The following is a 55,797-nucleotide window of genomic DNA, read 5'->3' on the forward strand; positions in this document are numbered from 1 at the left end:
TTGTAACGGGAATGGGAGCCGTCAGCCCCCTTGGTGCGAATGTCGGTATCTCATGGTCGCGTCTGCTTGCCGGACAGAGCGGTATCCGGCGACTGCCTGAAGATATCGTCGGAGACCTGCCTTCGAAAATTGGAGGTGTTGTCCCCTCGTTCGCGGAGGATCCCGAAGGCGGCTTCGATCCCGATACGATCATGGTTGCGAAGGACCAGCGCAAGGTCGACAGGTTCATCATATTTGCTCTCGCGGCCGCTGATGAGGCCCTCGCGCAGGCGAACTGGACGCCGACGTCGAATGAGGACAAACTACGGACCGCGACGATCATCGCGTCCGGTATCGGCGGCTTTCCTGCCATCACCGAAGCGGTCCGCACCGTCGATCAACGCGGTGTACGCCGTCTTTCACCTTTCACCATACCGTCTTTTCTCGTCAACCTCGCAGCGGGACAGGTCTCGATCCGCCATGGCTTCAAAGGCCCCCTCGGCGCACCCGTGACGGCATGTGCGGCCGGCGTCCAGGCAATCGGAGACGCCGCCAGGCTCATCCGATCCAATGAAGCAGACATTGCGATTTGCGGCGGAACAGAAGCTTGCATGAATATCGTCAGCCTCGGCGGTTTTGCGGCCGCCAGATCGCTATCGACCGGGTTCAACGAGACCCCGAGCCGGGCATCACGTCCCTTTGACATGTCACGCGACGGGTTCGTCATGGGCGAAGGAGCCGGAATGCTGGTGATTGAAGCCCTAAGCCATGCACTTGCGCGTGGTGCAACGCCACTTGCCGAACTCGTTGGATACGGCACAACAGCCGATGCCCATCACATCACCTCCGGTCCCGAAGATGGAAACGGCGCACGCAGAGCCATGGAGATCGCCATTGCGCAGGCTGGCATTTCCGCGCGGGAGATCGGTCATCTGAACGCCCATGCGACGTCCACCCCGGTGGGGGATCTTGGAGAAATAAGGGCCATCAAGGGCGTGTTCGGTTCCGACAGATCGATTGCTGTCAGCGGCACCAAATCCGCGACAGGACACTTGCTTGGCGCAGCAGGAGGACTGGAAGCCATCTTCACCATTCTGGCGCTTCGGAACCAGATTGCACCACCGACCCTGAACCTGAACGACCCCGATCCTGAGGCCGAAGGCATCGATTTCGTGGCAAACCAGTCGCGCCGAACAGACGCTGGGTACGCCATAACCAACGGTTTCGGCTTTGGTGGCGTCAATGCCAGCGCAATTTTCAAGCGCTGGTCACGTGGCAGCGTCAATCGCTCACCTTTCACTGGCTGACAGGCATCTTCGTCCAACCACGTTATGAAATCCTGTCCGAGAGCTTACCGTCTATGAAACCGACAATGGTGACTGCGCCAAACATTCGTCCTCTCAAGCCAGGGATTACCGTCATTGGTGTTGGCGGCGGTGGTGGCAATGCTATCAACAATATGATCGCGCAGACGCTGACGCCGACATCGTCGTTGGCGCAGGTGGATTGACGACCTTCCGGCGCGTGACCATGCCGCAGTCATACTCTCGATGAGCTGGGCGAACGGCGGGCTGAGCCGGCCGCGGCGTCTCTCGTCCAGCGCCTGCATGAAATCGGCGACCTCCACCGGCGGTTCAGAGGTGATCAGTGATAGTCGATCAAACTTTGTGAAAGGATAGCCGCCTTTGATGATGACGATTGAACAATCTTGCCCGAGAGGCAGTAGGCCCGGAAAAAAGTCCGGAATACCGGTGGCGCGGTCATGCCCCACCGGCAATGCGATATCGACCGTATCAAATCGTGCAAAGTCCAGCACCGTGGCCAGCAAGGCGGGAGGTGGCTTGAGCTTATCTCGCGATTAGCCCGCGCCACTGTCTGTCGTAGTATTCCTGATAAGGGGTAGATGGATTGATCGAAAAGCACGGCCTCCTTGGAAGGGCTCAGGACACCACGCCCCCCCAACTGTCGCGGCGGAGATCGTACCAGTGCCGATAAATCCGTAGATCATCTTCAGGCCACGGCCTGCGCACCCGTTATCTCGACCAGCGATCCGCACATGAATGCAGCTTCGTCGGACGCCAAGAACGCGACCAGCGCGGCGACCTCGTCGGGCTTCCCGATACGGCCGAACGGAACCATCTTATCGAGATCGGCGATCGTGCGACCCGAACGTTTGACGCCAGCTTCGAGCATGGGCGTATGGATTTCGCCGGGGCACACGGCGTTCACGCGAACCTTGTCGGGGGCGTAGTCGCGCGCGAGGTTTTGCGTGAAGGCGGCGACGGCGGCTTTGGTGGTGTTGTATGCAATATGGTTCGGCGCCGGATAGAGGCCCCACTGCGACGCCGTGTTGACGATCGCCCCGCCACCGCCGGAAATCATATGCGGAAGTGCCGCCCGGCAGAGATGGAACATCGAGTCGAGGTTCACCGTAAAGCTGATGTCCCAGTCCTCGTCGGACAGCGACAGCAGATTTCCACGACGATTGATACCAGCATTGTTGACAAGAACGTCTAACCGGTCGCTGAGAGCGAACGCCTTCCGGACCAGATCGAGGCAGGAGTCCTTCTTTGAAATGTCCGCAGCAACGACCGTTGCCGCGCCGCCTTCCGCCTCGATGCCCTTGACCACTTCCCGAGCGGCCTCTTCGTTCACGTCCGTGACAACGACCAGTGCGCCTTCCGAAGCCAAGCGTCGGGCGATGGCAGAGCCGATGCCGCCACCGGCACCCGTGACGATGGCAACCTTGTTTTCAAAACGCTTCATGGTGTCTCTCCTCTTTATCTGATGTAGCTTCCGCCGTTGACGTCCAGCGTCGCACCGTTGAGCGACGCCTGTCCCGGTCGTAGAATGAATGCGACGAGTTCGGCGACTTCGCTCGGTTCGGCCATCTCGCCGATCGGAATATCCGCAACTGCTGCAGCCTTGCCGTGAGCTGCAATGAATTCTTCAGCCATATCGGTTCGCACCCAGCCCGGCGCGATGGCGATCGCGGTCACGCCATCGGCTCCGAAGCTGCGGGCGATCGATTTCGTCAGATTGACGAGCGCCGCCTTCGTGGACCCGTAGGGCATGGCGTCGGCCGCGTAGCCGCGCTGCCCTGCCCGGCTCGCCATGTTCACGATCCGACCACCGCCATTGGCCTTGAAATGGCGAATGGCCTCCTTGCAGAGATCGGCGGCGGCGAAGAAGTTTATCTGAAATTCGCGCTGCCACGCGGCCTTCCAATCAACCGCCGAGCTCTCGATGGAAATCTCCGTGCGGATGCCAGCATTGTTGACGAGACCGTGGATACGCCCGGCCGTTTCAACGGCCCTCGTCCAGAGGTCGAATGGGCCCTGCGGCGTCGACAAATCTGCCTGAACAATCCACCCGTTTCCGCCGGCCTCGGCGAGAAGCGCCTCGGCTCGGGACTTGTCGCGGCCGTAGTGAATGATCGCTTGTGCGCCCTCTTTAGCGATTTCTCGCACGATCGCGGCGCCGATCCCGCCTGACGCGCCAGTAACGAGGATGGTCTGTCCTTCGAGTGTCTTTGTCATGTCCTCACCCTATTTCAGAAGGCCGACCTGCGGCCCCCACGTGTCAGATAGCGCGAATCCGATCCTGAACGGATCGTCCTCCGCGACGCGCAGCTCCGTGCGGCCATAGACGTAACCTCGCCCGGTGATCCGCGGCAGAACTGCCTTTCGGCCTGCGATTTCGGTTTCACCAATTGCCTCGGCCGTGAACTCCCCGCCGATAATCGAGCGCGACGTCCGGACGTCTCCCACCGAAACCAGGCCGCGGGCGTGAAACGTCGCAAGGTTGGCGGAACTGCCCGTTCCGCAGGGCGAACGATCAACCCGGCCAGGCATCAACGTCGTGCAGGTTCGCACCGCGCCGTCAGGCTCGTTGTCGCGGAACATGACATAGGCGATCTCGTCGACGCCTGGGAGCGTCGGATGTGACACGCTGACCTGCTCGGCGAGACGTCGCTTGAGTTCGATCCCCGCCTCCGCAAGGGCGCGCGCATTCTCTGGTGCTATCGCCAACCCGACCTGGCCGACATCGACCAAGGCATAGTAGACTCCACCGAACGCGATATCGACCTTGAGGCGTCCCCACTGGGGCGTTTCGATCTCGTGGTCGAGACGGTCGGCGAAGCTCGCTACATTGTCGAGGCTGACGGTGACGCAGCGGCCATTCTCGCATCGCGCTCTCGCGACGATCAGGCCGGCCGGCGTGTCGAGCCGAATTGTTGTCTCTGGTTCGACCATGGCGACGCGGCCACTTTCAAGGAGTGCGGTGACGACGCAGATGCAGTTGCTTCCAGACATAGGATGAGCCCGGTCGGCCTGCAGCACGATGAACCCGGCGTCGGCGTCCGGCCGCGTCGGGGCGACGAGCAGGTTCACCGACATGGCGACGTTCGCACGCGGTTCGAAGGTGACGAACCGGCGAAGACTGTCGTCCACGTCGTTGATGTGGTTCATCTTGTCCAGCATTGTCGCTCCGGGGGTCTCCGGAGCGCCGCCGACGAGGACGTGCCCGAGTTCGCCCTGGCAATGAACCAGCAGGAGGTCGAGATGCTTCCCGGATTCCATATTGGGCGACCTCACTTGATGTACCAGCCCCATGGCTTGTCGGTCACATACTTGGTGATCTGCTTGGTTTCGAGATAGTTATCGAGCCCCCAGCGCCCCAGCTCACGACCGATGCCTGACTCCTTGTAGCCGCCCCATGGCGCCTCAGTGAATGTCGGCTGTGAACAATTGATCCAGACGATGCCGGCGCGGAACGCAGCCGCGACGCGTTCCGCGCGAACGTCGTCCTTCGACATGACGGCCGCTCCGAGGCCGAAACGGGAGTCGTTCGAAAGCTCGATCGCCTCTTCCTCGGTCTTGAACGGCTTGACGCAGACGACGGGGCCGAAGATCTCCTCGATCCACGCGTCGCTGTCCAGTGGCACGTCGGTCAGGATTGTCGGCTGCAGATAGTAGCCCTTGTCGAATCCTTCCGGACGTTCGCCGCCGCAGGCAACGGTGGCTCCTGCCTTCCGCGCACCCTCGATCGCGGCGACGACGTTCTCGTACTGCTTCTTGGAGACCAAAGGCCCGAGAAGGACCCCTTCGTCCATCCCATTGCCGATCTTGATCTTCTTCGTCTCCTCAACCAATCGGGCCATGAAGCGGTCGTAGATCGTATCCTGGACCAGCACGCGCGACGTCCCGGAGCAGACCTGTCCCTGGTTCCAGAAGATGCCGAACATAACCCATTCGACGGCGTCATCGATATCCGCGTCCTCGAAGACCACGAACGGCGACTTGCCACCGAGTTCAAGGCTGATGCGCTTGATGTCGCGTGCAGCGGCCGCCATGATCTTCGAGCCAACCGGGCCAGAGCCCGTGAAGGCCAGCTTGTCGACGCCCTTGTGATCGATGATCGCCTGCCCGGCGACAGAGCCGCTACCCGTAAGGACATTCAGGACGCCCGGAGGAAGCCCGGCCTCGTCGGCGACGGCCGCAAGTTCAAGCGCCGTCAGCGACGTGAGTTCTGCGGGTTTCAGGACGATCGTGCAGCCTGCCGCGAGCGCTGGCGCCACCTTCCAGGCGGCCATCAGGAGTGGAAAGTTCCACGGGATGATCGCGCCGGCGACCCCGATCGGTTCCTTGACCGCCTTCGAGGTGAAACGCTCGTCAGGAAGGGAAACGATCTCCTCAGGATTGTTGTCGAGCTGTTCGGCCAGACCCGCGTAGTAGTCGAAGCAGCCGGCCGCGTCCGCAATGTCCCAGTCGGCTTCCGGAAACGGCTTGCCATTGTCGAGGACTTCGAGCTTGGCGATTTCCGCCTGACGGGCGCGGATACCGTCGGCGATCGCGCGCAGATACTTGGCGCGCTGCGCGCCCGTGAGCTTTGGCCAGCCGTCCTTGTCGAAAGCCCGGCGCGCGGCCTTGACGGCGATATCGACGTCTTCGGCGGTCGCCGAGGCGATCATCTGGATCACTTCCTCCGTCGCCGGGTTCGTCACGGTGGAAGAGCCGCCCATGACCGGCTTCACCCACTTGCCATCGATGTAGAGTTCGGTTCGCATTGTCGTTTCCCTTGCCTTCGTTGGCCGCACGCGGTTCAGAACCGGTCGACGCGATAGGGTTTCATATCGACGGGCGGCGTCGCACCCGTCATGAGATCCGTCATCAGACGGGCTGTGGTCGCCCCGTAGGTCAGTCCGAGATGCCCGTGGCCCGTGGCGTACCAGACATTGCTCCTCTTGGCCGACCGGCCCATGACCGGGACGGTGTCGGGCATGGCCGGACGGTGGCCCATCCATTCCGTGGCGCCCTCGACCTTCAGCTCGGGAAGCGCCTCCCTTGCCCGCTTCACCAGCACCTTCGCGCGACGGTAATCGGGGGCGGCGTCGAGGCCCGCCATCTCGACCGTGCCGCCGACACGGATGCCGCCTGCCGTGGGCGTCACCATGAAGGCGCGCGCGGGCCAGATGAGAGAGTGGCGCATGGAGACGCCCGGCGCCTGGATCTGGGTGTGGTAGCCCCGCTCCGTCTCGAGCGGGATCGGCTCGCCGAGCATGGCGGAAAGACGCCCGGTGAAGGCGCCCGCAGCAAGAACCACCCTGCCCGCTTGAAGGCTTCGGCCGTCTTTCAAACGCACGGCGCTGACGCCGACGCTATCCTGCTCGAAGCCCACGACCTCGCCGGTCTGTACAGAACCGCCAAGCTTCTTGAACTGGTCCGCAAGCGCGACCACGAGCGCGTAGGGATCGGCGATGGACCGGTTGTCTGGGAAGAGCACGGCTTTGCCGATCTTCGTGGTGATGGCCGGTTCGAGATCGCGAATGGCGTTGCCGCCCAGGACTTCGTAGCGAAAGCCGAAGCGGTCGAGAATGTCGATATGTTCGCGGTCGGCCTTGAATTCAGCCTCGTCGGTGTAGACGCTGAGGCATCCTTCCGCTGAGATCATGTGCTGGAGGCCAGTCTCGGCGAGCAGTGCGTCCAGGTCTTCGTAGACGCGACGGCACAAAACAGCGCCCGCCGCCTCCAGTTCGCGAAGTTTCGATGGTCGACTGGCTGCTATGAATCGCAGGAACCAGGGGAAAAGCTTTGGCATATAGGAGGGCCGAATACGGACCGGCCCTTCGGGATCCAGCATCCATCCCGGCATTTGCGCCCAGATCCCCGGACGGGACGCGGGCATGAACTCTGTCACGGCGATGCTTGCCATGTTGCCATAGGACGCGCCGGTCCCCGGCTCGTTGCGATCCAGGAGCACGACGGTCTCGCCACGACGCTGTAGCTGGTAGGCGATTGCGGTGCCGATGATCCCGGCGCCGATGACGATGGTTTGAGACACTTCAGTTCCTCGATCTGTGGAGACGGCCGGAGTTTCGATCCCGGCCGTCTGCTTCCCTTACCAGTTCAGGATCGGCTGCATCGCGGCCTTGAATTCGGCCTTTTCCTCAGCGGTCAGCTCTCCGAGGGGAGCACGCGTGATACCGACCGGAAGCCCCTGGAGTTCGCACCCGTACTTCACCTTCTGCACGAACTTTCCACTCTCGAGGATGTTCATTGCGCGGTAGAGAACGATCATCTTCTCCCGCGCCGCCTTCAGGTCGCCTGAGCGGAAGGTGCGGTCGAGATCGACGCAGGCCTTTGCCATGCAGTTGGCAGGTCCGCAGATCCATGAGTCGGCGCCCCAGAACATGAAATCGAGAGCGATGTCGTCGGAACCGGACACGAGGTCGATACGACCATTGTAACGCGCATGGATGTCGATTGCGCGCTGAAGCGATCCGGAGCTTTCCTTGATCCCAAGCACGCGCGGATCGTCGGCAAGCGCATCCAGAATATCGAAGCCGATCTCGACGCCGTCCTTGTAGGGGTAGCTGTAGAGCACGAGGTTGATGTCCGTTTCCTTCAACACCGTCTGGAAGTGCGAGAGAAGCTCGTCCTGCGTCGGACGCGTGTAGAACGGGGTCGCCAGCAAGACCGTATCATAACCGATCTCCTTTGCCGCGAGAGTGTTCTCGATCACCTCGCGAGTGGCGGGTGCGTTGGTCCCCGCGATCAGGATTTCGCCTTCGTTCGCGAAATCCTTGACGAACTTCAGCACGTCCAGACGCTCGCCGTTGGAAAGGGCCGAATATTCGCCCGTCGAGCCCATCGGAACCCAGCCTGTGACGCCAGCGGCGCGGAGCGCCGTCAGGTGCTTTTCGTAGGCCTTGAAGTCGACCTTTCCGTTCGCGTCGAACGGGGTGATGAGAGCTGGCATGACGCCGGAAAGTTTCATGGATGGATCTCCTGTAACGGACCGCTAGATTGCGAGTTTCTTGAGAATGCGTCCCTCGACGAGCGTGACGGCTCGGGTCAGCGGGAAAGCGATGACGAAGTAGCTGAGAGCGACCACGGTCAGCACTTCGACCGGCCGGGCCGTGTTGTTGGAAATGTTCTGGCCGACGAACATGAGGTCGGCCATGCCGACCGCCGAGACCAGCGCGCTTTCCTTGAAGAGGCTGACGCAATTCGACAGAAGCGTCGGGATCGCCCGCAGGACAGCTTGAGGAAGAATGACGCTGGTCACCTGGACTCTCGGGGGCAGACCGAGGGCCACGCACGCATCCCTCTGCTCCGGCCCGATCGACTTGAGGCTGGCGCGAAACGTCTCGCTGGTGATCGCTCCCATGTAGAGCGTCAAGGCGATGACTCCTGAGGCGAAGTTCGAGAGTTCCACGCCCAGGACCAGAGGAAGGCAGAAGAAAATCCAGAAAAACTGGATGAGGACGGGCGTGCCGCGGAAGAACTCCACGTAGGTCCCTGAGATCAGTCGGAGAACGGTGCTGCGCGATGCGCGTGCCAGGCCTGTGAGAAAGCCCAGCGTGCATCCCAGCACGATGCAGACTGCTGTGAGCTGCAACGTCGTCATGAGCCCGAGAAGGAGCGCATGGTCGAACCTTGCGAGGACGGAGAAATCAAGCGACATCTGGACCTCCTAGCTTGTAAGCTGTTGGCGGCGGCGCTCGAGCAGGCCGACGATCTGGGTGATGGGGAAAGACACCGCGAAGTAGATGAGAGCCACGACGGTGAAGGTTTCGATCGGACGATATGTCTCCGTTGCCAGCGATTTCCCCTCATACATGAGGTCGGCGATCGCAACGATGGCGACGAGCGAGCTCTGCTGGAAGATGACGATGCCGTTCGTCAGAAGGACCGGTATGGAGGCCCGGAAGGCGGTCGGAAACACGATGTGGAGAACGCGTTGCCAGGGATTGAGCCCCAGCGCGATGCCGGCGTCGATCTGTTCTTTCGGAACCGCCTGGATCGATGCGCGGTAAGCCTCGGCGTTGAAGGCCGTGAGGTTCAGGCCGAGTGCCAGCACCCCCATCGTTATCGGATCGAGAAAGACGTCGAACAGCATGGGCACGCAATAGAAGATCCAGACGATCTGGACGATCGCCGGCGTACACCGGAAGAACTCGACAAACAGCATGAATGGCATGCGCAGGAGGCGGTAAGGGCTCATCAACAGCAGGGCAAGGCCAAAGCCCGCGACAATGCCGATGACGTTCGCCGCGGCGGTCAGTTCGAGCGAGACAACAAGCCCCCGCAAGAGCGGCGCAAAAGTGATGGAGTTGAAATCGAACGTGTAATTCATCGCCACCTCCTATTGCTTGATGTGGAAAACGCGGTCGATGAAGTCCTTTGTGCGCTCCTCCTTCGGAGACCCGAGCACCTGCTCGGGCGGACCGTCTTCGACGACAACGCCGCCAGCGCAGAAGATCACGCGGGAAGCGATGTTCTTGGCGAACCACATGTCGTGCGTGACGATCATCATCGGCATGTTCTGCGAGGCGAGTTGCATGATCACCTGCTCGACTTCGCTGACAAGTTCCGGGTCGAGCGCGGACGTCACCTCGTCGAACAGCATCAGCTTCGGATCGAGCATCAACGCACGCGCAATGGCGACGCGCTGCTTCTGGCCACCGGATAACTGGGCGGGGTAAGCCCTGGCTTTTGCGCCCAGGCCGAACCGTTCAAGGAGTGCCTGCGCCCGGGCCTGCGCCGACGCCTTCGGTTCACCGCGAACCTTGCATGGTGCGAGCATAAGGTTCTGTATGACGCTGAGATGCGGGAACAGCGTGTAGTGCTGGAACACCATGCCGATCGAACGGCGAACATTGGTGTCGATCGAGGTCTTCTTGGCAAGCCCTTCCGACGAGATGTAGGGCTTGCCGTCGAAACTGATCGAACCGCTGTCGATCTGTTCGAGCCCCATCATGACGCGAAGAAGCGTGCTTTTGCCCCCGCCGCTCGGGCCGATCACAACGACGCGGTCGCCGGGCTTCATTTCGATGTCGATGCCCTTGAGTACTTGGACTGCACCATCGCCGTAGCTTTTATGCAGAGCTTGCATTTTAACGAGTGGAAGGCTGAGAGACATGATGATGGCCGATCTCGGATTGACATCGAGTGCGGGGACGGCGTCGACGCATGTGCATCGACGCCGCTGGCGATGTTAGTTCGAGCCCTTGAGGACTTGATCGACGGCCTTCTTGATCAGCTCATCGACGTGGCCGGTCGCGACCTTCTCTTCCAGGAAGATGTTGACCACTTCGACGTCGGAAGCCGCCATGTCGTGCGGCAGGCCGAAGGACACGCCCTGCTTTGCGAGCGCCGGCGTCGGGCTGAACGCGACCGCCCAATCCGCATTTGCCTGCGTCAGAAGCAGGTTGGTGTCCGACGCGTCGACCAGGATGTCTGCACGCTTGGACGTCAGCGCCAGGCGAGTCTCGTCGTTGCCCGGCAGGCGCATGATCGTGGCAGTCTTGACTGCGGACGAGATGGCCTTGTCCTGTGCGGTTCCGGACATCACCGCAATCGTCACGCCTTCCTTGTCGATGTCCGCGACGGTCGAGGCACCGGCAGGAATCTTCGGGTTGGCTTTGTTGTAGGCAAGCGAGATCTGGTATTCCATCGCGGGGACGGAGAACTGGACGGCCATGGCGCGAGCGGGCGTGCGGTTGAGGGCGAGGGACATATCCCACTTGCCCGCCTGAAGGCCAGCAACAATATTGTCCCAGGTCGTGTCGACGAATTCCGGTTTGACCTTCAGGGCGTCGGCAAATTCCTTGCAGAGATCCGCGAAGAAACCGGAATATTCACCGGTTGCGGGGTCGCGCATGACATAGGGTGGGGCTACCGCCGCACCACATTTCAGAGCGCCGGCCTTCTGCACGCCCTGCCAGTAACCTTCGGCGGTCTGGGCGTGAACGGACGTGGCAGACATGCCTGCCAAAAGGGCGAGCGCAGGCAACGCCCGCACGGCGGACGTGATCAACTTCGAGAGCATCGGCTTTCCTCTGTTTTGCTATGCGCGGGGTGCGCGGTTCCACTTGTCGGCTATGGCCGTTTCTATTGTTTATGTCGGCTTCGTGTCGACTGAATAAAATATGTCAACAGCGTGTCGACAAAGTCAAGCGGAAAAATTACATTGCTGTGACAGGGTTTTTCTGGCCCAATGCCACCCATGCAAAGGAAAGGGACCTAAGTGTCTGAAGAGACTGAAGTGAAAAGGGTGCGTGGAACCGGCTCGCGAAGCGTGTATGAGAGCCTGAGGAACGAGATTCTCTCGCTGGCTCTTCCACCGGGGCAGCTCCTTGACGAGACAACCTTGGCAGAGCGCTTCAACATGTCTCGCGCCCCGGTGCGAGAAGCGCTCATCCGGCTCGGGTCGGACGAATTGGTCGTGACACTCGCGAACCGCAGCACGATCGTCGCACCGATCGAGGTGGCGACGTTTCCCAAATACGTGGAAGCGCTCGATATCGCACAACGGATGAACACACGTCTGGCGGCGGCGCTACGGACAGATGCGGATCTCAAGGTCATTGCCAAACGCGACAAGGTGTTCGCGGCAGCAGTCATGACCGGAAATCACCTATCCATGTCGGAAGCCAACAAAGCGTTCCACATGGCGATCGCCTATGCCGGCAAGAACCAGTATCTCGCCTCCTTCTACGAGAAGCTTCTTTCGCAGGGCCAGCGCATGCTTCACTTGCATTTCGAGTACCTTGAGAGGACCCACGAGGGTTATCTTCTGACGGACGAACATAACCAGATGTTCGAGGCGATCCGCGATCGTAACATCGATTTGGCAGATGAGCTGGCGCATGCACACACAAGGCAGTTCCAGGACAATTTCATCAATTTCATGCGTGAGAACTACACGACCGACGTCACGCTCGGCTCGTTGCGGGCGGCGGAGTAAGCGGTGTCGAAGAAGACGATAGGGTTCGTCGGGACCGGCGCGATCACCGAAGCGATGGTACGCGGTCTTCTGGCCGAACCCGCCTATGTTTCAACGATCCATGTTTCTCCACGGAATGCGGAGATTGCGACAAGGCTCGCGGCCGATTTCAGCTCCGTCGTAATCGCACCGGACAACCAAGCCGTGATCGACAGCTCCGACATGGTATGTCTGGCGATACGTCCGCAGATCGCCGAGGATGTCATTCGAGCGCTGAAATTCCGGCCCGGCCAATCCGTACTCAGCGTGATCGCCGCGACCGATCGTGGCACCCTGCAGGCATGGATCCAGACGGACGTTCACCTTATCCAGGCCATTCCTTTGCCCTTCGTCGCGGACCGGCAGGGCGTCACGGCAATCTATCCTCCCGATGCTGAAGTGGCGGATCTCTTCGACACGCTTGGCCGGGCCGTTCAATGCGCTTCGAACAAGGAATACGATCTCCTCGCGGCGGCAAGCGCGCTGATGTCGACCTACTTCGGCTTCATGGCGTTCTCCGCAGGGTGGCTGGAGGCGAACGGCCTCGAAAGATCCAAGGGGCAGGTCTATCTGTCGACGCTGTTTCACAGTCTTGCCCAATGTGCCGATCGTCCGGACGTGCACTCGTTTGAGGAACTGAGCACGGGATTCGCGACCGTGGGCGGTCTGAACGAACAGGTTCTGTCGCACTTCGGTGAGAACGGCGGCGGCGAAGCTCTTAAGTCCGCGCTCGATTCAGTCCTTGCCCGCATCGAAGGCCGCAGTTCCCGCTAGCAGTGTCTCGACAGCGGTGGTGAAACTAGAATGTCGGGGGCGTGCAGGCGCTGATCACCTCGCATGGGACAGGCCCGACGCAGCGGAAGCGGTGCGGGCGGCGGCTTTCGAAATAGTAGGCGTCGCCTGGCCCAAGGATTCGACGCTCGTCATCGACGGTAACCTCCAGCCTTCCGGATAGCACGACGCCGCCCTCCTCCCCTTCATGGACGAGAGGCACCTTTCCGGTGTCTGTCCCTGGCTGGTAGCACTCCTTCAGGATCTGAAGGCTTCGTCCAAACATATTCTCTCCCACCTGGCGATAGGAGATACCACCCTTCCCGATTTCCACGAGTTCCTCTGCCGCGTAGAAAGCCTTTTTGGGCGTCTCCGGCTCAAGCGAGAAGAACTCCGCCAAGCCGATCGGAATGCCGTCAAGGATCCGTTTCAAGGCTCCGACGGAGGGATTGGTGCTGTTCGATTCGATCAGCGAGATCGTTGAGTTCGGCACGCCGGTTTTCTTGGCGAGCTCGCGTTGCGAGAGATTGTGGGCCGTCCGGACGTAACGCAGCCGGTTTCCGATATCGAAGGTCATGAGAGGGTGTTCGTGTTGTTCAACATAGCCAAAATTATACATCGAACCTATTATATTTCAATAGGTTACGAAGAGACAGAAAAGGGCTTGTTTCGACATCTGAAATGCCTGAAACAGGCCTCACGCGAAGGAGAGCAAGATGGATCAGATCAACATGAAGAACGAACCGGTACTGGATAACTTCTGGATGCCGTTTACCGCGAACCGCCAATTCAAGGCGGCGCCGCGTCTCCTCGCGTCGGCCGAGGGTATGTACTACACCGACGTGGACGGAAACCGGGTGTTGGACGGCACCGCGGGCCTGTGGTGCTGCAACGTCGGCCACGGGCGCAGGAAGATTTCCGAAGCGGTGGAGCGCCAGCTCACCACGCTGGACTTCGCCCCGACCTTCCAGATGGGCCACCCTATCGCCTTCGACTTCGCCGCAAAGCTCGCGAAGATCGCGCCAGGCGGGCCTGACAACCGGCTCGACCGGGTCTTCTTCACGGGCTCCGGATCAGAGTCCGTCGACACCGCCTTGAAGATCGCGATCGCCTATCAGCGCGCCATCGGCCAGGGAACCCGCACCCGCATCATCGGCCGTGAGAAGGGCTACCATGGCGTCGGCTTCGGTGGCATCTCCGTCGGCGGCCTGGTCAACAACCGCCGCATGTTCCCGCAGATTCCTGCCGACCACATGCGCCATGCGCTGGATGTCGAGCGCAACGCCTACTCCAAGGGCCTCCCCGCTCATGGCATCGAACTTGCCGATGACCTCGAACGCCTTGTGCAACTCCATGGTGCCGAGACGATCGCCGCCGTCATTGTCGAGCCGATGTCCGGTTCGGCAGGCGTCATTCTGCCTCCCAAGGGCTATCTCGACAAACTGCGCGCGACTGCCGACAAGCACGGCATCCTGCTCATCTTCGACGAAGTCATCACCGGCTTTGGCCGCCTTGGCACGCCGTTCGGCACGGACTATTTCGGCGTCGTTCCCGACCTCGTCACGACGGCCAAGGGCCTTACCAACGGCGCCATTCCGATGGGCGCAGTCTTCGCAGGCCGCAAGGTGTACGACGGACTGATGGTCGGCGCCGAAAACGCCATCGAACTGTTCCATGGCTACACCTACTCGGGACACCCGGTTGCCTGCGCGGCGGGCATTGCCACCTTGGAGATCTACGAGGAGGAAGGCCTTCTCACCCGCGCCGCCGAACTCGCCGACCATTGGCAGGAGGCGCTTCACTCGCTGAAGGGCTCCCCGCATGTCGTCGACATCAGAAACCTGGGCCTCGTCGGCGCCATCGAACTGGCCCCGCGGGACGGCGCTGCGGGAACGCGCGCTTACGACGTCTTCGTCGACTGCTTCAAGAAGGGCCTGCTGATCCGCGTGACCGGCGACATCATCGCCCTCTCGCCGCCGTTGATCATCGAGAAATCCCAGATCGACGACATCGTTTCCACGATCAGCGAAGCGCTCAAGCGGGCAGTGTAACATTCCGTGCGGGTCGACTATCGGCCCGCACCACCACCTATCCGGAAATGAATTGTTTGCCTTGCAGGGCTATGAGTATTTGCGCTGCGGACACATCCCGACAGAAGGATGCCGATCGTTGGCCGCGTCTCGATAGACAGCATCACGATCGACGTCATTGCCTTGGCACTTGGCAGCGTCCGTCCCGGCAGCCTTATAGACGTCCTCGGACCGAATCAGACGTTGGAAGACACCGCTCGCGATGCCGGGACAATTCCCGACGAAATCCTGACTGGCCTCGGCCACCGCTACCACCGCCAATATCGCTGACGGCCGGAAGAGCCGCTTGTAATCGAGGGTAACATGAAAGTCGCAGTTCTCGGCGCCGGCATCATCGGCGTCACGTCCGCATATCAGCTTGCCAAGGCAGGTCACGACGTTGTCGTCGTCGATCGCCAGCCCGGCCCGGCTCTGGAGACGAGCTTTGCCAATGCAGGCGAGGTTTCATTCGGCTATTGCTCGCCTTGGGCGGCGCCTGGCATACCTCAGAAGGCTCTGAAGTGGATCTTCATGGAGCACGCTCCACTGATCCTTCGTCCGAAGTTCGATGCCGCCATGCTCTCATGGATGCTGAAGATGCTGTCGAACTGCACCTACGAAAAATACGCTCTCAACAAGAGCCGCATGCTCCGCCTCTCGGACTACAGTCGCGCCGCCTTGACGGAACTGCGTGAGGAAACCGGAATCGCATACGACGAACGCATGCGGGGGACCTTGCAACTTTTCAGGAACCAGCAGCAGCTCGACGCCTCCGCAAAGGACGTGACCGCACTGGCCGCCGATGGGATTCCTTACGAGGTTCTCGATCGCGACGAATGCATTCGCTACGAACCCGCTTTGGCACACGTCCGCGAGAAGATCGTCGGAGGGCTTCTCACTCCGGAGGACGAGACTGGCGACTGCTTCAAGTTCGCCAATGCACTTGAGAAGAAGGCGGCCGATCTCGGCGTTCGGTTTTCCTACGGCACGCCGATAAGGGGCGTGGATGTGGAGTCCGGTCGTGTTCGGGGCGTCGTGACCGGCAGCGGTCGCATCTCCGTCGATGCTGTCGTCGTCGCGCAGGGAAGCTATTCGCCGCTGCTCCTGAAGCCTCACGGCATCAATCTCCCGGTCTATCCAGTCAAGGGATATTCCTTGACGATACCGATCGACGATCCTTCCAGATCACCTGAATCGACCGTGATGGACGAGACCTACAAGATCGCCATCACGCGTCTCGGCGACCGCATCCGAGTTGGGGGAATGGCAGAGATTTCCGGCTACAACAACGATCTTCGTGCGGCACGCAGGAAAACCCTTGAGCATTCCGTCACCAATCTGTTTCCTGGCGGCGACGTTTCGAAGGCAAGCTTCTGGTCCGGCCTGCGCCCCATGACGCCGGACGGCACCCCAGTCATTGGTCCCACGAAGATCAACGGACTTTATCTAAACACGGGCCACGGAACTCTAGGCTGGACCATGAGCACCGGATCTGCGCGGGTACTGTCAGATTTGGTCAGCGGCCGTCTACCTGAGATCGACGCCGCCGGACTTGCAATAAGCCGCTATGGCGGTTCGGCAAGCACCACGATCACCGAAAGAGAGCTGGCCCGGGAAACCTGAACAGTTTCGGGCGTTTTGACTTGTCTGCGGTTTCTTCCCAACCTTGAAAAGGAGGGTCTGGAGTGGACGGGATGGCGAGATTCCCTTCGAAAGAGCTACAGTCATTCTTCGGAGAGTATCTTGTTTCATGGCCAGGCACCCGCCCAGAAAGCCGAGACTATTTGATGACGTTTACGGGATGGGAAGCGACGCAAACCTAGTCGATCCCGCCTATGACGAAGGACCGATAGTCCGCCCCGAGAAACCGGTGTTTCGCGGCAGCTTGGTATCCGGGACTGTCGTAAAAGGCGCGTGCCGCCTCCATAGTGGGAAAACTGACCATCACCACACCGTCGGGAGCTGCCCCCTCCAGAACGTCCTGAGGGCCGTGGGCGGCGAGTACGGTTCCTCCCGACCCCCCCAGCAATGGCCTCAACATTTCCGCATAAGTCTGCAGTTCAGCTGCATCGCGGCTACGTTCTTGAATGAAAATGGCATAAGCGGTCATGTTAAATCTCCTTAAGAGTTCCGGACCCGGTCGGTTGCAATTGACGACCTTGCTTAAGACGGGTCGTTTGAAGGCTGCGCGGGCTTGTCGAGGTCGAAGACGATATCGATCGCAGGGCGGATTTCGAGCTACGCTAGCCGTTGACGGGGGATATGCGGGAGCCGGATCTGCAGGTCAGGGATCGACGGTCGTCGCCCTTTCCCGTCACATCCGCCTCCCGCATCGACATCAGATCGTCTTAACGGTGATGGCGACGTCGATATTGCCCCTTACCGCGTTCGAATAGGGGCACGTCGCATGGGCCGCCTGTACGATTTCCTCAGCCGTTGCCTGATCGAGACCGGTGATCGCGACGTCGAGCGCCACTGAAAGTGCAAAACCACCGCTGCCATTTGGCTGCAAACCCACTTCGGCCACGACCACGATGTCAGTATCCTTCACCCTGATCGCCTTGTTGCGGGTGACGTGGATCACCGCATTTTCGAAGCAGGCCGCATAGCCGGCCGCGAACAGTTGCTCGGGATTAGTCGCACCGCCCTTGCCGCCCATCGTCGTGGGCAGCGCCAGCGGAAGATCAAGAAGGCCGTCTTCGCTGCGGACGGTACCGCTGCGGCCACCGATCGCGGTAACTTTGGTGCTGTAGAGTGCGCTCATCCTCGGGCTCCTGTCACAGCATCTCTGACATGCCAAACGAGGTGAGCATCTCGTTCTGAATAGGGCGTACGGCCTCGTTCAGTCGATGGACACCGAAGTCCAGCCCTTCGGGCATGACGACCGTGCGCAATGGACGCCGCTCCGTAGCCTCGACCAGCTCCGCGATGGCATCGGCCACGCGCTGGGGCCGCGGGGGATTGGCCTCGTCCTGTCCATCATTGGCGTGCGCCTTGATCTGACCGGGGATCGCCGCGACCTCGCCGTAGGACGCAAGCACGGTCTGGTCGGATGGCTCCGGGCTCGACGAGATGAGGTTGCTCGGGAATGGCCCCGGCTCGACAATGACGGAGTCGATTCCGAAGCCCTTCAGTTCATACCGATAGGCTTCGGCAAGCCCCTCGAGCGCAAACTTGCTCGCGGAGTAGGTGCCGAAGAACGGAAAAACCACCCGACCCATCAGGGATGTCACGTGCACGAGGAGTCCGCTGCCGGCGGCACGCATATGCGGCAGAACAGCGCGGTCTGCCCGTACGGCGCCGAAGAAATTCACCGCAAATAGCCGTTCGATGTCTGCCACCGTGTAGGCTTCGGTGACCCCGACGGGCATAAGTCCGGCATTGTTGACCAGAACATCGATCTTTCCGTGCTGCTTGAAGACCTGGTCGATCGTGGAATTGACCGAGGCCTCGTCGGCGACGTCCATTTCAAGGACTTGCAGCTCATGGCCTTCGGCTTTCGATGAGTCGATAAGGTCCGTTCGGACCTTAGCATTTCTTCCCTCAACGTCCCGCATGGTCGCAACCACCGTATGGCCCCGCCTTGCGAGTTCCAGCACCGTGAGGTTTCCGAAACCACTGCTTGCGCCTGTGACAATAACGACTTTTCCGCTCATCTTCAGTTCTCTCTCTTTGAAATCCTTTGGCCGTAAACCGTCAATAGACAGACCTGTATGTATTTGCAATCCCGGAATTTACAGAATAGTCTGTCTATATGTCGGCCAATGATCTGAGGTGACGGAAATGCAGACGCGCAGCGTGCTTGAGTTTGTAGATGTGGATGGGCACTCGCTTGAAGCCCTCGCCCCGCGAGAGCGCATCTTAAAGACTGCTTCTGACCTGTTTTACCGGCTTAGCATCAACTCGGTCGGGATAGATCGGATCATCGCCGAGAGCGGCGTGGCGAAGATGACTTTTTACAAGCACTTCCCTTCGAAGGCCGCCCTCATCGCTACCTATCTGCGCCACAAGAGAGTCATCTGGTTCCAGATGCTCGCGACCGCGACCGAAAAGCCTGGCCTATCGCCACCTGAGCGGGTGCTCGCGATTTTCGACGCGATAGATGAACCGCTGCGCGCGCCTACTTTCCGCGGCTGTTCTTTCGCAAGAGGATTGGCGGAATTCGGACCCGAGGCAAACACCCCGGAGGTGCAGGCGACGATTGCCGAGTATTTCAAGGAACTGCATGAATTCGTTGCATCGCTCATTGAGCCGCTCGCTTTGAGTAACCCTGAGCGAACCATCATCCAGATCTTGTCGCTTCTCCAAGGCTCGTTTGTGATGGCGCAATCCATTCCTAACGGTGAAATTGTCGCGGCAAACCGCGATGCGGCCAGACTGCTATTGGAGCATTGGCTGTCCGACTGATTCCGTCAGGCAGGCGCCCCGATTGGCGCCTTCCCTCTCCGACCCAACAACTTTCGCACAGCCTGCAGAAAATCCTGGGGAGGCCAGGCAGCGCAATTCTCTCGTTCTGGCAATGCGCGATGCCCGGTTGCTGCAGCGGGATATGCCACTTACGCCGGATCCTGCGATACGGCAGCACGAGCATCACGTCGCATGAAAGCCCAGTCGATAAGTTCCGCCATAGACGGACCGAGCGCGATCCCCATCTCACTGAGTGCATATTCTACCCTTGGTGGAACCTGAGGGAACACGGTCCGCGTGATGATCCCGTCTTTTTCCAGCTCCTTGAGTTGCTGAATGAGCATCTTCTGGTTCACGCCCTCTACACGCTTCTCAAGTTCCGAGAACCTTAGCGGACCCTTTGCACCGAACAGCTGGCAGATAATGACAATTTTCCACTTGCCCTCAAGCACTTGCAATGCGTCCCTTGTCGCAGCTGCCCAGATCATTTGCTGTTTGGGATCGTCACAATGCCAGTCACGCTCTTTTGCCATACTTACCTCCAAGAGAGTTACCTACTTTTTGGTAGGTACTTGCTCAATTCTCTAGTTGTACCTATTCTTCGGAGCGACATCAACTGCAATGAGCAATGAAAGAACCTCATGAATGAAGACAACGGTATTCCGTGACCTCGCCTGCAAGGGCACATTCCGTGCCGAACGCTCACCTGAAAACCGGGAGCGATGAGCGAGCACTGTTGCTGCTGTTGATGATCGCGCCGGCAATCATTTCTGTGTGGGCGGGAAAAGCAGGCATGCGCTGGCGACGTTGGCGGCGAACCGATCTCCGATCGGCAAGGCAATCTTCAACGCCACGATCTTTGGCCGACAGCCCCACGATCTCAACAAAAAGGAGAATACAATGAAAATCGGTATCATCGGTGTCGGTAATATTGGCAAAACCATTGCACAGCGATTGAGCGCGGCAGGACACCACGTCAAGGTCGCCAACTCGCGCGGTCCTGAAACGATCGAGGCGGACGTCCTTTCTTCGGGTGCCCGCGCTGTCACGGTCCAAGACGCAGCCACGGACGTAGAAGCCTTGATACTTTCCATTCCGCTCAATCGCATTGGCGACATCGCCTCGCTGGTATCGTCTTTGCCGGCAGAGACGGTCGTCATAGACACGTCGAACTACTACCCGATGCGCGACGGCAAAATCGAGGAACTGGAACAGGGAAAAGTCGAAAGTGTCTGGGTCAGCGAACATCTGGGTCGCCCTATCGTGAAGGCGTGGAACGCGATCGGCACATACTCATTTGCTCACAAAAACAAACCTGAGGGCCACACTGACAGGATCGCTATTCCCGTGGCGGCCGACGATGACCGTGACCGCAAGGTCGGTATGGCCCTGGTCGAAGCAACCGGTTTCACGGCCTTCGATGCTGGCGCAATTTCAGAATCCTGGCGGCAACAACCCGGTTCGCCGGCATATTGCACCGACCTTACGCGCGACGAAATACCAGATGCCCTGGCTGCGGCTGAAAAGACCCGACTTCCGAAGCGACGCGACCTTGCCGCTGCTGCCTTCCAGGAAAGGCTCGAGAGCGGCCAGACGGGGCCGTTCGGAGATTATCTGGTCAACCTGAACCGGGCGATCTACCGGTAACGCTTGGAGGCCACAGCTTCCGCGGCGACCGCTGTGGCCTCTCCTGTCTTGCGACAACACTAGGGACAATCATGACCAGACAGATGATCATCGGCATGCTTTTCGGTAACGGCTATGGTTCGCAGCCGGGATCCTGGAGAATGCCGGGGGTCGATCCCCGGAACTACACGAACTTCGACAGCCAGGTGCGCTATGCCCAGTCGGCGGAACGGGGCAAGTTTCAGTTCCTGTTCATGCCGGACTTTCCGGCGCTGACCGGCAATGTCGAAACCGAAGCACCGATGATCAACATCGATCCGATGATAACGCTCGCGGCCGTCGCGCGCGGGACCGAACGGATCGGGTTGGTCGCGACCGGTTCGACCACATTCAACGAGCCTTATAACCTTGCACGGCAGTTCAAGGCTCTCGACCTGATGAGCCATGGCCGGGCGGGATGGAATGCGGTCCCTAGCAGCGATCCGGCGATCGCCGCCAATTATGGTCGCAATCTTCCGCCCCGTAGCGAAAAGTATCAGCGGTTGCACGAGTCGATCCAGATCGTTCAGGCCCTCTGGGGTAGCTGGGAACAGGGAGCATGGCTGCACGACGCCGCGTCGGGGCGTTTCGCGGATGCTTCGAGGATACGGCCAATCAATCTTCAGGGAAACTACGTTGGTTCCAGCGGTCCGCTGCCGCTGCCGCCATCCGAACAGGGTCAGCCGGTCATCTTCCAGGCGGGCGGCGGCGATCAGGGACTGGAGGTCGCGGCCCGTTATGCAAGCGGCGTGATCGGGGCGGTCTACACCATCCAGGCGGCCCGTGCCCAGCGCATGGCGCTCCGCAACGCTGCGGAACGTGTTGGTCGCGATCCTGACGAGATAAAGTTTTTCCCCGGCCTCATGACGACGATCACGCCCGACAGACGAAGCGGGCTTGATCGCCGGATTACGGTCAGCGGGGAAACCTTCCCGCAGCGCGTAGAATATCTCGGGCAGATGTTGGGATTGCAGCTAGACGCGGCACGGCTCGACGAGCCGCTGTCAACGGCTCAACTTGTGACTGCTCGCCCTTCACCGCGCGATCCCCGGTCGGCCCGTGCCCTCGACATCGCTCGGGAGGGCTGGAGCCTGCGGGATATTCTGGCGCATGGCGTGATCGACTACCACCCGGTCATCGCCGGCCCGGCGGTCGAAGCTGCCGACCATATGCAGACCTGGTTCGAGGCGGGTGCGGCCGATGGCTTCTGGCTGTCGCCCGACGTCTACGAGGACGGTATCGATGCGCTCGTCGATCAGGTGGTCCCTCTCCTGCAGGAACGCGGACTATTTCATCACGACTACTCGGGAACGACCCTGCGCGACCATCTCGGCGCCCCGCCCCGGTACGGGCTTGATACGCGTATCATGCTGTGAACGGAAAATAGGTGCGCGCCAGATCGCGCTGCGTATCAGTCTAAGAAAAAGCGTCGGGAGCTTCATGAACGCTCCCGACGCACGACACCACTACTCGGCGAGTTCACGCATGACCTTGATCAGGTCGGACTTGCCTTCGAAGCCGATGCCCGGCAGTTCCGGCATGGTGATGTGGCCGTCGATGACCTTCACGCCGTCCGGGAAGCCGCCATAGGGCTGGAACAGATCCGGATAGCTCTCGTTACCGCCCAGCCCGAGGCCAGCGGCGATGTTGAGCGACATCTGGTGACCGCCATGCGGGATGCAGCGCGACGGCGACCAGCCGAACTGGCGCAGCACGTCGAGCGTGCGAAGGTACTCGACGAGACCGTACGAAAGCGCGCAGTCGAACTGCAGGAAGTCACGGTCGGGCCGCATGCCGCCGTGGCGCAGCAGGTTGCGGGCATCCTGGTGGGAGAAGAGGTTTTCGCCGGTCGCCATCGGGCCATCGTAGAATTCGGAGATCGCCGCCTGCAGCGAATAGTCCAGCGGGTCGCCGATTTCCTCGTACCAGAAGAGCGGGTAGTCGCGGAGCATCTTGGCATAGGCGATGCCGGTCTCCAGATCGAAGCGACCGTTTGCATCCACTGCAAGCTTCGCCTGCGAGCCGATTTCCTCCAGGACGGATTCGATGCGGCCGCGGTCTTCGTCAATGGAGGCGCCGCCGATCTTCATTTTCACGACATTGTAGCCGCGGTCGAGATAGCCGCGCATTTCCTTGCGCAGCGCGCTGTTGTCCTTGCCTGGGTAGTAGTAGCCGCCGGCGGCATAGACGAAGACCTTCGGGTTGGCTTCCCGGCCCTTCATGTCGGCGAGATGGCGAAAGAGCGGCTTGCCCTCGATCTTGGCGACCGCATCCCAGATCGCCATGTCGATGGTGCCAACGGCGACCGACCGCTCGCCATGACCGCCGGGCTTTTCGTTCATCATCATTTTCGCCCAGATCTTGTGCGGGTCGAGATTTGTGCCGATGTCGTTGATCAGGTCTGCCGGATCGGCTTCGAGAATACGGTCCTTGAACCGTTCGCGGATAAGGCCACCCTGGCCATAACGACCGTTCGAGTTGAAGCCATAGCCGACGACGCGGCGACCGTCCCTGACGACATCGGTGACGACGGCGACGAGGCTGGCTGTCATCTTCGAGAAGTCGATATAGGCATTGCGGATGGGCGAAGCGATGGGCTTGGTGACTTCGCAGACGTCGACGATACGCATTTGGATCTCCCGTTCAGTTTTTAGGTAGGTAGCGAATGTGGCCTCTCTGCCGCACCTTCGTAGCGATCAGACGAGAGGACTAAAGCCTTGGTAGCCGGGGGTAGCCGCACATTCCAATGCTCTGACGATTTGTATTAGTGCCGTTTCGGCATGGCATCTCTCACAGTTCGACGAAATGGAATGAAGAATATGCGGCAGAAACAAGGGGAACTGACTGCACCGGCTCTATCCGGCTCCACAGCAATGATTGCCGCCTATGCCGCTTTGGCTTCAAATAGTGGTTACCTGCCGGCGCACTCATTACCTAAGCCGGTCATGTCATCCAAGAGTCTCCGCGACGGCAGTTCCGCAGGTGACGGTATCCGCGCTTCCGCCAAGGTCGCGTGTCCGCAGCCTTTGGTCCGCGAGAACGGTCTCGATGCCAGCCATCACGGCTGCGCTGGCGTCATACTCTCCAAGATGTTCCAGCATCATCGCGGCCGACCATATCTGGCCGATCGGATTGGCAACGCCCTGTCCTGCGATGTCCGGCGCCGATCCGTGGACGGGCTCGAACAAAGAGGGGAATTTCCGCTCCGGGTTGATGTTTCCCGACGGCGCGATGCCGATCGTACCGGTGCAGGCCGGTCCCAGATCAGACAGGATGTCGCCGAACAGGTTTGATGCCACAACCACGTCGAAGCGATCGGGATTGAGAACAAAATGGGCGCAGAGAATATCGATATGGTATTTGTCCCAGGCGATATCCGGATAGGACTTCGCCATCTCCTCGACCCTCTCGTCCCAATAGGGCATCGAGATGGAGATACCGTTCGACTTGGTGGCGGAGGTCAGCCGCTTGCGGGGGCGCGTCTGCGCGAGATCGAAGGCGAATTTCAGGATCCGATCGACGCCGATGCGCGTCATCACCGTTTCCTGGAGAACCGTTTCCCGCTCGGTTCCCGGGAAAATGCGCCCGCCGACCGATGAATATTCGCCCTCGGTGTTTTCACGGACGACGTAGAAATCGATGTCCCCTGGACCACGCCCGGCCAGCGGCGAGGTCACGCCCGGCATCAACCGCACGGGCCTCAGACTGACATACTGGTCGAACTCGCGCCGGAACCGGATGAGCGAGCCCCAGAGCGAGATATGGTCGGGAACGATCTCTGGCCAGCCGACTGCGCCGAAGAAGATGGCATCATGGCTGCCGATCTGCGCCTTCCAGTCCTCCGGCATCATTTGGCCGTGCTTCACGTAGTAGTCGCAGGAGGCAAAGTCGAAGGTGTCGATCTGGAGCTCGAAGCCGAACTTCTTCGACGCCGCTTCAAGAACCCGGAGGCCTTCGGGAACGACTTCCTTGCCGATGCCGTCACCGGCGATGGAAGCGATCTTGTGTATGCGGTTGGTTCTTTTTTCCAAAGTCATGCTCCAATTCTATCAGTCTTCCTCGACGAAGACCTGTTTGCGACGTCTCGCGATGTTAGGAAGAAAGGCGACAATCAGCACGATGAGGGCAACCGTCAGAAGTCCTGCGCTGATGGGCCGGGTAAAGAAGACGGAAACGTCGCCGTGCGAAATCGTCATCGCCCTGCGCAGATGCTCCTCCAGCAGGGGCCCGAGGACGAAGCCCAGCAGCATGGGCGCAGGCTCGAAATCCAGCTTCGACAGAGCGTAGCCAAACACACCGAACGCTGCCATCACATAGAGATCGAACGTGTTGGAGTTCACGCTGTAGACGCCGATGGAGGCGAAGGCGAGGATGGCCGGAAAGAGCACCGTGTAGGGAACGGTCAGAAGCTTAACCCACAAGCCTATTAGAGGCAAATTGAGGATGACCAGAAGCAGGTTGCCGATCCACATCGAGGCGATGAGGCCCCAAAACAAAACGGGTTGCTCAGTTGCAACCTGTGGTCCCGGCACGATCCCCTGGATGATCATCGCGCCGATCATCAGCGCCATGACGGGATTGGCCGGCACGCCAAGGGTCAGCATGGGAATGAACGAGGTCTGCGCCCCGGCGTTGTTCGCGGCCTCCGGCCCCGCCACACCCTCGATCGCTCCTTGGCCAAATCGCTCCGGCGTCTTGGAGATTTTCTTCTCAAGCGCATAGGACGCAAACGACGCCAGGATCGCGCCGCCGCCCGGAAGAACGCCGAGAGCCGATCCGAGCAAAGTGCCCCGGCACGCTGGACCGATCATAGCCCTGAAATCTGCACGACTTGGCCAGAGGCCTGCCACACGGCTGATAACGGAGGTCCGCTCGATCGTCGTCTCCAGGTTTCGCAGGATTTCTGCGATGCCGAAAAGACCGACGGCGACGGCCACGAAATTCAATCCGTCTGCCAGTTCCGGTCGACCAAGCGTGAAGCGCATCGCTCCGGTATTGATGTCGGTTCCGACAAGTCCGAAGACGAGGCCCATCGACACCATGGCGATCGTTTTCAACACCGATCCGCGCGCAAGAACGATGGAAGCGGCAAGACCCAGCACCATCAGCCCGAAATATTCGGGCGAGCCGAATTTCAAAGCGATCGAGGTCAAGGGCGGTGCGAGGGCGGCCACAACCACCGTCGCGATGGTGCCGGCAAAGAAGGAACTCAACGCCGCGGCCGCAAGCGCCGGCCCGGCCCTCCCCTGCCGTGCCATCTGGTATCCATCCAGGGCCGTCACGGCCGACGAGGATTCGCCCGGCAGATTGATCAGAATTGCCGTCGTCGAGCCGCCGTACTGTGCGCCGTAGTAGATGCCGGCAAGCATGATCAGGGATGTTTCGGGCGAAAGCGACAGGGTGATCGGCAGGAGCATGGCGATCGTTGCCGTCGGACCTATCCCCGGCAGAACGCCGACCAGCGTTCCGAGCAGCGTGCCAACGAAGCAAAAGAGAATATTGTAGGGCGTCAGCGCGGCGCTCAGGCCGAGCCCGAGATTTCCGATGAGGTCCATCATAGCCTAAACTCCCAACCAGGGGCCGATAAGACGGACGGGCAGCCCGAGGCCATAATAGAAGACGCCGAGACAGAACACGGTAATGCCGAGCGTGATGGCGAGAACGACGAGCGGCCTTTGCCCGGTCGCCGCTGTTGCCGCGGACAACGAGGTGAGCGCAACCGCTGGCACAAACCCCAGGCCACGGACGGTCAGGCCGAACAGGATCGGCGCGATGATGATGGCGGCCAGAGCCCGCAAGGGTGCGATCTGCGGGTGAAAGCCTTCAGTGTCCCTGAGGGCCTTTATGCCGATGGCGATGCCGATCACCGTGATGACGATCGACAGGATCAGAGGGAAATAGCCCGGGCCCATTCTGAGCGCGGATCCGACATCCATTGTAAATATGGATGATATGCCGAACCCGATCCCGACAGCCAGCAGCGTGCCGGAGGCGGCAATATTCTTGATATCCATGGAAGCCCTCCGTTCGACTGCGGGCTTTACCCCGCAGTCGAACCATCACCGTTAATCTGCGAACTGACCGGCAGCCTTGATGATCGGATCCCACCGCTTGATTTCGGAATCGAGCTTCGTACGAAGCGCCTCCTGGGTCGCCTGCTCCTTCGTCGCAGGCATGGTGGCGATCTGCGCGAAGCGTTCTTTCAAGGTAGCGTCTTCCATTGCGGCCTGGAGTGCCGTCGTCAGCTTGTCCAGGACTTCTTTCGGAGTGCCCTTGGGCGCGTAGACGCCATGCCAGACCCCGACTTTGAATTCAGGCAATCCGGCCTCGGTGGTCGTCGGCACGTCGGGCAGCGTGGCAGCCCGTGCATCGCTGGTGATCGCATATGCCTTCACCTGCTTCTGCGTGATCGGACCGACCGTGTTCGTCGCCTGGTCACAGGTCATATCGATCTGGCCGCCGAGCAAATCCGTCATGATCGGGCCGTTTCCCTTGTACGGAACGGTCGTCATCTGGGTTCCGATTGTTGACATGAACAACGTGCCGCAGAGGTGGGACGCGGCTCCGATCCCGGCATGGGCATAGGTTACCTTGTTACCGTTCTGCTTGATGTAGGCGACGAGTTCCTGAAACGTCGAAGCCGGGAACTCATTGCGCGCAATCACCGTCATCGCGGCGTCGCTGACGAGGCCGATCGATTCGAAAGCTTCCGTCGGTTTGTAGGGTAGCTGTCTGTAGAGGGCTGGTGCGGTCGCCATTCCGATATGATGGACGAGGATGGTGTAACCGTCGGGGTCGGCGTCCGCCACGCGCCGGGCACCGATCGTTCCACCTGCGCCCGCAACGTTCTCCACGACGATCTGCTTGCCGAGAGACTTCGACATGGCGTCTGCGGTCAGCCGGGCAATGGTATCGGTTGGCCCGCCCGCTGCGTAGGGAACCACCATGAATATGTTGCGCTCTGGGTAATCGGCCGCAAAAACCGAGGTGACTGATAGCGTAAAGGCCGCTATGATCGGTAGTAACTTCATTTCTTCCTCCCATTTGCCGTCGTCTCCAACAACGGCACTCCTCAACGCAACATTCGCGAACAAGCGATTGACGGTCCAATGCCGTTTCGGCTTCAATTGGTGCCGGAAGTGAGAGAATGAGATGGATACTGCCTGGCTTTTGGACTTGCGAGCACTCGCCGACACCCTCAATTTCTCGAGGGCAGCGGAGCTGCGCAACATCACCCAGCCCGCTTTTGGTCGACGGATAAAGGCTTTTGAAGATTGGAGCGGATCGGTTCTGGTCGACCGTTCGACACACCGCATCAGGATTACGCCCGCCGGCGAAATCATGCTCGATGCCGCAAACGATATTCTTCAAAGAATCGAACGGGCCGTTCAGGACTTGAGCCACGAACGGGCTGCGACCGCCACCCTAACGTTTGCGGCGACGCATGCATTGTCCTTCACCTTTTTCCCGGGTTGGGTCCAAAGTCTGGGCTCGTCGGTGGCGACCGTCCCGATCCGGCTCCTTTCGGATAATATGAACGAGTGCGAGAGGATGATGGCAGAAGGCCGAGCCCAGTTTCTGCTCTGCCACTTCCATCCGAACAGCGGAATTCGTCTGCATGACGCAGACTTCAAGTACATGGAACTTGCCAGCGACGTCCTTCTCCCGGTTGCGCAGAAGAATGACAAGGGAGCGCCGATTTACAAGCTGCCAGGCACGCCATCGGATCCGGTCGCACATATTTCGTTCGACGAGAAATCAGGAATGGGGCGAATCTTGGCCGCCAATCTGCCCCACGTGGGGAGCGAACTGCATCTCGCTCGTGTGTTCACATCCCATTTGGCAATGGTCTTGAAAGCGTTGGCATTGGAAGGGAAAGGCGTTGCCTGGATACCAAGCAGCCTTGCCAGTTCCGAGCTGGAGCCTGAAGGAAAGCTCGCAATCGCCGGCGACGAGAAGTGGATGGTGCCGGTCAAGATCGTGCTGATCCGATCCCGATCGCGGATGACGGAGTTGGCCGAGAAGTTCTGGACGACCGTCGAAAGCGCATCCAAGCGAAAGCCGGCGTGAGCGTAACGTAGCCGCCGGACGTGCGGGCTCTTGATATGCAATGTACCAACCACCGTCTAAGGCGTGATCTAATCCCATCCGTAGGAAAAAATCGAAATGAAGACGAAGCAGAAGATACTTCTTGGCACCTTGTTTTGGGGAGCAACCACAGTGGCCAGCAGTCTTGTTCAAGCTGACGATAAAACCTCGCTTCCGGGCTACGCAGAGGGCGCGCAGGTTGTCCGCGTCGAAAAAACACAAGGCCAGATCGATGAGATCAGCGGCGTGGTTTTTACGCAAATCAAGCAAGTTCGAGCCGTCACCCAGCTTGAAATGTCGCTGCTCGTGCCGCGGACCAAAGATCTGAAACCGGCGATTGTCTATTTTCCGGGCGGCGGCTTTATCTCGGCGGATCATGAGAAGTTCATAGACCTACGCATGCCGCTCGCCAAGGCGGGCTTCGTGGTCGCGGCTGCGCAATACCGCACGGTTCCGAACAAGTATCCAGCTCTCGTCGAGGACGGTAAGGCTGCGATCCGCTATCTGCGCAAACATGCGGACGAATACGGTATCGATCCTGCCCGCATCGGCGTGCTCGGGGATTCCGCCGGCGGATATGTGTCGCAGATGATGGGCATGACGAATGGCGAGAAGAGCTTCGACAAGGGGCAGTTTCTTGACAAATCCTCCGACGTCCAGGCGGCCGTGACGATGTACGGGATCTCGAACCTTCTGGAAATTGGCGACGGCTTTCCGGATGATATCGCAAAGGTGCATCAATCACCGGCGGTGACCGAGGCGCTGCTGGTGAACGGCACGGCGTTTGGGGATTTCCCCGGTGCATCGATCGGTAGCGACCCCGAGAAGGCCTTACAGGCAAGTCCCATGGGCCATGTCGAAGGCAGCAAGCCGCCGTTCCTCATCATGCATGGAAGCGCCGACACGCTCGTTTCGCCCCTCCAGAGCGTGCAGCTCTTTGAGGCCCTGAAGAAGAAGGGCGACAAGGTTGAGTACGTTCTTGTCGAGGGCGCAGGTCATGGCGATCTCACCTGGTATCAGCCGCCGATCATCGACCGGGTGGTCGAGTGGTTCAAGGCCACATTGGGTGGTCCGATCAAGGGAAACAGCAGCACCGGGAATGCCAGCGGCGGAAATCTCTGAATCGAGCAAGATGTAGGCCTCAATTTAAGTAGAGACAGACGCCGATTTAAAGTGAACTGGTCCTCAATCCTTCTCAAGGCCTTTGATCGCTACGCCGCCGCTCGCCTCACAGTCCAGAAGATCGCCGTACAAACGCCTTTGCAGCAAGTCGCACCGATAATGGAGAAACGAACATGGTTTGCTTTTTAAGGGACTTACCAAACTATTCGGCTTGGTGACTTTACCTTCTAAGCCTTTGCGGATCGGCAACTGTGCGGTCGAAGTAGCGCGACGGCGTTGTTCCCAATGCCTTACGGAACATTGTTATGAAAGACGTTGCCGACTCGTAGCCAAGGGCATCGGAGACTTGCTGTACGAGCACTCCGTCGGACAGCTTAGAGAGCGCAACAAGCAGATGGAGCTGCTGCCGCCATCGGCCGAAGGTCATTCCCGTTTCCCTGAACACCAAGCGGGCCAGGGTGCGCTCGCTGGTCGCGGTTCGGCCGGACCATTCGGCAAGCGTCGTGCGGTCGCCCGGGTGCGCCATCAGCGCCTCCTGGATCGCCACCATCTTCGGATGGGACGAAACCGGGAGCCTCAGTCCGCCAGTCGGCATCCCCTCCAGTTCCCTCAATAATACCTTCATCAGAAGAAGTTCGTGCTCGTCGGCGTCGCTCCCTACGGTCGTGCCAACGAGGCGCAGGACTATCTCCCTCACCAAGGGGGTAATCTCGAGGGTGCAACAATTATAAGGCAGGCAGGCGGCATCCTGTTTAACGAACAGCATGCATATGCGCGAGTGCGGCGATGCCGGGCTGCGGTAGCGAAGGCCGGCCGGAACCCACACGGCGCATCCTGTCGGGACGATCCATAAAGACCCTGGAACATGGCACATTACCGCACCGCTCAGCGCGATGATAAGTTGCCCGCTCGCATGCTCGTGCAGCGGCAACTCAACCCAGTCCTCGTCGTACCCGACAAGCAACGCCATCGCGGGTGTCGCGAACTCGACGTCCCACGCGGCTGCCGTCGGCGCTCGGACGGGTGCGATTGGCAGATTTTCGATATCGATAGTCATTTCGACGCGTATCACGCCATTAATAGACGCGATACTGACATTGCTGCCGGCGTACTTTCAGAGTTTCCGCCGTCCAATGGAGAAAACGAGATCATGCGTATCATTGCTTTAGAGGAGCATGTCATGCTCCCTGAAATGACCCAACGAATTCCGGCTTCGGTTGCCGTAGAAGCCGGCTGGGTGCCGTCGAGCGGTCATTGGGGGCCGGGACCTCTCAACGAGGCGCTGGGCGATATACAGGAGGGGCGCATCGATGCGATGAACCAGGCCGGACTTACCCTGCAAGTGCTGTCTGTCATAGGTCCGGGCGCCGAGTTGCTGGCAGGAGAAGAAGGCATAAGCTTTGCGCGCGACTACAATGATCGACTTGCCATTGCGGTCGAAAAAAATCCGGATCGTTTCGCGGCATTCGCCCACTTGCCTATGAAAGAACCCGCGGCGGCGGCTGACGAACTGGAGCGCTGCGTGAAAAAGCTCGGTTTTCGCGGGGCCTCCATCAATGGGACCACGGATGGACTGTTCCTGGACGACCCGCGGTTCGCTCCTATCCTGGCGCGTGCCGAGGCGCTCGGGTCCCCGCTTTATATTCATCCCGGACCGCCGCCACGTGCAGTGCGGGATGCTTATTATAGCGGACTGCCGGGCGAAATTTCATCGTATCTGCTGTCCAACGCCGGCTTCGGCTGGCATTCTGAAACGGCGATTCACATTCTTCGCCTCGTGCTGTCCGGCACGCTCGATCGGAACCCGGGTCTGAAGCTCATCATCGGTCACTTGGGTGAGTTGCTCCCAATGCTGCTCAACGCGTTGATTAGACCTTCGGGACGGGAGCAGAAGCGGGACGGCTGCGGACCGTATCGCAAACTATTCTGGATCAGGTTTGGATCACGACCAGTGGCTTCTTCGACACGTCCGCATTTCTCGCCGCGCTGACCGCGTTTGGCACAGATCGCATCCTGTTCTCGGTCGACTATCCTTACGCCACGAATAACGCAGGCACGGCATTTCTCAGCAGCCTGCCGGTTTCTCCTGCAGACCGGGAGCGCATCGCCCACGGCAATGCCGACGCACTCCTTCGTCTACCAGCAGCTTGATCAACTCCACCGAGCGCAGTGCCATCGTCGTGCCGAAGTCGGGGAACGGCGATGGGCTTTCAATCGACGCTCATTGTCCCCCGCCGAAACACAGGGAGCGACGCGAAGACCACAAAGACCGCGTAACAAAGGTCCTTTTGGCGGACTGGAGGGGATGCCGACGGGCGGACTGAGGCTCGCGGTTTCGTGCCATCGCAAGCTGGTAGCGATCCGGGAGGCGCTGATGGCGCATCCCGCCACATGATAATTCCGACCGACTTGATTCAAGGGGAGATTTCGCAGGGCGGAATGCGTAACCCAACTCATACGCGCCGAAGCAAGCTGATTTCCCGTTGGTATTTTTTGAAACGCATCGCACCGAATCGTAGGTTCGGCGTTTATGTAGTGCCGCCGCGCAGTGCGGGGGCTCACAACCAGCGATTCCTGCGATTGGTGGAAAAACCTATCCCGAGTTTAGCGGCTTAGGCTTTCGACATATGCCCAGTTCGAATCCCCGCCGGTCCGCCATACCGCCGATTCTACGCCATGGCGCGATACGCTGCGCGATGGCTACACAAAGGCCGCCGTTTACCGCACGATATGTCGCGCGGCGACTATGGAGTCAAAAAACAAGTCTGAAACCACGTCCGGAGCGCAACGATATCGGCACGCTGTTCCAATCCCGTGGCACAGACGAAATGGTAGGTGTCTCCGTAGCCCTCCATGTTGAAGTTCAGGCTCGCCATAAGTTACTCCGCCTTCGGGGGTCGTCGATCGGTTGTCATCCTTGGAATTCCCAAGTCATGCGACGCGGATTGTCTAAACATATCCATCCCTAACCGCTTTGGATGCTTTTGCTTTCATGGCGGCGTCACAATTCATGCTAGTCTTGCCCGGCTACGCGAGCGCGCCAGGTATCCGCCCGATTCGCTAGGTGTGAGCTTTCAGGAGGTTGTCCATTCGGAGCGGATTTAGGAGACTGGAGTTACCACACCTCAGTTTTCCAGGATCGCTCCGAATGAACATTCATAAGAATGCCCGACTGACGCCTGTGCGTCGAGAAGAAATGGCTTTGGCGGTAACGAGCGGGCGGGTGTCCCCGGCACAAGCTGCGTGCATCTATGGCGTCTCGCCGAAGGTCGTGTCGCGCTGGGTCGCGCGCTTCAAAACGGCGGGACGCGACGGCATGGCGGACCGTTCATCGCGGCCCAGAAGCAGTCCCCGGCAGACGGGCGGCGCTCTGGTCGAGCGCATCGCCGATCTTCGCAGGCAGCGGCTGACCGGCAAGCACATTGCCATGGAGACTGGTGTTTCGCCTGCCACCGTCAGCCGGGTTCTCAAACGTGTCGGCCTGTCACGGATGAAGGACCTCGCCCCCGCCGAGCCGGTCGTGCGTTACGAATATGCCGAGCCAGGCGGCCTGATCCATCTCGATATCAAGCGCCTCGGCCGCTTCGACCGGGTTGGTCACCGCATCACCGGCAACAGGACGGGCCAGAGCAGATCCCGTGGTGTCGGCTGGGAATACGTCCACGTCTGCATCGATGACGCCTCCCGCATCGCCTTTACCGACATCTTCCCGGACGAAAAGGCTGCCAGCGCGGTTGCCTTCCTCACGGCCGCCGTCGCCTATTACAACAGCCTCGGCATCACAGTCACGCGCGGGATGACCGACAATGGCTCCTGCTACAAGGCCAGGGACTTCGCAAAAGCCTGCAAGGCGCTTGGTCTCAAGCACGTCCGCACCAAACCCTACACACCCAAGACCAACGGCAAGGCCGAGCGCTTCATTCAGACGGCATTGCGGGAATGGGCCTATGCATGCGCATATCCATCGTCAGAGCACCGCAAATCGAATCTGCCAAACTGGACCCACATGTACAACTGGCATCGCCCCCACGGCAGCCTAAACTCAAAAACACCCATCGGTCGCCTCGGTCTCAACCGGGACAACCTGTTGAGGCTCCACATCTAGTGCTGGAGGGCAAGAGCAACGCAACCCTGCCGGTAGCGGATGCCGCCCGGTTCAAAGTCTACCGCCCTGAGACGATGGAACTGCGCGCCGGGGATCTCATCCGCGTCACTGAAAATGGCACGAGCATGGACGGGCATCGCGTGACCAACGGAGCGGTCTACCATTGTGCGGTCCTTTGACAAGGCAGGCAGTATTGAACTGAAGGAAAACGGCTGGAAGATTGCACGCGAGTTCGGCCATCTCGATTACGGTTGTTGCAGCACGTCGATGTCCTCGCAGGGGCGCACGGTCCATACGGTGCTGGTCGCCATGGGGCGGGAATCCGTTCCCGCCATGTCGAGCGAGCAATTCTATTTCACCGTCTCGCGTGGCCGCCATGCGATGCGGCTCTATACTGACGATATCGACGCGGTACAGGATGCCATCACGAAAAGCGGCGCGCGCGGCTCGGCCACGGAATTGTTGGAAAAGAGCGTGGACCGCAAAGCAGCACCGTTACCACAGCACGACAGGCTGGAAGCGCATACGGAATCCGTCATGCGGATGACGGCTATACAGGCGCGCGAAAAGGTTGCGAGCGGAAGTGCCGCGCCTGCGCAGCGCGTGCAGGCGTTGACGGTTTCAGCGGTACAACATCAGGGAGTAGTAAGGGAACATGAGGCGATCATTAGTCGGTGATAGAAGCGAGCCCGCCCCGTTCCGCCATCTGACCGATGGCAGGCAGGGGCTTGATAGTCGTATCGGGTTCCGGTTCATCAACGGGCGGATGAAATCGCTGCCCTACAGCCATCTCATCGAAACCGAGTTTGACCCGGATAGTGGCGTCATCCTGCAATTCGTCGGACACCGCATCATGGTGTCGGGCCGCAATCTGGTCGGCCTTTATCTGGGGTTGGAAGACGGCTCGATTGGGGAGATCGTAGAGCAGCATGTGAATGACATAGCCTGCGCAGAAGATGCGCCGTTTATTCAGCTGATTACGTGGGAGCGCGTATAGTCTGGAATTGACCGCTTCTACCTCCAATTCATTACCTAGGGATATTGTCGTAGGCTAAATTTTGTGAGTACGGTGGAGGGCAAAGCATCTGGGGTAAGCGAGGAGCGCTAAGTGGAGTTTCCTAAGCGGAAGTATCAGGTTTTTATTAGTTCAACAGTCACTGATCTTAGGAGGCACAGAGAATCTGTTATACGTGCGACAAATGTCCTCGGACATTTTCCTATTGCCATGGAGTATTTTACGCCGGGATCTGAAAAAAACCCTGTTCTTTTGGAGCATCTCATAAAGGAATCTGATGTCTACGTGCTGATCATCGGGACCAAATACGGCCAGGCAAAAGCTCCCGGAGATCGCTCATTCACCGAGTATGAGTTTGATAAAGCACGCGAGTACGGCCTTTGTTGCATTCAGTTCATTGCTCATGATGAAGACAGAGAAGGCGTCGATCCAAAACCCGAACTCGCAAGATTTATAACCAAGGTTTACAATGAGGAAGTGATGGTGGGGCGCTTCAGCATGGCGTCAGCAGATAGCTTGGCCGCGATATTTACATCCAGTCTCATTGCGGAAACGGACGCGCTACGTGCGAAAGGCATTGGTGGATGGGTGCATTCCAGCCACTACGAGAGAATAAGTACGCTTCGCACGCTCTCAGTTGATCAGTCCAGAAGTAAGATCATAAACAAGATTATTGACGGCTTTGACAGATACGCAAACTTGACGTTTCAGTCGACTGTTGACGATGACCTGAAGGAAGCGAACGCGTCCGTTTTCTGGAATCGTTTCAAGACGCCAATCCTAATCGACCGGCGGTTATCGATTTTCGTCGAGGCTGGTTCGTCCTGCGATTTTATGTCGGTTAAGCTACTGGAAATACTTGAGAACAACAGTTCTCTTCGCCAAAAAAGGGAAGAGAACTCAATAGACATATTCTTTAATGGCGTTTTTTCAAAAATAATATTCGACATGCGGCGGGAAAGGTTACCAATAGTTCGAAACATTACCTACCTTCCTAAGCCGCCTATAAAGGACGGCTACGGAAAAACGGTAAGCATTCTGGACGTTGTCCCCAATGTCGATCACAAAGACTACGACAATCGCAAGATCAGGAAAGATGCAGAAGACGCCATTCAAACTATCCAACAAGAAATAGACAGAGATCTGATTGTTGATGGCAAAACCGGAGTTGCATTGATATCGTTTGGGGGGCTCGATCCAAGTAAGGAATTTGCCCCATATATCCTCGACTACAATAATGTCCTGTTCAAACTGGCAATATTTCGCTCTTCGGTGGTCAAGATTATTATTTTGACCGCCCGTAAATTCGCTACGTCCCCATTAGAGACGGATAGCTACTATCACGTTTTTCATAGTCAGGATTGGAAAAAAATACTGCGCACTCAGCCCGTATGCTTTGTGATCAGCGGGCACAAGAGTGACGATGTTTCTCATTTTATCAAAGAAATGAGTGCGTTGAGGTACAAGGTGGAGACTACGGAGATCGACGGAATTTGGACGAAGACGGTATACAATCAGCTGTTTGAGCGCGCCACGCTTCGGTAGCTAGCGTCTAACCGGTCAATCGAGGCTCGTTCAAAAACTATTACCGTTGGCAGGTTTCGCACCTGTGACGCAAGGTCATTGATGCAGGTGTAATTGACGTCTAGTTGCTTCGCCGCCGACGCTAGACTGGAGCGAAGCCTCTCGTTCTTGCAGGCGAAAGCGAAATCGCCGTTGTCGGCAACAATGCCGGTTCTAACCAGACCAACGAAAAGCTGTACAAGTGTTTTGCGCAGCAACAAATCCGAATGTTTATTTATATCATCCACAATCAATTGAGAGAAATATATATATGCAGCTTTAATAAATCGTATTAAATTCTCTGTATGTCAATTTAATATAAATTATTATATTACAATAATGTAAAAATTCAACGTGCGTTCGTTATCATGATTATCATCATTTCAATATTTCAGATTCGACCAGCTTCGCTATAAATATTTCAAAAAATTCAGCTATTTAATACTCTGAATAAATTCAGGCGTCTCAGCCTTGTAAAGCTATTGAAAATATCAAAACGACGACATAGCCTCGTTGATAATACGTGTAGCGGCGTGATACATTCCCGCAGGAGATGAGAGGATGAGGTATGTACAGGATAAACTTCCCGCAGCCGAATGACGACACACCAAAAATTCAGCTCATCGCATTCTTGGACGAAGTGGAGCGATTCCTAGGTGATCTCGTTGCAACCGGGCAGGACAGCCAGGGTAAGGAGATCATTATTGATACGCTGAGGCGTCCTGCTATGCAGAGAGCTTGGGCGGGTGACCCCGACATGCCCGGCACCAGTGCGGCCGATCGATTTGAACAGGCGCGCCAGCGAATAAATAAGATGGGGTCACAGCGTTTGACGAAGTGCGGCCTAAATGGCTCGGCGCTGGATTTCAAACTGACAGTTCTTAATTATCGGGCGGACCAGTATAATCTTGAGGGCGGCTGGAAATGGTTCGACAAAATAATCGATCTGATAGATGCATTGCTGAAGAGCCTATTTAAGGCCGCTGGGCTTGATGACGCGATTGAAGAGCTGAAGGATTTTATTTGGGGCTCAGCAGAAGATGATGGCTGACCTACAATCCCTATCCTGATTATTATCGGAACTCCTCTCAGACCGCATGAAGACTAGAAATCAGAATGGAGACGTGGGGTGGAAGACGGAAATCGTGTAAGCTTCGATCTCGATAACATCTTCACGATGCTCAATACCGGCCTTCAATCGCCCTTAGCATTTTCAAACCGCTGCTGGCCTTCATCACGAAGATTGCTGGTCAAGGTCCAGTCGCCTTCCTGATTATCTTCGTCATTTTCTTTTCCATCTGGCTCCTGCGCATGAATGCCCGTTCGCAGCGGGCTGATGTATTTGCCGGAGGGCTACATTAATCGGCCTACGCGGTGTCGGTGCGGGGACGGTCTACATCGTTGTTCTGGCCGTCGATACGGTGCTGGTTCCGCTCTTGGTGACGCTGGTTTATCTGGCCTATAACAGCGCAACAGGAGCCGATCCGTCCTTCGCGCAATTCATGTACTTTATGGAAAGCGGCAGCCCAAGCCGGATATCATTCGTCTGTGAACTCATGGCATTCATGAACACGCGCCCGTCGTTTCTTCCGTTGGGTTTCCAGTCTGCGCTGCTTGTTACAGCCGCATTCGGCTGTATGTGGCTGGTTGGGAAAGCCCTCAGTCCCCGATGACGGGCCTGTCGGGATAGGTCTCAAATTCCGCGATGAGCTTGTCCCGCTGCACGATCAATGCCGCTTTGCTTTCAAGATGGGGAAGTAATACCAACCGTCAGTGAGCATGACTCTGAAGGGGATTCCCAGCAGCCAACGAATCTGAATCTGTGATGCAAACTGGAGGTTTGTGATGGGTTCAGCGATTTCTTTGCGATCGGACTTCGACGGAGCCAGGTTGCGGCTTCTGGCTCGGCAGACACGCGATGCCGATCAGGCACGGCGGCTTCTGGCACTTGCATCGATCTATGATGGCGGCTCACGCGCCGATGCCGCCCGGCTTGGCAGTGTGACGGTTCAGATCGTGCGCGACTGGGTGGTGCGCTTCAATGAACGCGGTCCCGCCGGCCTTATCAACGGCAAGGCCCCGGGCAAACCTTCTCTCCTGAACGATGAACAGCGAACGGCTTTGGCGCAAGCCATAGAGCGCGGACCGACCCCGTATCTGGATGGAGTCGTTCGCTGGCGTCTGTGTGATCTGGCGCAATGGATTTGGGAAGAGTTCCGCATCTCGGTGAGCGAGGAGACCCTGGGCCGCGAAGTGCGTGCCATGGGCTATCGCAAGCTCTCGGCTCGCCCAAGACATCATGCGCAGGATGCCGAGGCGGCCGAGGCATTTAAAAAAACTTCCCCGCCGCTGTGGCAGAAATCGCCGCAGGTCCCGCCAAGGGCAAAGTAATCGAAATCTGGTTCCAGGACGAAGCCCGGATAGGCCAGAAGAACAAGATCACGCGTCGTTGGGCCAAGCGGGGCTCAAGGCCGTCCGCGCCGCACGACCAGCGAACCCGATCGGCCTATATCTTCGGTGCCATCTGTCCCAAGCACGGCAAGGCCGCCGCTCTCGTCATGCCGTGGTGCGACACCCATGCCATGAACCAGCACCTGATCGAGATATCCCGCAACGTCGCCGTTCATGCACACGCCGTCCTCATCATGGATCAGGCCGGATGGCACATGTCCAACAATCTCGTCGTTCCAGAAAACATCACCATCCTGCCACTGCCGCCCAAATCGCCCGAGTTGAACCCGGTCGAAAACATCTGGCAGTTCATGAGGGACAACTGGCTCTCAAACCGAGTCTTCAAATCCTACGAGGATATCGTCGACCACTGCTGCTACGCTTGGAGAACCCTCCAGCAACGACCATGGAAGATCATGTCAATCGGCCGACGCAAATGGGCGCAAGGGTTCTAATCAGTGACGGTTGGTATAACTTGTCGCGGATGAACTCGATCTGCGGTTTTTCAAGCCATCCCACGAGCGATTTTGCCATTTTGCCCGGCAACCGGGTGCGGAAAAGCTGGTCGTAGTTGGCGATGTCGAGTTTCCCCGGTGAGCGCCCGTAGTACGCTCCATTGCGGTCGAGCAACCGGCGCTCCCACATTTCTGTCAAGTGATAGAGAACGTAGCTCAGGGTCACATGGTAACGACGGCGAATCTCAGCACCTGTGGGGTTTGCTTCGATCCACATATAGGAGAACAGCTTTTCATCGTCGCTCCCCTGATCCTGCCAGTACCCGTATAGGCACAGGAAATGCAGATAGCGGATATAACCGTCTGTCTGAAACACCGTTTTCAAGGAATTCTGGATATCGGAACAAGGCTTTTTTGCCATGACATCGGCCATGGTCCAGCCACTGTCACCAACGACGGTTGCGCCCGGCGCTTGGGTGAACAAACCGCTGAGTGCGATTTGCTGCTTTTGCACCTCCGGTTTCGACTCCAGAAACGGCGCGTTGATCCTCTCGCTGGTGGTCACGATCAACCCTGCCAGTTCGTTGGCACGCACTCTTTGTCTGTTCTTCTCCGCGCGCCCGGCGTCAAGAACCGACGCCTTTTGACGCTCCGCTTCCTGTTCGCGTGCTAGACGTTCGGCGTCCTGCCGCTTGGCTTCTTCGCGCTCCCCGATTTGCCAATCGGCTTGCCCTTGGCTGGCACGATAGTTTTGTTGCAGGGATTTATAGAGCGGAGCGTAGGACGGATGCAGCGCGGAAAAACAGGTCAATCCGGCCAGTCCAAGAAAGGCGACCCCGAGCCGGGCCGGTGAGATAAATGCCATCCTGCACACTCTGTCGAACGGTTGCCGCTATCAACGCGTATGGACGGTGTGTATATGGCCGCTGCACGCCATGAGGGCAATCATATAGCGCCCATTACCATAGGCAATACTCAGCCCGCAAATTGGCAGCACCACAAACTCATTGACAAACCATCCCGGAGGACGACGCTGAGTTCGTTGAGGAAGTGTTCGATGAACTGGATGAGGATGTAGAAGAAGGCTACTTAAACGATCCATTCTCGACGCCAATCGGCAATGAGATATGGGAACTCTCTCGTGAAACCTCCGCAGACGCGACCGAAAACGAGACTGTCGAGTTCCGGATCGCCGTGGAGACGGTCCTCGGCGCGCTGCCGAACTTGGATCGCCCGCTCGGCCTTGATCTGGTTGAGATTGATCAGAGCCTTATTCGTCAGCGCGATATGGCCGGCGCAGCGATCCTTCGACTGACTGAGGAACGGGAGCGCGCTGCGGTCAATGAGTACGAACTTGAGCGTCGCCGCAGGGCTGGCTTGAGCGCTTTGCTGGACGAACTTGTGCTTGGGCCGATCCGCATCGTCCGCGACTATCTCAGCGCAATGACTTATATCGGTCCGCTACGTGAAATTCCGAGCCGGCAGTATCGCCCGCGCCTCTCACCAGATGAATCGCGCTGGCGCAAGGCCTTGCAGCTTGGGACTTGCTCTATACTGACCCTTCCGGCAAGCTGATTGAAGAGGTCAATGCGTGGCTTGGAGGCGAAGAGCGGCTGAAGACTGCGTATCGGCTTGAGAAGTTCCAGTTCAAAGAAGTTCCGGTTCCCAGTCGGTTCCACCAGCTATTTGAGGCCAGACTTTCCGAAGACGACCTTGCAGAGTTGCAAGACCTATACGCGACGCTGAGCGGACGTTCCGAAATCGCCCTGCGCGATTTCGAAAAGGGCATCATCGTCGCACCGAGCGATGTCGGTGTCGGCATATCGCAAATGATCCCGGTGATCGTCGGTTGCCTTCGAAACCAACAGGGCATTCTTGCGATCGAGCAGCCGGAATTGCATGTTCACCCGGCCATTCAGGTCGGCTTGGGCGATCTGTTCATCCAGGCAGTTCAGAAAAGCGACAGCATTTTTGGCCCTGGCAAGACGCTGCTCGTGGAAACTCATAGCGAGCATATCATGCTGCGACTCCTGCGTCGCATCCGCGAAGCAAGCGAGAATGAAGTACCGCCCGGCATGATAGGCCTCTCGCCGGATGATCTTGCTGTGATCTATGTCGAGAGCACCGATGAGGGCGTCCGTTTCCGGCCACTTCGCGTTGACCACGAGGGAGATTTCATCGACCGCTGGCCGAGGGGCTTCTTTGAAGAGCGCGCGGAGGAACTCTTCTGATGCTTTTCGAATATGCAGTGGAGCCTCAGGCAATTGGCTCAAGTTGGCAAAACTTCCGTTACCTGATCGAAAAATTCGGTTTTGATCGTGGGCGGCTGATTTCTCGATTCCCGAAGAAGTGGGAACGGGAGGTGTATAACTCGGCTGCACAAATGAAGCCTATTGAGCGGGCGCGCCTTGAGATCGCGTTGAAAGAAGCAAAGCAATCGAAAGTTGTCCGCTCGGGTAGACCCTATGATCCTGCACTTGGCAGCTGGTTACAAAATGCTATCGCCCAACACGTGGCAGTGCCCTTCCATGCTATCATTGCTGACAACAACCCGACGGCTCATCCTCAAGTGGCTACTGTCGATGAAATCGATGAACAGGACGTCCTCATTGCGGTTAAACAAGACAGTCCTGTGTGACGAGAGGCTGAGCCCATTGCCGCCGCTTTGAATTGGTTTCTTCGCGCCAGTGCCCGTATCCTTTTCGTCGATCCATTTTTCGACCCCTACAACGCGCGCTACAAAAGTACGCTCAGAGCTTGTCTTGCATGCGTTAAGGCGGATAACCCGGGCGCAGCCTGCGAAATCCACTTCCGTTACCACAATAGCAAACCTACCACTTTGGAACTTGAGAGAGATGCGGTCGCGCTTTTCGATGGGGTGATACCAGCAGGTTTAGCCGTTACAATTTTTTGCTGGAGGCAGAAGAACGGTGGGGCCGACTTCCACGCAAGATACCTGCTGACCGAGCGAGGCGGTGTCGGAATTGACGCAGGATTTTCGGCCGAAGGCGGGCATCAAACAACAGACATGCATCTGATGAGCACAGCGCTGTCGCAGACAAGGCTGAATGCTTTTGCTAAGGATGCGACTGATTTTGAGCTTGTGTCGCCGGTTATAGAAGTCCGGTCCGACGGTAGTGTTCGCCGAGTTTGAGAAACGAAAGCAACTGCAGGTCTCTATGCCCTGTTGGCGACCGGGGCGCATTGCATAATCGTTGTCCTCTGCCCGAAAGGGAGAAATCGTCGCTTCAACATATCCGATCCCCGCCTGCTTGACTGCGGGCAGGATGCACGTCGCCCAGATATTCAATCGGTTGAGGAGGGCGTGTCCATCCGGTAGTGTCCCTGTAGTCAAATCGGTGCCCCGTAAGAATAGATTCGCTACCGCAATACGAGAGCTGGCCAATGTTAGAACCCGGGGTTTCTCGATTCTTTTGCAAACGCCGTGATGCGAAGTAATGGGGGGAAGACGACCATTAGTACCGTACGGCGTTTGCAGAAGGGGTTTAGTTGAGGGCCAGCTAGTTTGCTTCCAGATGGCGCTTTGGACGAAACGGAAACAGTCCATCCGCATAGCTATCGGCCAACTCATGGAAGACATCTTCGCTTTCAAAGACATTGAACCCTTGGCGTTCAAGCAGTTCGACGATGACGTCCCGAACTTTACCGAGCGCTTGGTAAGAGTCATCTTTTTTGCGGGCAACCTCAATCATTCTCCAGAGCAGCACCCTCGCCAGATCATCTCTGTCTGGTCGACGGCGCAGCCTGGCTTTTTCGCGCACTCTCTGCTGGCGGATCATTTGCTTGGCATTCCTCTGTTGCTTGGTTTCTCTGGGCATAACATAACTCCCTGTTGGTGGAGCCTTAGCCTGACCGTCGGCTATGCAAGCGACAAACACCGGTTGCCAAAAATAATCCCGAAGCTGCTGTCCAGTAGTGTGTTGCCCGCAAACGGCGTTTGCCGCAGAATCGCAAATCCGGAGCTTGGCAACGCGGATGTGGAGATCGGAATCGCGGCAGGGTAAATTGAGATGATGCGTCATGATGTGCAGGCACCTTAATACGCATCGTGACAATTCGGATGACGTCGGCATGAGGTGCCGACAGGTCATGTCGATCTAATAAGACGTGAAACGACGCACGTTGCTTTGACCGTCCAGCACCTAGCCGCCTTTAAGCACCGCAGTTTTAGAACTCGGAATCGATAATTTTGTAGTCGGAATCGATTTGCGAGAGATCGGAATCGCACGGGCGCAAACAGGAATCGATTTTCTGGATCACGCCGATCGGACTCCCGCCGCCCCTCACCCGTCATGGATGGCCAGCATCTGCCGAACATCATCGCCGGTCATGACCCTGACCTCGTTGAGACGGGTGGCGATGGCCAGCAGATCGTCGCGCCGCGCCTCCAGCATGTCGCGCGCTCCATGCTCTGCTGAGAGCAGCCGCGCGTTTACCCGCTCTGTGAGATGCCGGTCCAGGTTCAACTCGCTGACGCTCCCGCTCTCGCTGTGGTAAACGAGAGGCTGATGCTTGGAGAAGCCAAGGCGTGTCTCGGCCGCCAAGGCATGGTTCGTGGACCGCGCCAGATCGCTGTCGTCGCCACCGCCAGCGCCCGCGACTGGTTCCCCGAACACCAGGAGCTCGGCGGTGCGACCGGCGAGCATGCATAGGATAAAGTGCTGGAGCCAGGCCTCGGTCTGCTGCAGATGACTGTTCTGGCGGCTCGCGACCTGGCCGATACCGTCGATGCCGATCGTCGCCGTGGCGACTTCGGCGATGCCCGTGAGCGTGAATGCCATGGCATGCCCCGCCTCGTGGACCGCTGTGCGCCAACGCAGGTCATCGGACATGCGCATCTGGCCGGCCAGCAGAGCCTGCTCAAGATCACCCCAGGTCAGGACGCGCTGTTCGCGCCGCACCTTACGCCGGACCTCGCGGACAACACGTTCGATGTCGGCGCCTGTTCGACCTGTCGCCAGCAGTGCCAGCGGTCGGAGGACATCATGTGGTTGGTGCTGGATATCGGTCATTGTGGCGCGCCCTTTCCGTGGTCGGATTTCGGGCGCCAACTGTTTTCCGGTGCTGCTGCGGAACTTGGTCCTTCGCCGTCGGTGGACGCAGGTGACGAATGAATTTTCGGCGCGGCGCTGACGACAGAACACTAGCGAGATCGGCGGCAAGATGATGGGCGAGGATGCCGCTCAGCGTCTCGGTATCAGGCATCGGGATCGCGACATGCTTTTCCAGCCGGCCCGACCGAAGCAGGGCGGGATCGATCCGATCCGGCAAATTTGTCGCCGCCACGACGATCACGCCGTCGGTCTTTCAGGCACCATCGAGCAGTTCGAGCAACCGGTTGATGAGGGAGCGCCAATAGTCGTCGTGTTGCTCGCGCCGACCTCCGCTGCGGCTGCCGATATTGTCGATCTCGTCGATGAAGAGAATCGACGGCGCATGCGCGCGCGCTGCTTCAAAAGCCTGCGTCATCCGCTTCAACACATCGCCGAGATATCCAGGCTCCAGCCATGCCGCAACCGAGGTGACGAGCAGCGGCACTTGCAGCGTGTTGCACAGCGCTCGGGCATAGGTTGTCTTGCCGGTTCCCGGTGGCCCCGAGAGCAGGAGCTTTGTATTCATCTCGCTCCAGCCAAGACCGCCCTTGCGCCAGACCTGGAGATCGTCCTTCAGATCAAGTGCCCATTGCCGGGCTTCACCGTAGCCGGACAATGTTTCGATCCGCAATTGGTGCAGGTTGCTATCGACCGACGGTCCGCTCATAGCCATTCCATCGACATCTGTACTGGTGCGCATCTTTTCAGCAGGCGGCTCAAGTGGTCGAATGATGTCCACGCCCTCGAGAGAGGAGGACGCTTTGCCCGCATCTTTGAAGGCAGCATTCCTGCTTTTCAGCTTGCTCTCCCTGCCGCTGCGACCGTGACGACCAACGCTGTCCTCGTCTCTATCATCCTCGTCGCGGTTTCGCGCCCGGTCACCGAGCGCGGCAAGCGTGGTCAGAATTGTCTCCAGATCGTGCGACGGCCGGATCGACAACGTCAGATCGTCGATGGAAAGGCCCTCAAGGTCGAGTGCCAAGGCTTCCATGCGTTTCAGCGACCGCGTCGGAGCGATCCCGAGGGTGAGATGCAGCAGTTCGGCGAGCAGGGTATCGTCCAGTCCGCCACATTCGAAGACGATGTCGGCCGTCAGTGCCAGAGACGGTGACGGTGCGCTCGATGTTTCATCGACAACGATGACCGGGATTGCCCGATCGAGCAGCGCATCGCCTAGATGCCGCGACAGGACCGCGTGTTCGAAATGGCACGCGCCCCTGCCGCTCAACAGTTTCACGGGGCGGCGCGGCCTTGTCCTCCGATCACTGCTATGCTGTTCCCTGAGAGAGGCACCGTGGTAGACATCGCCAACCTTTACCCGATACGGGAGCAGCAACCCATCCTCCAGCATCTGGGTAAAGCGTCTTTCGAAACGGGGAACAGGCGCTTTGATCAACGCGAAGACGTCGGGCCGAGACAGCAGTCTGCGAAGAGCGGTGATATCAGATAGACTTGATCCGATCGCGCGCGCGACCAGCAATGCAACGGCGACAGGGGCAACACTCGGTGCCGGCACATGCTGACGTACCAGGGCGAGTACGTGTCGCGCCTTTGCTGGCGTTGCTCGGCCTGGCGCGGCGGTCGTGAGACCACCCGCATTGTGATCGGCGCCGTTGTCAGCGTCCGACACATCTCCGCTCGCAATCGTTGACCCCGTATGCGGTCGAACCTGAAGCACGGTGTCGCGGTTAGTCTCGACGTCGAAGAATTCGAGGGCGGGACCGGACCCAGACATCATCGACTTGCGCAGCCGCCGCGCGACCAGTTGGCGATCGTTCATCTGGTGGCCTGTCAGTAGATGCCGGGCTTCGTCGGAAACAGTCCAGACGGTACCGCGCTCCTCGTCGTGGCCGATAAAACGTTCATCCAGCAGTCCAGAAACGGCGGCACTGTTATAGAGATCAAGAACAGCCTGACGGCGGATGCGGGCGAGCAGATATCGGGTGATGCGATCGGTGACGGTTTCCATCATGCACCCTCCCCGTTGTCGACGCTGTGCGCGGATGTGCGCCGCCCGTCGGGCTCTCCGCGATCGATGACATGCGCAAGATACCGGCGATTGCCGGTCAGCCAGTCGTGCACCATGATCGCGGTTGGGTCATCGCGGTCGAAGAGATCGATCAGCCACTTGCGCAGCTGTGGCTGCAGGCTGGAAAGGCTGCGTCCCTTTCGGCGGCCGCACCGGATGACGGTACCGACGATGGTTGCGACGTGTTCGCGGTACTCTTCACTGGCGGTGGGACCCTTGCCGCCGATGATCGGCAGACGGGGCACCTTCGGCTGGGCAGATGGCAACTGCGACACAGTGGTCGGCGAAGCGTGGTGGATCGGAAAGGGCAGAATATTGGAGGGAAGGTTCGTCATGGCAGACGTCTCCTGATCGCGTGTCCGTCGGACAGGCGTTGAATAGGCAGGGTGGGGTGATGGCAGAGCTCGACCGCTAATGCGGAACGGCGCGTGGCGCTTGCGCAAAGCCGATCTGGATCGGCGGCCGCAGTGCGACAGGACTCAGCGTCCCCGGCGGCTCAGGCGTCTGCGCGTTCTCCGACGCCTCATCGCGCAATCGGAAACGCTCTGCGTCTGCCACATCGGCTGCCTTCTTACCGCCGTGGCTCTGGAGGGCCTCGTTCCAGTTTCGCTCGATCCGGGCCTGGAACAGGTTTCGCAGGGTGGCCATGACGTCTCCCGCGCCGGCGACTTCGAGAAGATGATCGAGATGCGACAGCGGCCAGACACCGCCCTCGAGATCAATGCGCTGGTTGTCGGCGTTGAGGATGACGACGCGGACCTCCTTCGCCTGAAGCCGGCGATACTCCTTATAGAGCAAGTCCGGAACGACGAGCGCTGCCGCAAGCATGCGGTTCTTCAGTTCCGCGATCCGCGAGACTTCGTAAGAGCCCAGGCTCCGCTTCACGTCGACCAAATGCGCGACCTCGGTCCTCCGGTTCAGGATCAACAGGTCCGGCGTGTACGTCTTGCGTCCACCACTGTCAGCATCAAGGCTCAGCAACCGGTAGAGTTTAGGATCGTTCATCTCGACCAGTTCCGTCGCCGCCTTTGTTACAGGAAGACGCAGGTTGCCGGTGAGAACGACGAGGTCCGTATTTAGGCTGGCGATCAAGCCGATACCTCGCTCCAGCAGCCGTCCTTCGGCGACCGGCACGGCACGAAGGATGGTGGTGATTTCGGTCATGCCGGCGACGAGAGCCCGGCGAAGCAAATCAGTGGACAGTGCCGGTGCGACGGTCTCGTCGATCAGCGTATCCAGGCGAGACCGCATGGTTTCGATATCAGCGACGGTCGGATAGGCAGGCGCCGTTGTGTTCTGTTTGGTAGGGGTCATGGAATTCTCCTGTTGATTGGAAACAGGATCGCCAGACGCGGCAAATCCGCGGACAAATGTCCGCGCATGCGGAAACAATTTCCGCATCCGATGCCAGCCTTAGCGATCTGACGTCCGGTTAGGACTTGCGAAAGACGAGCGTCGGCACGATGTCGAATGGACGGGTTTCAACAGGAGAGCGGGGAGAAGATACTTCCGGAAGCGAAGCAGATATGGGTCGACATAGCCAGTGGCCTTTCAGCGAAGGTTACAGGTCAGGCCCTCGTTCGATGTTAGCGCATCGGCGGGGGCTGCTAAGTATCTGCAGAACCAGGGGTTTCTGCTGACCCTGTCGACATAGCCCGGAGATTGAGGTCCGGCAAGCCGACAAGAACGCATCCGGAACAGAGAGCTCCGGCATGGTTAACGAGAGACGCGTCGGACCGGAGGCCCAAACGTAAAAAGCCCCGCTCGGTGGCGGGGCTCTTGAAGTCAAGTGCGGTGTCAACTCTAGGCCGCGTGACGCTCGGCAGTCTGCTGATCAGAGTTCATCCGGTTCCTGTGGTCATACCAACTTGTTGACTTGACGCCCTCCGAAGCCTCCTCGACCGATGGCGGCAACTGCCCGACTGGGATCAGACCCTCGATGTCGCTCGTATCCGTCTCATCGACATCTGGCTCGGCGATGAGGTGGGCCTCGATTTCGACGACCGCTTCACCGTGAACCACAAAGCGTAGCAACGGAACGACCTCGTTCTGAAGCCACGGCACGAACGCCCTGCCCTTTGCCCAGTCATCGGCGCCGCCCATCTGGTACAGCAGGTCCTGAACTTTGCGCCAGACGGTGCCCTCGGGAAGCTTAGCGGCCCGCCAGTTCATGTAAGACGTGGCATCGGGCTGCAACGGAGCCCCAATGCTGTTGAGGACGTCGTGGGCATGCCGACAAGGGAGCACGACTTTATCCTGCAGCGGCTTCTTCACGACAGGCTTCTTGTTTGCCAGCGGCTCGAGAGCGAGCTCTACCTGAGTGAGAACGATCTCCAGCATTTTCTGAAGCTGTGCAACGTCCGCGTCGGTTTTTGCCGCGGCGACTTTGCGAAGTCCAGCCACGCCTGCTGTATCGAACGTCGCGTCGCCCTTAGACTTCGGCTTCCTACCGAGCATCTCGCGGACGTCTTTCACCCGGATACGCTCGCCATCTGCCAGCCTGGCGATCACGGCTTCGACCTGCGCCGGCTCGCCTTTGGCCAGCTCGAACATGACCGTCGGCATTACGGCGTGAGCGAGAAGCTGCTCACGATAAGCGGACAGGCGCTCGTGGATCGAGATGTAGTTCCACGCCGAGCGCACGGTATAGTCGGAGAATGTCGCAAGCCACTTTCCGAATGCCTTCTCCGGCACGAGCGGCTTGGCCTCGGCGAACGTGCATCCGAGATCGTAGGCGTGGGCGCCCGACCTCTTGTTGAGCGCGATGATCTTGTCTGCCGCGCGCTGGAGAGCGCTTTTTGCCTCCGGCTCCGTCACGGCGCCGATCGGCGCGTTGGAAACCGGCTTGCCGCGAGCGTCCTTATGGTTGTCCTGATTCATATCAATGACCTTCTTCATGTGTGACCTTTCTTCGTTGTCCAGCTCAACGCTGTACACATATGGTCACCGGAGAAAGACGTGCTGTCAACTCGGCCTCCATTGTCAACACATTGATATTATTTTGTTTATACTGATTTCATTGGGTTTTCTGTTGCTCGCTTTTACCCCTAAATATCCAAAAGTGCGACATTCTGACGCACCTTAAACCTCGCCACAGGGAACTCTTAAACTTCAATCATAGAGAGCATTTTAGAAGGAGCATGCGGCAATTATTTCCGCATTCAACCCGATCGAGAGGCGGATTCCGTTTCCCTCGGCAGACACAAATTCGTTGGCTAAAACTGCCGTGAGCAAGGCATTGCTGCTTGCTAGCACACCGTTAACCATAGCGACCGAATCCAACCATGCCACAGCCGTGGAGGGCCGAAAGCACCTTGTGTTTTCAGCAATCCGGCCTATTTGTGCCTTACGACATTGCTGTCCCGGCACATGTGAGAGTGCAAACGGACCTTTGGCAATTCGTCAAAGCAGCCAGCGGCGGACAAACCGGCTCTCACGGTCCTGCCATCGTTTTCCAAAATCTGATGAACGAAACGATGTGCAGATCGCAAAGGAGAACCTATGTCTGCTGTATCGCTTGTAAAGTCCCCGGTGGCCAAGGCGCCCGATCGAAGTGAAGGTCTTCTGGAGGTGCTCCGCTTTTACGCGGCGCATGAGGGGGAATTTGGGCGCGCCGGTGCCCTGTTGAAGTACGGGCGGTTTTTCCCGCACGTCAACGAGCGTCCAAAGGGATTGCGCATGGGGCCGATGGGCCTGTGCTACTGTAACTGTACGCGAGCGCGTTATCCGTATCTGGCTGACGATCCAGTCCCGTTTCATTACGCGGAGGGCTACGCGCTGGATTCCGAGTTAGGCATTCCCTTTGAGCACGCGTGGCTCGTCGATCTGAACGGCCGCGCGATCGATCTCACCTGGACGGACACGAAGAACGCCGTCTATTTCGGCGTGACCTTCAGCGACGCATTCGTCTATCAGGCGATGAAGGGGACGGGGCTTTTCGGAATTCTCCCCAGCGTCGCGCTGCAAAAAGCCTGTTCGCAAACAGCGCGGCGTTCAAGGCCACGCTCTGGAAGCCAGGCCTTCCGGGACTACCTAGCGGGCGCCTTTGCCAATTCTGACGATCCATCATCCTGGCCGGCCGTCGAAATTTTCGTCGGTCAGCTCGGAGATCGTCGATTTTCACAACGTAAGTTTACCGACCTGCCGAGAGGCTTCTGATGTCAAAAAACGTTCTCTTTTACGCCCGCTACTCCACCGAGCGCCAGAATGAAGTCTCGATCGAGACCCAGATCGACCTCGGCCGCGAGTTCATCGAGGATAAGGGCTGGACGCTGATCGATGTGTTTACTGACCATGCGGTGAGTGGCACCTCCTACACCACGCGCCCCGGCATCCAGGATTTGCTGGTGCGCGCCGGCAAGCGGGATATCGACGTCGTTCTCTGTGTCACCGTCGATCGCGTCTCGCGCGACTCAGAACATGGCAACGGCTTCCTCAAGCGCTTGAGGTTTCAGGACATTGAGCTCTGGACCGTCCATGGTGGTACGGCTGTCACCGATATCGAGATGTCGTTGCGCGTCACCCTTAGCCAGGAACTCATCGAGCAGATCAGGTATCGCACGCGTGAAGGCATGAAGACGGCTGTGCGTAAAGGCAAAGCGACGACCTGCCTAGCATACGGCTATAAGGTAAGGCAGGAATACGACGGCAATGGCGACCGCATTCCTGGCCTACGAGATATTGTGCCCGACCACGCAGACACCGTTCGCTGGATTTTTCAGCAGTATGCGGAGGGCGTATCCCCGCGCGATATCGCCAGGGCTTTAAACAAACAGCGCATTCCCGGACCACGGGGCAAAGCATGGCGTGATACCGCCATCCGCGGGCACGTGACCCGTGGAACCGGTATCCTCAACAACGAAACCTATATCGGCCGCGTTGTCTGGAACCGCCGGCAGTACCGCAAAAACCCGGATACCGAGCGTCGCGTCGCAAGACCTAATACCGATGACAAGTGGGTCGTGAACGAAGATGCCAAACTGCGGATTGTCGATGACGCGCTGTGGGCACGGGTCAAGGCGCGCCAGGCAGAAGTTGGAGACCTTTTCACGCACACCAAGACAAACGCCCTGAATGCGACCCACCGGCCAAGTTATCTGCTGAGCGGTATACTCGAATGTGCCGAATGCGGCGGTCCCTATGCGATTTCAGGTAAAGACCGCTACAGCTGCACCAATCATAAAAAGCAGATTCCAATCGACGACCTCGATGGCGCGTGCTGCCAAAACCAGAAGACGATTCTCAGGTCCGATCTCGAAAGCCGGGTTATCGCCTGCCTTCCAGCAGCATTTCTCCAACTGGGTATTTTCGACAAGGTGTCGGCCGACGTCCTTCAACGGCAGCAGGCAAAGCTCAAGTCAACTCCGTCCCAGAGCCAGCAATTGACCGCAGAGTTGGCAAAGATCGAACAGCAGCAGGCGAGCATTATCCAGCAGATCAGTGATCGTGCGGCGGAAGCCCGCCCTCGCCTGACGGCATTGGATGATTTGCTCGACCGGCTTGAGCTTCAGCGAGAAACGTTTTCAGCTGAACTTGCAAATACGGCACATGTCGAGCCAGATATGTCCGAACGACTTGCCGAACTGCGCAGACAAATCAATCCGGAAGCCGCGCAAAAGATCATGGCGCTCCTGCTATATTTCGTGCGGGACGACGTCGATACCACGACGAAACAGCCCTTCGTGGACATGACCCGCAAGTTTATTCAGAAGGTCGTGATCACTAAAACACCCGGCCATCGCCGGCGGAGCTTTGCGTTCACGGCCGTATTGCATCGATCCTCGCCGCAATGGAAGCTGCGACCATCCTGGAGCAACGCTTGAAGCTTCAGCACGAGTATGACTTCCAGCAGCGCCTGAAGGCTGGCGAGATCGATACGGAGCAGAAACGCAAAAAGCTCCTCGACCGTTATGGTGAGGAGCTTAAAAGCAAATATTTGGAATGGTCGAATTTACAAGTGTCGTTGGTTGCGGGGGCAGGATTTGAACCTGCGGCCTTCAGGTTATGAGCCTGACGAGCTACCGGGCTGCTCCACCCCGCGGAATTGAATTGGGCTACTGTTGCAGCCCGGGTTGTTTGCCGGTCCTCGAAGGCTTTGCCTTTTGCGGTTCGGCGTGGCTGCTCCATCGGCGTGATACGGCAGCCTCTTGTCTCTGTTATCCGGGTTAGTATGGCCAAGCAAAAAGGCCGCTTGAGGGCGGCCCGCTGTTCGGCTGAGCCGGAAGGTGATGAGAAGATATTTTGTTTGGTATTTTCTTGCCTTTAGTAGACCTGGCAGCGACCGACTCTCCCGCGTCTTAAGACGGAGTACCATAGGCGCTGGGGCGTTTCACGGCCGTGTTCGGAATGGGAACGGGTGCAGCCACCCCGCAATAACCACCAGGTCAACTAAGGGCAAGATTTACACCTGCAGTGCAGGTGTAAATCTTGGTTTTTCCTGGCGCAGATGCCTTGTCCTTTTCGCTGAGGCTCAAAGGGGACCTGCGCCGGCCATACTGCAGATCCTTGAAGGAGGACACAGGTGGCAAACCAAGATTTCACACCGCAGTTGCGGGGTAAAACCAAAATGAGAAGCTGGTTCACTCTAGGAGTGATTAGGGATTAGTCGTTAGTGACTAGTCTTTTTTGAACACGTCTTTTTCAAGCTGCTTGAGGCACATCCGGAGCAAAGCTCCGCAAGGCCAAGGGCCGTCGCGCATCGTTGCGCGGCCCGTCCGGAGCGCAGGCCCAAAGGGCCGACAGCGTCAGGACAAAAGACAGCTTGGGATCATTGAAGCGCCATTGGCGCTTCGATGAGCACGAGCAATGAGAACAATCAAGCCAATCGAACGATTAGTACCGGTAAGCTTCATGCATTGCTGCACTTCCACACCCGGCCTATCAACGTGGTCGTCTTCCACGGTTCTCAAGGGAATACTCGTTTTCAGGTTGGTTTCCCGCTTAGATGCCTTCAGCGGTTATCCATTCCATATATAGCTACCCTGCTATGCGGCTGGCGCCACAACAGGTCCACCAGAGATATGTCCATCCCGGTCCTCTCGTACTAGGGACAGATCCTGTCAATATTCCTACACCCACGGCAGATAGGGACCGAACTGTCTCACGACGTTCTGAACCCAGCTCACGTACCGCTTTAATTGGCGAACAGCCAAACCCTTGGGACCTGCTCCAGCCCCAGGATGCGATGAGCCGACATCGAGGTGCCAAACAACCCCGTCGATATGGACTCTTGGGGGTCATCAGCCTGTTATCCCCGGCGTACCTTTTATCCGTTGAGCGATGGCCCTTCCACACGGGACCACCGGATCACTATGACCGACTTTCGTCTCTGCTCGACTTGTCAGTCTCGCAGTCAGGCGGGCTTATGCCATTGCACTCGACGAACGATTTCCGACCGTTCTGAGCCCACCATCGCGCGCCTCCGTTACTCTTTCGGAGGCGACCGCCCCAGTCAAACTACCCACCATACACTGTCCCGGATCCGGATAACGGACCGCGGTTAGACATCCATGACGATAAGGGTGGTATTTCAAGGATGGCTCCACGAGAACTGGCGTCCCCGCTTCAAAGCCTACCACCTATCCTACACATGCCGACACGAATGCCAGTGTAAAGCTATAGTAAAGGTGCACGGGGTCTTTCCGTCTGACCGCAGGAACCCCGCATCTTCACGGGGAATTCAATTTCACTGAGTCTATGCTGGAGACAGCGGGGAAGTCGTTACGCCATTCGTGCAGGTCGGAACTTACCCGACAAGGAATTTCGCTACCTTAGGACCGTTATAGTTACGGCCGCCGTTTACTGGGGCTTCAGTTCAAAGCTTGCACCTCTCCCTTTAACCTTCCAGCACCGGGCAGGCGTCAGGCCCTATACGTCGTTTTGCAACTTCGCAGAGCCCTGTGTTTTTGATAAACAGTCGCTACCCCCTGGTCTGTGCCACCCCATCTCACTTGCGTAAAATGGGGTCACGCTTCTTCCGAAGTTACGCGTGCAATTTGCCGAGTTCCTTCAGCATAGTTCTCTCAAGCGCCTTGGTATACTCTACCTGACCACCTGTGTCGGTTTCGGGTACGGTCTATAATGGTGGAGCTATTTCCTGGAACCGCTCCGCTGCCCACTCAATCCAATAAGAATGAACAACTTGTGCAATCCGTCACTACCACCAGGCCCACGAATATTAACGTGGTTCCCATCGACTACGCATTTCTGCCTCATCTTAGGGGCCGGCTAACCCTGCTCAGATTAACTTTAAGCAGGAACCCTTGGTCTTTCGGCGAGGGAGTCTCTCACTCCCTTTATCGTTACTCATGTCAACATTCGCACTTCCGATACCTCCAGGACCCCTCACAGGTATCCCTTCACAGGCTTACGGAACGCTCCGCTACCACACATATCCTAAGATATGTATCCTCAGCTTCGGTGCATGGCTTTAGCCCCGTTACATTTTCGGCGCAAAACCCCTTATTTAGACCAGTGAGCTGTTACGCTTTCTTTAAATGATGGCTGCTTCTAAGCCAACATCCTGGTTGTTTTGGGAGTCTCACATCCTTTCCCACTTAGCCATGACTTGGGGACCTTAGCTGGAGGTCAGGGTTGTTGCCCTCTTCACGACGGACGTTAGCACCCGCCGTGTGTCTGCCGACTAGTACTTCCGGGTATTCGGAGTTTGGTTAGGATCAGTAAGACGGTGAG

Annotated in this window: 53 protein-coding genes, 1 tRNA gene, 2 rRNA genes and 3 pseudogenes (2 of these 59 only partly in view); 28 read left to right on the top strand and 31 right to left on the bottom strand. The window is 58.3% G+C overall.

Features of this window, described 5'->3' with window-relative positions:
- Both fabF and PY308_RS18055 read left to right on the top strand, forming a co-directional pair.
- Positions 1-1,286, top strand: the 3' portion of a protein-coding gene (gene fabF / locus PY308_RS18050; protein ID WP_275785318.1) for a beta-ketoacyl-ACP synthase II. 13 nt of this gene lie to the left of the window's left edge; the window shows 1,286 of its 1,299 coding nt (coding positions 14-1,299); its start codon lies off the left edge, out of view; its stop codon occupies positions 1,284-1,286.
- 53 nt (positions 1,287-1,339) lie between these two features.
- Positions 1,340-1,465, top strand: a pseudogene (locus PY308_RS18055) (cell division protein FtsZ); the annotation flags it as partial.
- A 524-nt stretch (positions 1,466-1,989) separates the two neighbouring features.
- On the opposite strand, the gene PY308_RS18060 reads toward PY308_RS18055, so the two are convergent.
- From PY308_RS18060 to PY308_RS18105, 10 genes are all read right to left on the bottom strand, one after another.
- Complete coding sequence (locus PY308_RS18060; protein WP_275785320.1) at positions 1,990-2,745, bottom strand: SDR family NAD(P)-dependent oxidoreductase; 756 nt, start codon at positions 2,743-2,745, stop codon at positions 1,990-1,992.
- 14 nt (positions 2,746-2,759) lie between these two features.
- Positions 2,760-3,518 carry an SDR family NAD(P)-dependent oxidoreductase gene (locus tag PY308_RS18065; protein ID WP_275785322.1) on the bottom strand — a complete coding sequence of 253 codons (759 nt, stop codon included), beginning with the start codon at positions 3,516-3,518 and terminating at the stop codon, positions 2,760-2,762.
- Between the two features lie 9 nt (positions 3,519-3,527).
- Entirely contained in the window at positions 3,528-4,562 is a 1,035-nt protein-coding gene (locus PY308_RS18070) for a proline racemase family protein (protein ID WP_275785324.1), read from the bottom strand.
- Between the two features lie 11 nt (positions 4,563-4,573).
- Positions 4,574-6,049, bottom strand: a complete 1,476-nt coding sequence (locus tag PY308_RS18075; protein WP_275785327.1) for an aldehyde dehydrogenase family protein — start codon at positions 6,047-6,049, stop codon at positions 4,574-4,576.
- A gap of 35 nt (positions 6,050-6,084) precedes the next feature.
- Positions 6,085-7,323 carry an NAD(P)/FAD-dependent oxidoreductase gene (locus tag PY308_RS18080; protein WP_275785330.1) on the bottom strand — a complete coding sequence of 413 codons (1,239 nt, stop codon included), beginning with the start codon at positions 7,321-7,323 and terminating at the stop codon, positions 6,085-6,087.
- A gap of 57 nt (positions 7,324-7,380) precedes the next feature.
- Positions 7,381-8,259, bottom strand: coding sequence for a 4-hydroxy-tetrahydrodipicolinate synthase (gene dapA, locus PY308_RS18085; RefSeq protein WP_275785332.1), 879 nt, complete (start codon positions 8,257-8,259; stop codon positions 7,381-7,383).
- 24 nt (positions 8,260-8,283) lie between these two features.
- Positions 8,284-8,949 (bottom strand): amino acid ABC transporter permease, encoded by a 666-nt coding sequence (locus PY308_RS18090; RefSeq protein WP_275785334.1) that lies wholly within the window; start codon positions 8,947-8,949, stop codon positions 8,284-8,286.
- Between the two features lie 9 nt (positions 8,950-8,958).
- Positions 8,959-9,621: an amino acid ABC transporter permease gene (locus PY308_RS18095; protein ID WP_275785335.1), complete on the bottom strand. Its 663-nt coding sequence runs from the start codon at positions 9,619-9,621 to the stop codon at positions 8,959-8,961.
- Between the two features lie 9 nt (positions 9,622-9,630).
- On the bottom strand, positions 9,631-10,407 hold the full coding sequence (locus tag PY308_RS18100; RefSeq protein ID WP_275785337.1) for an amino acid ABC transporter ATP-binding protein: 777 nt from the start codon (positions 10,405-10,407) through the stop codon (positions 9,631-9,633).
- 75 nt (positions 10,408-10,482) lie between these two features.
- Complete coding sequence (locus tag PY308_RS18105) at positions 10,483-11,316, bottom strand: substrate-binding periplasmic protein (RefSeq protein ID WP_275785339.1); 834 nt, start codon at positions 11,314-11,316, stop codon at positions 10,483-10,485.
- A gap of 198 nt (positions 11,317-11,514) precedes the next feature.
- On the opposite strand from PY308_RS18105, the gene PY308_RS18110 reads away from it, so the two are divergent.
- Both PY308_RS18110 and PY308_RS18115 read left to right on the top strand, forming a co-directional pair.
- Positions 11,515-12,234, top strand: a complete 720-nt coding sequence (locus tag PY308_RS18110; protein ID WP_275785342.1) for a GntR family transcriptional regulator — start codon at positions 11,515-11,517, stop codon at positions 12,232-12,234.
- A gap of 3 nt (positions 12,235-12,237) precedes the next feature.
- On the top strand, positions 12,238-13,026 hold the full coding sequence (locus tag PY308_RS18115; RefSeq protein ID WP_275785345.1) for a pyrroline-5-carboxylate reductase: 789 nt from the start codon (positions 12,238-12,240) through the stop codon (positions 13,024-13,026).
- Between the two features lie 25 nt (positions 13,027-13,051).
- Here PY308_RS18115 and PY308_RS18120 read toward each other — a convergent pair whose 3' ends face one another.
- Entirely contained in the window at positions 13,052-13,600 is a 549-nt protein-coding gene (locus PY308_RS18120; protein ID WP_275785346.1) for a cupin domain-containing protein, read from the bottom strand.
- A 139-nt stretch (positions 13,601-13,739) separates the two neighbouring features.
- Here PY308_RS18120 and aptA point away from each other — a divergent pair, with 139 nt between their 5' ends.
- The 3 genes and pseudogenes from aptA to PY308_RS18135 all read left to right on the top strand — a co-directional run bounded on the left by aptA (position 13,740) and on the right by PY308_RS18135 (position 16,715).
- Positions 13,740-15,074 (top strand): omega-aminotransferase AptA, encoded by a 1,335-nt coding sequence (gene aptA, locus PY308_RS18125; protein ID WP_275785349.1) that lies wholly within the window; start codon positions 13,740-13,742, stop codon positions 15,072-15,074.
- Between the two features lie 105 nt (positions 15,075-15,179).
- A pseudogene (locus tag PY308_RS18130) lies at positions 15,180-15,383 on the top strand (alanine racemase C-terminal domain-containing protein); the annotation flags it as partial.
- 33 nt (positions 15,384-15,416) lie between these two features.
- On the top strand, positions 15,417-16,715 hold the full coding sequence (locus PY308_RS18135; protein ID WP_275785352.1) for a D-amino acid dehydrogenase: 1,299 nt from the start codon (positions 15,417-15,419) through the stop codon (positions 16,713-16,715).
- A 196-nt stretch (positions 16,716-16,911) separates the two neighbouring features.
- Here PY308_RS18135 and PY308_RS18140 read toward each other — a convergent pair whose 3' ends face one another.
- The 3 genes from PY308_RS18140 to PY308_RS18150 form a co-directional block, all read right to left on the bottom strand.
- The gene (locus PY308_RS18140; RefSeq protein WP_275785354.1) at positions 16,912-17,202 is read right to left on the bottom strand and encodes a DUF1330 domain-containing protein; all 291 of its coding nucleotides are present in this window, start codon (positions 17,200-17,202) and stop codon (positions 16,912-16,914) included.
- A 228-nt stretch (positions 17,203-17,430) separates the two neighbouring features.
- Positions 17,431-17,856, bottom strand: coding sequence for an organic hydroperoxide resistance protein (locus PY308_RS18145; protein WP_275785357.1), 426 nt, complete (start codon positions 17,854-17,856; stop codon positions 17,431-17,433).
- Between the two features lie 13 nt (positions 17,857-17,869).
- A complete protein-coding gene (locus PY308_RS18150; RefSeq protein ID WP_275785359.1) occupies positions 17,870-18,748 on the bottom strand; it encodes an SDR family oxidoreductase in 879 nt (292 codons plus the stop codon).
- 127 nt (positions 18,749-18,875) lie between these two features.
- On the opposite strand from PY308_RS18150, the gene PY308_RS18155 reads away from it, so the two are divergent.
- Positions 18,876-19,499: a TetR/AcrR family transcriptional regulator gene (locus tag PY308_RS18155; protein WP_275785362.1), complete on the top strand. Its 624-nt coding sequence runs from the start codon at positions 18,876-18,878 to the stop codon at positions 19,497-19,499.
- A 149-nt stretch (positions 19,500-19,648) separates the two neighbouring features.
- Here PY308_RS18155 and PY308_RS18160 read toward each other — a convergent pair whose 3' ends face one another.
- Positions 19,649-20,032, bottom strand: coding sequence for a winged helix-turn-helix transcriptional regulator (locus tag PY308_RS18160; protein WP_275785363.1), 384 nt, complete (start codon positions 20,030-20,032; stop codon positions 19,649-19,651).
- 367 nt (positions 20,033-20,399) lie between these two features.
- Here PY308_RS18160 and PY308_RS18165 point away from each other — a divergent pair, with 367 nt between their 5' ends.
- Positions 20,400-21,146, top strand: a complete 747-nt coding sequence (locus PY308_RS18165) for an NADPH-dependent F420 reductase (protein ID WP_275785364.1) — start codon at positions 20,400-20,402, stop codon at positions 21,144-21,146.
- Between the two features lie 71 nt (positions 21,147-21,217).
- On the top strand, positions 21,218-22,540 hold the full coding sequence (locus PY308_RS18170; RefSeq protein ID WP_275785367.1) for an NtaA/DmoA family FMN-dependent monooxygenase: 1,323 nt from the start codon (positions 21,218-21,220) through the stop codon (positions 22,538-22,540).
- A 90-nt stretch (positions 22,541-22,630) separates the two neighbouring features.
- On the opposite strand, the gene PY308_RS18175 is transcribed toward PY308_RS18170, so the two are convergent.
- From PY308_RS18175 to PY308_RS18195, 5 genes are all read right to left on the bottom strand, one after another.
- Complete coding sequence (locus PY308_RS18175) at positions 22,631-23,794, bottom strand: mandelate racemase/muconate lactonizing enzyme family protein (protein WP_275785370.1); 1,164 nt, start codon at positions 23,792-23,794, stop codon at positions 22,631-22,633.
- 318 nt (positions 23,795-24,112) lie between these two features.
- Positions 24,113-25,201: a tartrate dehydrogenase gene (locus tag PY308_RS18180; protein WP_275785372.1), complete on the bottom strand. Its 1,089-nt coding sequence runs from the start codon at positions 25,199-25,201 to the stop codon at positions 24,113-24,115.
- 12 nt (positions 25,202-25,213) lie between these two features.
- Positions 25,214-26,719, bottom strand: coding sequence for a tripartite tricarboxylate transporter permease (locus PY308_RS18185; protein ID WP_275791193.1), 1,506 nt, complete (start codon positions 26,717-26,719; stop codon positions 25,214-25,216).
- Positions 26,720-26,725: 6 nt separating this feature from the next.
- Positions 26,726-27,178 carry a tripartite tricarboxylate transporter TctB family protein gene (locus PY308_RS18190; RefSeq protein WP_275785374.1) on the bottom strand — a complete coding sequence of 151 codons (453 nt, stop codon included), beginning with the start codon at positions 27,176-27,178 and terminating at the stop codon, positions 26,726-26,728.
- Between the two features lie 51 nt (positions 27,179-27,229).
- Positions 27,230-28,195, bottom strand: a complete 966-nt coding sequence (locus PY308_RS18195; protein ID WP_275785375.1) for a tripartite tricarboxylate transporter substrate-binding protein — start codon at positions 28,193-28,195, stop codon at positions 27,230-27,232.
- Positions 28,196-28,316: 121 nt separating this feature from the next.
- Between PY308_RS18195 and PY308_RS18200 the strand changes: the two genes are divergently transcribed.
- Positions 28,317-29,234 (top strand): LysR substrate-binding domain-containing protein, encoded by a 918-nt coding sequence (locus PY308_RS18200; RefSeq protein ID WP_275785377.1) that lies wholly within the window; start codon positions 28,317-28,319, stop codon positions 29,232-29,234.
- A 96-nt stretch (positions 29,235-29,330) separates the two neighbouring features.
- Positions 29,331-30,374 (top strand): alpha/beta hydrolase, encoded by a 1,044-nt coding sequence (locus tag PY308_RS18205; RefSeq protein WP_275785378.1) that lies wholly within the window; start codon positions 29,331-29,333, stop codon positions 30,372-30,374.
- Between the two features lie 220 nt (positions 30,375-30,594).
- Here PY308_RS18205 and PY308_RS18210 read toward each other — a convergent pair whose 3' ends face one another.
- Positions 30,595-31,431 carry an AraC family transcriptional regulator gene (locus PY308_RS18210; RefSeq protein WP_275785382.1) on the bottom strand — a complete coding sequence of 279 codons (837 nt, stop codon included), beginning with the start codon at positions 31,429-31,431 and terminating at the stop codon, positions 30,595-30,597.
- Positions 31,432-31,554: 123 nt separating this feature from the next.
- Between PY308_RS18210 and PY308_RS18215 the strand changes: the two genes are divergently transcribed.
- The 9 genes from PY308_RS18215 to PY308_RS18250 all read left to right on the top strand — a co-directional run bounded on the left by PY308_RS18215 (position 31,555) and on the right by PY308_RS18250 (position 39,963).
- Positions 31,555-32,364 carry an amidohydrolase family protein gene (locus PY308_RS18215; protein WP_275785384.1) on the top strand — a complete coding sequence of 270 codons (810 nt, stop codon included), beginning with the start codon at positions 31,555-31,557 and terminating at the stop codon, positions 32,362-32,364.
- A complete protein-coding gene (locus PY308_RS23005) occupies positions 32,361-32,525 on the top strand; it encodes an amidohydrolase family protein (protein ID WP_350339848.1) in 165 nt (54 codons plus the stop codon). The genes PY308_RS18215 and PY308_RS23005 overlap by 4 nt, the downstream gene beginning before the upstream one ends.
- Positions 32,526-33,522: 997 nt before the next feature.
- Complete coding sequence (locus PY308_RS18220) at positions 33,523-34,479, top strand: IS481 family transposase (RefSeq protein WP_275785385.1); 957 nt, start codon at positions 33,523-33,525, stop codon at positions 34,477-34,479.
- Positions 34,479-34,658 (top strand): hypothetical protein, encoded by a 180-nt coding sequence (locus tag PY308_RS18225; protein ID WP_275785387.1) that lies wholly within the window; start codon positions 34,479-34,481, stop codon positions 34,656-34,658. The genes PY308_RS18220 and PY308_RS18225 overlap by 1 nt, the downstream gene beginning before the upstream one ends.
- Positions 34,645-35,157 carry a hypothetical protein gene (locus tag PY308_RS18230; protein ID WP_275785389.1) on the top strand — a complete coding sequence of 171 codons (513 nt, stop codon included), beginning with the start codon at positions 34,645-34,647 and terminating at the stop codon, positions 35,155-35,157. Before PY308_RS18225 ends, PY308_RS18230 begins: the two co-directional genes overlap by 14 nt.
- A complete protein-coding gene (locus PY308_RS18235; RefSeq protein ID WP_275785391.1) occupies positions 35,135-35,476 on the top strand; it encodes a hypothetical protein in 342 nt (113 codons plus the stop codon). Before PY308_RS18230 ends, PY308_RS18235 begins: the two co-directional genes overlap by 23 nt.
- Positions 35,477-35,587: 111 nt before the next feature.
- Complete coding sequence (locus PY308_RS18240; protein WP_275785393.1) at positions 35,588-37,039, top strand: DUF4062 domain-containing protein; 1,452 nt, start codon at positions 35,588-35,590, stop codon at positions 37,037-37,039.
- A gap of 586 nt (positions 37,040-37,625) precedes the next feature.
- The gene (locus tag PY308_RS18245; protein WP_275785395.1) at positions 37,626-38,108 is read left to right on the top strand and encodes a hypothetical protein; all 483 of its coding nucleotides are present in this window, start codon (positions 37,626-37,628) and stop codon (positions 38,106-38,108) included.
- A 794-nt stretch (positions 38,109-38,902) separates the two neighbouring features.
- A protein-coding gene (locus PY308_RS18250; protein WP_275782665.1) for an IS630 family transposase occupies positions 38,903-39,963 on the top strand; the annotation gives its coding sequence in 2 pieces (ribosomal slippage) (positions 38,903-39,395 and positions 39,395-39,963; 1,062 coding nt in all).
- Here PY308_RS18250 and PY308_RS18255 read toward each other — a convergent pair.
- Positions 39,923-40,828 carry a hypothetical protein gene (locus tag PY308_RS18255; protein WP_275785396.1) on the bottom strand — a complete coding sequence of 302 codons (906 nt, stop codon included), beginning with the start codon at positions 40,826-40,828 and terminating at the stop codon, positions 39,923-39,925. The two genes, PY308_RS18250 and PY308_RS18255, sit on opposite strands and share 41 nt — an antisense overlap.
- A 185-nt stretch (positions 40,829-41,013) precedes the next feature.
- Between PY308_RS18255 and PY308_RS18260 the strand changes: the two genes are divergently transcribed.
- From PY308_RS18260 to PY308_RS18275, 4 genes are read left to right on the top strand one after another with little or no spacing between them, the layout of a single operon-like run.
- Entirely contained in the window at positions 41,014-41,538 is a 525-nt protein-coding gene (locus tag PY308_RS18260; RefSeq protein ID WP_275785398.1) for a hypothetical protein, read from the top strand.
- Positions 41,508-42,194, top strand: a complete 687-nt coding sequence (locus PY308_RS18265; RefSeq protein WP_275785400.1) for an AAA family ATPase — start codon at positions 41,508-41,510, stop codon at positions 42,192-42,194. Before PY308_RS18260 ends, PY308_RS18265 begins: the two co-directional genes overlap by 31 nt.
- Positions 42,194-42,601, top strand: coding sequence for a hypothetical protein (locus PY308_RS18270; RefSeq protein ID WP_275785402.1), 408 nt, complete (start codon positions 42,194-42,196; stop codon positions 42,599-42,601). Before PY308_RS18265 ends, PY308_RS18270 begins: the two co-directional genes overlap by 1 nt.
- 27 nt (positions 42,602-42,628) lie before the next feature.
- Positions 42,629-43,117 (top strand): hypothetical protein, encoded by a 489-nt coding sequence (locus tag PY308_RS18275; RefSeq protein WP_275785403.1) that lies wholly within the window; start codon positions 42,629-42,631, stop codon positions 43,115-43,117.
- Between the two features lie 367 nt (positions 43,118-43,484).
- On the opposite strand, the gene PY308_RS18280 is transcribed toward PY308_RS18275, so the two are convergent.
- Positions 43,485-44,006, bottom strand: coding sequence for a hypothetical protein (locus tag PY308_RS18280; RefSeq protein WP_275785405.1), 522 nt, complete (start codon positions 44,004-44,006; stop codon positions 43,485-43,487).
- A 261-nt stretch (positions 44,007-44,267) separates the two neighbouring features.
- Positions 44,268-44,765: an ATP-dependent metallopeptidase FtsH/Yme1/Tma family protein gene (locus PY308_RS18285; RefSeq protein WP_275791044.1), complete on the bottom strand. Its 498-nt coding sequence runs from the start codon at positions 44,763-44,765 to the stop codon at positions 44,268-44,270.
- Positions 44,766-44,768: 3 nt separating this feature from the next.
- Between PY308_RS18285 and PY308_RS18290 the strand changes: the two genes are divergently transcribed.
- Positions 44,769-45,098, top strand: a complete 330-nt coding sequence (locus PY308_RS18290; protein WP_275791244.1) for a hypothetical protein — start codon at positions 44,769-44,771, stop codon at positions 45,096-45,098.
- 151 nt (positions 45,099-45,249) lie between these two features.
- Here the strand turns inward: PY308_RS18290 and PY308_RS22900 are convergent.
- From PY308_RS22900 to PY308_RS18310, 4 genes and pseudogenes are all read right to left on the bottom strand, one after another.
- Positions 45,250-47,049 (bottom strand): annotated as a pseudogene (locus PY308_RS22900) (AAA family ATPase); the annotation flags it as partial.
- The gene (locus PY308_RS18300; RefSeq protein ID WP_275785406.1) at positions 47,046-47,441 is read right to left on the bottom strand and encodes a hypothetical protein; all 396 of its coding nucleotides are present in this window, start codon (positions 47,439-47,441) and stop codon (positions 47,046-47,048) included. The gene PY308_RS18300 and the pseudogene PY308_RS22900, both read right to left, overlap by 4 nt.
- Positions 47,442-47,517: 76 nt before the next feature.
- The gene (locus tag PY308_RS18305) at positions 47,518-48,420 is read right to left on the bottom strand and encodes a hypothetical protein (protein WP_275785407.1); all 903 of its coding nucleotides are present in this window, start codon (positions 48,418-48,420) and stop codon (positions 47,518-47,520) included.
- A 489-nt stretch (positions 48,421-48,909) separates the two neighbouring features.
- Positions 48,910-50,004, bottom strand: a complete 1,095-nt coding sequence (locus tag PY308_RS18310) for a hypothetical protein (protein WP_275785408.1) — start codon at positions 50,002-50,004, stop codon at positions 48,910-48,912.
- Between the two features lie 603 nt (positions 50,005-50,607).
- Between PY308_RS18310 and PY308_RS18315 the strand changes: the two genes are divergently transcribed.
- Positions 50,608-51,264 carry a hypothetical protein gene (locus PY308_RS18315; RefSeq protein ID WP_275785410.1) on the top strand — a complete coding sequence of 219 codons (657 nt, stop codon included), beginning with the start codon at positions 50,608-50,610 and terminating at the stop codon, positions 51,262-51,264.
- Positions 51,264-52,928: a recombinase family protein gene (locus tag PY308_RS18320; RefSeq protein ID WP_275785412.1), complete on the top strand. Its 1,665-nt coding sequence runs from the start codon at positions 51,264-51,266 to the stop codon at positions 52,926-52,928. Before PY308_RS18315 ends, PY308_RS18320 begins: the two co-directional genes overlap by 1 nt.
- Before the next feature lie 141 nt (positions 52,929-53,069).
- Here the strand turns inward: PY308_RS18320 and PY308_RS18325 are convergent.
- The 3 genes from PY308_RS18325 to PY308_RS18335 form a co-directional block, all read right to left on the bottom strand.
- Positions 53,070-53,146: transfer RNA gene (locus tag PY308_RS18325), tRNA-Met, on the bottom strand.
- A gap of 228 nt (positions 53,147-53,374) precedes the next feature.
- Positions 53,375-53,489: ribosomal RNA gene (rrf, locus tag PY308_RS18330) — 5S ribosomal RNA — on the bottom strand.
- 427 nt (positions 53,490-53,916) lie between these two features.
- Positions 53,917-55,797, bottom strand: a 23S ribosomal RNA gene (locus PY308_RS18335) (it continues 1,037 nt past the right edge of the window).

It is taken from the genome of Pararhizobium gei (assembly GCF_029223885.1).
In the GTDB taxonomy this organism is placed as follows: Bacteria; Pseudomonadota; Alphaproteobacteria; order Rhizobiales; family Rhizobiaceae; genus Pararhizobium; species Pararhizobium gei.

Excerpts from the sequence above, each read along its gene's own strand:
- PY308_RS18060 (WP_275785320.1), bottom strand. The coding sequence starts at position 2,745 with ATGAAGCGTTTTGAAAACAAGGTTGCCATCGTCACGGGTGCCGGTGGC.
- PY308_RS18065 (WP_275785322.1), bottom strand. The coding sequence starts at position 3,518 with ATGACAAAGACACTCGAAGGACAGACCATCCTCGTTACTGGCGCGTCA.
- PY308_RS18070 (WP_275785324.1), bottom strand. The coding sequence starts at position 4,562 with ATGGAATCCGGGAAGCATCTCGACCTCCTGCTGGTTCATTGCCAGGGC.
- PY308_RS18075 (WP_275785327.1), bottom strand. The coding sequence starts at position 6,049 with ATGCGAACCGAACTCTACATCGATGGCAAGTGGGTGAAGCCGGTCATG.
- dapA (WP_275785332.1), bottom strand. The coding sequence starts at position 8,259 with ATGAAACTTTCCGGCGTCATGCCAGCTCTCATCACCCCGTTCGACGCG.
- PY308_RS18090 (WP_275785334.1), bottom strand. The coding sequence starts at position 8,949 with ATGTCGCTTGATTTCTCCGTCCTCGCAAGGTTCGACCATGCGCTCCTT.
- PY308_RS18095 (WP_275785335.1), bottom strand. The coding sequence starts at position 9,621 with ATGAATTACACGTTCGATTTCAACTCCATCACTTTTGCGCCGCTCTTG.
- PY308_RS18100 (WP_275785337.1), bottom strand. The coding sequence starts at position 10,407 with ATGTCTCTCAGCCTTCCACTCGTTAAAATGCAAGCTCTGCATAAAAGC.
- PY308_RS18105 (WP_275785339.1), bottom strand. The coding sequence starts at position 11,316 with ATGCTCTCGAAGTTGATCACGTCCGCCGTGCGGGCGTTGCCTGCGCTC.
- PY308_RS18120 (WP_275785346.1), bottom strand. The coding sequence starts at position 13,600 with ATGACCTTCGATATCGGAAACCGGCTGCGTTACGTCCGGACGGCCCAC.
- aptA (WP_275785349.1), top strand. The coding sequence starts at position 13,740 with ATGGATCAGATCAACATGAAGAACGAACCGGTACTGGATAACTTCTGG.
- PY308_RS18135 (WP_275785352.1), top strand. The coding sequence starts at position 15,417 with ATGAAAGTCGCAGTTCTCGGCGCCGGCATCATCGGCGTCACGTCCGCA.
- PY308_RS18140 (WP_275785354.1), bottom strand. The coding sequence starts at position 17,202 with ATGACCGCTTATGCCATTTTCATTCAAGAACGTAGCCGCGATGCAGCT.
- PY308_RS18145 (WP_275785357.1), bottom strand. The coding sequence starts at position 17,856 with ATGAGCGCACTCTACAGCACCAAAGTTACCGCGATCGGTGGCCGCAGC.
- PY308_RS18150 (WP_275785359.1), bottom strand. The coding sequence starts at position 18,748 with ATGAGCGGAAAAGTCGTTATTGTCACAGGCGCAAGCAGTGGTTTCGGA.
- PY308_RS18155 (WP_275785362.1), top strand. The coding sequence starts at position 18,876 with ATGCAGACGCGCAGCGTGCTTGAGTTTGTAGATGTGGATGGGCACTCG.
- PY308_RS18160 (WP_275785363.1), bottom strand. The coding sequence starts at position 20,032 with ATGGCAAAAGAGCGTGACTGGCATTGTGACGATCCCAAACAGCAAATG.
- PY308_RS18165 (WP_275785364.1), top strand. The coding sequence starts at position 20,400 with ATGAAAATCGGTATCATCGGTGTCGGTAATATTGGCAAAACCATTGCA.
- PY308_RS18170 (WP_275785367.1), top strand. The coding sequence starts at position 21,218 with ATGACCAGACAGATGATCATCGGCATGCTTTTCGGTAACGGCTATGGT.
- PY308_RS18175 (WP_275785370.1), bottom strand. The coding sequence starts at position 23,794 with ATGCGTATCGTCGACGTCTGCGAAGTCACCAAGCCCATCGCTTCGCCC.
- PY308_RS18180 (WP_275785372.1), bottom strand. The coding sequence starts at position 25,201 with ATGACTTTGGAAAAAAGAACCAACCGCATACACAAGATCGCTTCCATC.
- PY308_RS18185 (WP_275791193.1), bottom strand. The coding sequence starts at position 26,719 with ATGGACCTCATCGGAAATCTCGGGCTCGGCCTGAGCGCCGCGCTGACG.
- PY308_RS18190 (WP_275785374.1), bottom strand. The coding sequence starts at position 27,178 with ATGGATATCAAGAATATTGCCGCCTCCGGCACGCTGCTGGCTGTCGGG.
- PY308_RS18195 (WP_275785375.1), bottom strand. The coding sequence starts at position 28,195 with ATGAAGTTACTACCGATCATAGCGGCCTTTACGCTATCAGTCACCTCG.
- PY308_RS18200 (WP_275785377.1), top strand. The coding sequence starts at position 28,317 with ATGGATACTGCCTGGCTTTTGGACTTGCGAGCACTCGCCGACACCCTC.
- PY308_RS18205 (WP_275785378.1), top strand. The coding sequence starts at position 29,331 with ATGAAGACGAAGCAGAAGATACTTCTTGGCACCTTGTTTTGGGGAGCA.
- PY308_RS18210 (WP_275785382.1), bottom strand. The coding sequence starts at position 31,431 with ATGACTATCGATATCGAAAATCTGCCAATCGCACCCGTCCGAGCGCCG.
- PY308_RS18215 (WP_275785384.1), top strand. The coding sequence starts at position 31,555 with ATGCTCCCTGAAATGACCCAACGAATTCCGGCTTCGGTTGCCGTAGAA.
- PY308_RS18220 (WP_275785385.1), top strand. The coding sequence starts at position 33,523 with ATGAACATTCATAAGAATGCCCGACTGACGCCTGTGCGTCGAGAAGAA.
- PY308_RS18235 (WP_275785391.1), top strand. The coding sequence starts at position 35,135 with ATGAGGCGATCATTAGTCGGTGATAGAAGCGAGCCCGCCCCGTTCCGC.
- PY308_RS18245 (WP_275785395.1), top strand. The coding sequence starts at position 37,626 with ATGTACAGGATAAACTTCCCGCAGCCGAATGACGACACACCAAAAATT.
- PY308_RS18255 (WP_275785396.1), bottom strand. The coding sequence starts at position 40,828 with ATGGCATTTATCTCACCGGCCCGGCTCGGGGTCGCCTTTCTTGGACTG.
- PY308_RS18270 (WP_275785402.1), top strand. The coding sequence starts at position 42,194 with ATGCTTTTCGAATATGCAGTGGAGCCTCAGGCAATTGGCTCAAGTTGG.
- PY308_RS18280 (WP_275785405.1), bottom strand. The coding sequence starts at position 44,006 with ATGACGCATCATCTCAATTTACCCTGCCGCGATTCCGATCTCCACATC.
- PY308_RS18285 (WP_275791044.1), bottom strand. The coding sequence starts at position 44,765 with ATGGCATTCACGCTCACGGGCATCGCCGAAGTCGCCACGGCGACGATC.
- PY308_RS18290 (WP_275791244.1), top strand. The coding sequence starts at position 44,769 with ATGCCCCGCCTCGTGGACCGCTGTGCGCCAACGCAGGTCATCGGACAT.
- PY308_RS18300 (WP_275785406.1), bottom strand. The coding sequence starts at position 47,441 with ATGACGAACCTTCCCTCCAATATTCTGCCCTTTCCGATCCACCACGCT.
- PY308_RS18305 (WP_275785407.1), bottom strand. The coding sequence starts at position 48,420 with ATGACCCCTACCAAACAGAACACAACGGCGCCTGCCTATCCGACCGTC.
- PY308_RS18310 (WP_275785408.1), bottom strand. The coding sequence starts at position 50,004 with ATGAAGAAGGTCATTGATATGAATCAGGACAACCATAAGGACGCTCGC.
- PY308_RS18315 (WP_275785410.1), top strand. The coding sequence starts at position 50,608 with ATGTCTGCTGTATCGCTTGTAAAGTCCCCGGTGGCCAAGGCGCCCGAT.
- PY308_RS18320 (WP_275785412.1), top strand. The coding sequence starts at position 51,264 with ATGTCAAAAAACGTTCTCTTTTACGCCCGCTACTCCACCGAGCGCCAG.